Annotated in this window: 49 protein-coding genes (1 of these 49 running past the window's edge); 24 read left to right on the forward strand and 25 right to left on the reverse strand. The window is 71.1% G+C overall.

What is annotated here, in order from left to right; genetic code table 11:
- Positions 1-258: 258 nt before the first annotated feature.
- The gene (locus ACFYPC_RS33335; RefSeq protein WP_391890514.1) at positions 259-927 is read right to left on the reverse strand and encodes a DUF3000 domain-containing protein; all 669 of its coding nucleotides are present in this window, start codon (positions 925-927) and stop codon (positions 259-261) included.
- A gap of 192 nt (positions 928-1,119) precedes the next feature.
- Between ACFYPC_RS33335 and hemE the strand changes: the two genes are divergently transcribed.
- Positions 1,120-2,187: a uroporphyrinogen decarboxylase gene (gene hemE / locus ACFYPC_RS33340; protein WP_391890517.1), complete on the forward strand. Its 1,068-nt coding sequence runs from the start codon at positions 1,120-1,122 to the stop codon at positions 2,185-2,187.
- Positions 2,188-2,198: 11 nt separating this feature from the next.
- Here hemE and ACFYPC_RS33345 read toward each other — a convergent pair whose 3' ends face one another.
- Positions 2,199-3,014 carry a rhomboid family intramembrane serine protease gene (locus ACFYPC_RS33345; protein WP_391890520.1) on the reverse strand — a complete coding sequence of 272 codons (816 nt, stop codon included), beginning with the start codon at positions 3,012-3,014 and terminating at the stop codon, positions 2,199-2,201.
- 176 nt (positions 3,015-3,190) lie between these two features.
- On the opposite strand from ACFYPC_RS33345, the gene ACFYPC_RS33350 reads away from it, so the two are divergent.
- Positions 3,191-3,529 carry a hypothetical protein gene (locus tag ACFYPC_RS33350; protein ID WP_391890523.1) on the forward strand — a complete coding sequence of 113 codons (339 nt, stop codon included), beginning with the start codon at positions 3,191-3,193 and terminating at the stop codon, positions 3,527-3,529.
- 102 nt (positions 3,530-3,631) lie between these two features.
- On the opposite strand, the gene ACFYPC_RS33355 is transcribed toward ACFYPC_RS33350, so the two are convergent.
- On the reverse strand, positions 3,632-5,044 hold the full coding sequence (locus tag ACFYPC_RS33355) for an FAD-dependent oxidoreductase (protein ID WP_391890526.1): 1,413 nt from the start codon (positions 5,042-5,044) through the stop codon (positions 3,632-3,634).
- Positions 5,045-5,071: 27 nt separating this feature from the next.
- A complete protein-coding gene (locus tag ACFYPC_RS33360; RefSeq protein ID WP_391890529.1) occupies positions 5,072-6,085 on the reverse strand; it encodes a DUF4349 domain-containing protein in 1,014 nt (337 codons plus the stop codon).
- 160 nt (positions 6,086-6,245) lie between these two features.
- On the opposite strand from ACFYPC_RS33360, the gene hemG reads away from it, so the two are divergent.
- Complete coding sequence (hemG, locus tag ACFYPC_RS33365) at positions 6,246-7,706, forward strand: protoporphyrinogen oxidase (protein ID WP_391890532.1); 1,461 nt, start codon at positions 6,246-6,248, stop codon at positions 7,704-7,706.
- Between the two features lie 4 nt (positions 7,707-7,710).
- Entirely contained in the window at positions 7,711-8,430 is a 720-nt protein-coding gene (gene hemQ / locus ACFYPC_RS33370) for a hydrogen peroxide-dependent heme synthase (RefSeq protein ID WP_391890535.1), read from the forward strand.
- 25 nt (positions 8,431-8,455) lie between these two features.
- On the opposite strand, the gene ACFYPC_RS33375 is transcribed toward hemQ, so the two are convergent.
- From ACFYPC_RS33375 to zapE, 15 genes are all read right to left on the reverse strand, one after another.
- Positions 8,456-10,108, reverse strand: a complete 1,653-nt coding sequence (locus ACFYPC_RS33375) for an alpha/beta hydrolase (RefSeq protein ID WP_391890538.1) — start codon at positions 10,106-10,108, stop codon at positions 8,456-8,458.
- 120 nt (positions 10,109-10,228) lie between these two features.
- Positions 10,229-11,017, reverse strand: a complete 789-nt coding sequence (locus ACFYPC_RS33380) for a TIGR04222 domain-containing membrane protein (protein ID WP_391890541.1) — start codon at positions 11,015-11,017, stop codon at positions 10,229-10,231.
- A gap of 137 nt (positions 11,018-11,154) precedes the next feature.
- A complete protein-coding gene (locus tag ACFYPC_RS33385; protein ID WP_391890544.1) occupies positions 11,155-11,922 on the reverse strand; it encodes a DUF4142 domain-containing protein in 768 nt (255 codons plus the stop codon).
- 249 nt (positions 11,923-12,171) lie between these two features.
- Entirely contained in the window at positions 12,172-13,560 is a 1,389-nt protein-coding gene (locus ACFYPC_RS33390; protein ID WP_391890547.1) for a DUF692 family multinuclear iron-containing protein, read from the reverse strand.
- Positions 13,561-13,751: 191 nt separating this feature from the next.
- Positions 13,752-14,540, reverse strand: coding sequence for a DUF4142 domain-containing protein (locus ACFYPC_RS33395; RefSeq protein WP_391890550.1), 789 nt, complete (start codon positions 14,538-14,540; stop codon positions 13,752-13,754).
- Positions 14,541-14,753: 213 nt separating this feature from the next.
- Positions 14,754-15,083 carry an antibiotic biosynthesis monooxygenase family protein gene (locus ACFYPC_RS33400; RefSeq protein ID WP_391890553.1) on the reverse strand — a complete coding sequence of 110 codons (330 nt, stop codon included), beginning with the start codon at positions 15,081-15,083 and terminating at the stop codon, positions 14,754-14,756.
- Between the two features lie 98 nt (positions 15,084-15,181).
- Positions 15,182-15,949 (reverse strand): peptidyl-tRNA hydrolase, encoded by a 768-nt coding sequence (locus ACFYPC_RS33405; protein ID WP_391890556.1) that lies wholly within the window; start codon positions 15,947-15,949, stop codon positions 15,182-15,184.
- Between the two features lie 91 nt (positions 15,950-16,040).
- Positions 16,041-16,217, reverse strand: coding sequence for a hypothetical protein (locus tag ACFYPC_RS33410; protein WP_365426507.1), 177 nt, complete (start codon positions 16,215-16,217; stop codon positions 16,041-16,043).
- Positions 16,218-16,248: 31 nt separating this feature from the next.
- Positions 16,249-17,094, reverse strand: a complete 846-nt coding sequence (locus ACFYPC_RS33415; protein ID WP_391890561.1) for a polysaccharide deacetylase family protein — start codon at positions 17,092-17,094, stop codon at positions 16,249-16,251.
- An 81-nt stretch (positions 17,095-17,175) separates the two neighbouring features.
- Positions 17,176-18,117 carry a PPK2 family polyphosphate kinase gene (locus ACFYPC_RS33420; protein WP_391890564.1) on the reverse strand — a complete coding sequence of 314 codons (942 nt, stop codon included), beginning with the start codon at positions 18,115-18,117 and terminating at the stop codon, positions 17,176-17,178.
- 112 nt (positions 18,118-18,229) lie between these two features.
- Positions 18,230-19,132 (reverse strand): slipin family protein, encoded by a 903-nt coding sequence (locus ACFYPC_RS33425; RefSeq protein WP_391890567.1) that lies wholly within the window; start codon positions 19,130-19,132, stop codon positions 18,230-18,232.
- A 113-nt stretch (positions 19,133-19,245) separates the two neighbouring features.
- Entirely contained in the window at positions 19,246-20,700 is a 1,455-nt protein-coding gene (locus ACFYPC_RS33430; RefSeq protein WP_391890570.1) for a SulP family inorganic anion transporter, read from the reverse strand.
- An 8-nt stretch (positions 20,701-20,708) separates the two neighbouring features.
- Entirely contained in the window at positions 20,709-21,287 is a 579-nt protein-coding gene (locus ACFYPC_RS33435) for a carbonic anhydrase (RefSeq protein ID WP_391890573.1), read from the reverse strand.
- 78 nt (positions 21,288-21,365) lie between these two features.
- Entirely contained in the window at positions 21,366-21,713 is a 348-nt protein-coding gene (locus ACFYPC_RS33440) for a hypothetical protein (RefSeq protein WP_391890576.1), read from the reverse strand.
- Between the two features lie 195 nt (positions 21,714-21,908).
- Positions 21,909-23,051 (reverse strand): cell division protein ZapE, encoded by a 1,143-nt coding sequence (zapE, locus tag ACFYPC_RS33445; protein WP_391890579.1) that lies wholly within the window; start codon positions 23,049-23,051, stop codon positions 21,909-21,911.
- Here zapE and ACFYPC_RS33450 point away from each other — a divergent pair.
- From ACFYPC_RS33450 to ACFYPC_RS33470, 5 genes are all read left to right on the forward strand, one after another.
- The gene (locus tag ACFYPC_RS33450) at positions 23,050-23,844 is read left to right on the forward strand and encodes a pyrimidine reductase family protein (RefSeq protein WP_391890582.1); all 795 of its coding nucleotides are present in this window, start codon (positions 23,050-23,052) and stop codon (positions 23,842-23,844) included. The genes zapE and ACFYPC_RS33450 overlap by 2 nt on opposite strands.
- A gap of 133 nt (positions 23,845-23,977) precedes the next feature.
- Positions 23,978-24,451, forward strand: coding sequence for an indole-3-glycerol phosphate synthase (locus tag ACFYPC_RS33455; protein WP_391890585.1), 474 nt, complete (start codon positions 23,978-23,980; stop codon positions 24,449-24,451).
- 260 nt (positions 24,452-24,711) lie between these two features.
- Positions 24,712-26,100, forward strand: coding sequence for a UDP-N-acetylmuramate--L-alanine ligase (gene murC / locus ACFYPC_RS33460; protein WP_391890587.1), 1,389 nt, complete (start codon positions 24,712-24,714; stop codon positions 26,098-26,100).
- Between the two features lie 30 nt (positions 26,101-26,130).
- On the forward strand, positions 26,131-26,535 hold the full coding sequence (gene msrB / locus ACFYPC_RS33465) for a peptide-methionine (R)-S-oxide reductase MsrB (protein ID WP_391890590.1): 405 nt from the start codon (positions 26,131-26,133) through the stop codon (positions 26,533-26,535).
- A 152-nt stretch (positions 26,536-26,687) separates the two neighbouring features.
- The gene (locus ACFYPC_RS33470) at positions 26,688-27,692 is read left to right on the forward strand and encodes an MHYT domain-containing protein (RefSeq protein WP_391890593.1); all 1,005 of its coding nucleotides are present in this window, start codon (positions 26,688-26,690) and stop codon (positions 27,690-27,692) included.
- A gap of 36 nt (positions 27,693-27,728) precedes the next feature.
- Here the strand turns inward: ACFYPC_RS33470 and ACFYPC_RS33475 are convergent, their stop codons facing one another.
- Entirely contained in the window at positions 27,729-28,802 is a 1,074-nt protein-coding gene (locus ACFYPC_RS33475; protein ID WP_391890716.1) for a YbhN family protein, read from the reverse strand.
- A gap of 574 nt (positions 28,803-29,376) precedes the next feature.
- Between ACFYPC_RS33475 and ACFYPC_RS33480 the strand changes: the two genes are divergently transcribed.
- Together ACFYPC_RS33480 and ACFYPC_RS33485 are read left to right on the forward strand one after the other, a co-directional pair.
- Positions 29,377-30,390 (forward strand): alpha/beta hydrolase, encoded by a 1,014-nt coding sequence (locus ACFYPC_RS33480; protein ID WP_391890596.1) that lies wholly within the window; start codon positions 29,377-29,379, stop codon positions 30,388-30,390.
- Positions 30,391-30,574: 184 nt separating this feature from the next.
- On the forward strand, positions 30,575-32,050 hold the full coding sequence (locus ACFYPC_RS33485) for a helix-turn-helix domain-containing protein (protein WP_391890599.1): 1,476 nt from the start codon (positions 30,575-30,577) through the stop codon (positions 32,048-32,050).
- On the opposite strand, the gene ACFYPC_RS33490 is transcribed toward ACFYPC_RS33485, so the two are convergent.
- Positions 32,028-32,960, reverse strand: coding sequence for a lytic polysaccharide monooxygenase (locus tag ACFYPC_RS33490; protein WP_391890602.1), 933 nt, complete (start codon positions 32,958-32,960; stop codon positions 32,028-32,030). The genes ACFYPC_RS33485 and ACFYPC_RS33490 overlap by 23 nt on opposite strands.
- 502 nt (positions 32,961-33,462) lie before the next feature.
- Between ACFYPC_RS33490 and ACFYPC_RS33495 the strand changes: the two genes are divergently transcribed.
- The 7 genes from ACFYPC_RS33495 to ACFYPC_RS33525 all read left to right on the forward strand — a co-directional run bounded on the left by ACFYPC_RS33495 (position 33,463) and on the right by ACFYPC_RS33525 (position 43,289).
- Entirely contained in the window at positions 33,463-35,277 is a 1,815-nt protein-coding gene (locus ACFYPC_RS33495) for a S8 family serine peptidase (RefSeq protein WP_391890605.1), read from the forward strand.
- A gap of 170 nt (positions 35,278-35,447) precedes the next feature.
- Positions 35,448-36,659, forward strand: a complete 1,212-nt coding sequence (locus ACFYPC_RS33500) for a damage-control phosphatase ARMT1 family protein (protein WP_391890608.1) — start codon at positions 35,448-35,450, stop codon at positions 36,657-36,659.
- 116 nt (positions 36,660-36,775) lie between these two features.
- Positions 36,776-37,639 carry a TIGR03619 family F420-dependent LLM class oxidoreductase gene (locus ACFYPC_RS33505; protein WP_391890611.1) on the forward strand — a complete coding sequence of 288 codons (864 nt, stop codon included), beginning with the start codon at positions 36,776-36,778 and terminating at the stop codon, positions 37,637-37,639.
- Between the two features lie 282 nt (positions 37,640-37,921).
- Positions 37,922-40,105 carry a germacradienol/geosmin synthase Cyc2 gene (gene cyc2, locus ACFYPC_RS33510; RefSeq protein ID WP_391890614.1) on the forward strand — a complete coding sequence of 728 codons (2,184 nt, stop codon included), beginning with the start codon at positions 37,922-37,924 and terminating at the stop codon, positions 40,103-40,105.
- Between the two features lie 194 nt (positions 40,106-40,299).
- Positions 40,300-40,923, forward strand: a complete 624-nt coding sequence (locus tag ACFYPC_RS33515) for a PDZ domain-containing protein (RefSeq protein ID WP_391890617.1) — start codon at positions 40,300-40,302, stop codon at positions 40,921-40,923.
- A 231-nt stretch (positions 40,924-41,154) separates the two neighbouring features.
- Positions 41,155-42,270, forward strand: a complete 1,116-nt coding sequence (locus ACFYPC_RS33520) for an aminopeptidase P family protein (RefSeq protein WP_391890620.1) — start codon at positions 41,155-41,157, stop codon at positions 42,268-42,270.
- Positions 42,271-42,353: 83 nt separating this feature from the next.
- Complete coding sequence (locus ACFYPC_RS33525; RefSeq protein WP_391890623.1) at positions 42,354-43,289, forward strand: aminoglycoside phosphotransferase family protein; 936 nt, start codon at positions 42,354-42,356, stop codon at positions 43,287-43,289.
- A 162-nt stretch (positions 43,290-43,451) separates the two neighbouring features.
- Here ACFYPC_RS33525 and treZ read toward each other — a convergent pair whose 3' ends face one another.
- The gene (treZ, locus tag ACFYPC_RS33530) at positions 43,452-45,197 is read right to left on the reverse strand and encodes a malto-oligosyltrehalose trehalohydrolase (RefSeq protein ID WP_391890626.1); all 1,746 of its coding nucleotides are present in this window, start codon (positions 45,195-45,197) and stop codon (positions 43,452-43,454) included.
- Between the two features lie 220 nt (positions 45,198-45,417).
- On the opposite strand from treZ, the gene ACFYPC_RS33535 reads away from it, so the two are divergent.
- The 3 genes from ACFYPC_RS33535 to ACFYPC_RS33545 all read left to right on the forward strand — a co-directional run bounded on the left by ACFYPC_RS33535 (position 45,418) and on the right by ACFYPC_RS33545 (position 47,999).
- Positions 45,418-45,969, forward strand: a complete 552-nt coding sequence (locus tag ACFYPC_RS33535; protein ID WP_391890628.1) for an FHA domain-containing protein — start codon at positions 45,418-45,420, stop codon at positions 45,967-45,969.
- Positions 45,970-46,155: 186 nt separating this feature from the next.
- Positions 46,156-47,523 carry a M14 family zinc carboxypeptidase gene (locus tag ACFYPC_RS33540; RefSeq protein ID WP_391890631.1) on the forward strand — a complete coding sequence of 456 codons (1,368 nt, stop codon included), beginning with the start codon at positions 46,156-46,158 and terminating at the stop codon, positions 47,521-47,523.
- Positions 47,520-47,999, forward strand: a complete 480-nt coding sequence (locus tag ACFYPC_RS33545) for an SSI family serine proteinase inhibitor (protein WP_391890634.1) — start codon at positions 47,520-47,522, stop codon at positions 47,997-47,999. Before ACFYPC_RS33540 ends, ACFYPC_RS33545 begins: the two co-directional genes overlap by 4 nt.
- 4 nt (positions 48,000-48,003) lie before the next feature.
- Here the strand turns inward: ACFYPC_RS33545 and ACFYPC_RS33550 are convergent, their stop codons facing one another.
- Positions 48,004-49,254 (reverse strand): M14 family zinc carboxypeptidase, encoded by a 1,251-nt coding sequence (locus ACFYPC_RS33550; RefSeq protein WP_391890637.1) that lies wholly within the window; start codon positions 49,252-49,254, stop codon positions 48,004-48,006.
- A 346-nt stretch (positions 49,255-49,600) separates the two neighbouring features.
- Here ACFYPC_RS33550 and ACFYPC_RS33555 point away from each other — a divergent pair, with 346 nt between their 5' ends.
- On the forward strand, positions 49,601-50,923 hold the full coding sequence (locus ACFYPC_RS33555; RefSeq protein ID WP_391890656.1) for a cytochrome P450: 1,323 nt from the start codon (positions 49,601-49,603) through the stop codon (positions 50,921-50,923).
- Here the strand turns inward: ACFYPC_RS33555 and treY are convergent.
- Positions 50,883-53,297 carry a malto-oligosyltrehalose synthase gene (gene treY, locus ACFYPC_RS33560; protein ID WP_391890660.1) on the reverse strand — a complete coding sequence of 805 codons (2,415 nt, stop codon included), beginning with the start codon at positions 53,295-53,297 and terminating at the stop codon, positions 50,883-50,885. The two genes, ACFYPC_RS33555 and treY, sit on opposite strands and share 41 nt — an antisense overlap.
- A gap of 183 nt (positions 53,298-53,480) precedes the next feature.
- Entirely contained in the window at positions 53,481-55,589 is a 2,109-nt protein-coding gene (glgX, locus tag ACFYPC_RS33565) for a glycogen debranching protein GlgX (RefSeq protein WP_391890663.1), read from the reverse strand.
- Positions 55,590-55,768: 179 nt separating this feature from the next.
- Here glgX and ACFYPC_RS33570 point away from each other — a divergent pair, with 179 nt between their 5' ends.
- Together ACFYPC_RS33570 and ACFYPC_RS33575 are read left to right on the forward strand one after the other, a co-directional pair.
- Positions 55,769-56,578 (forward strand): Tat pathway signal sequence domain protein, encoded by an 810-nt coding sequence (locus tag ACFYPC_RS33570; protein ID WP_391890666.1) that lies wholly within the window; start codon positions 55,769-55,771, stop codon positions 56,576-56,578.
- A gap of 86 nt (positions 56,579-56,664) precedes the next feature.
- Positions 56,665-57,010, forward strand: partial view of a copper amine oxidase gene (locus ACFYPC_RS33575; protein ID WP_391890669.1) — the 5' end (the start) only. The gene runs 1,001 nt beyond the window's last position; 346 of the gene's 1,347 nt are visible here — the first part of the coding sequence; its start codon is at positions 56,665-56,667; its stop codon lies off the right edge, out of view.

The following is a 57,010-nucleotide window of genomic DNA, read 5'->3' on the forward strand; positions in this document are numbered from 1 at the left end:
GTCCGCCTTTAGAGAATGATCACGATTTGGTGAGTAACAATCCGTGCAATTCGGACACGCGATCGATCATCCGAAGATCGAACCGAGTCGCTCGCCGTCATTCCTCGTCAATACGCGCCCGAAAGTGGGCGTATCGACAAAGAAGCATCGTGAACTGTGCGCGGAAGGAGACGGCGTGCCGAACCGGACCGTCCCCTGAATGGGGCCGGGCGCGGAAGCTGACTGAACCGGACCGCTTGCAGGACAGGGACCGCGTGCTCAGCGGGACTGCGGCCCCCGGCGCTGCGGCAGGCTGACCACCGACGCGTCGCCCGGTGTCACCGGCGGAAGCCCGGCGACCTGGCACAGCAGATCGCACCAGGCGGCGAGATGCGCGGCCGCGTCCGGCACGCCGCCCATGCCCTCCCGTGGCGTCCAGGACGCCCGGATCTCGATCTGGGACGCGGCAGGGCGCTCCCCGAGGCCGCCGAAGTAGTGCGAACTCGCGCGCGTGACGGTGCCGCTCGGTTCGCCGTACGACAGGCCGCGGGCCTGGAGCGCGCCGGTCAGCCACGACCAGCAGACGTCGGGAAGCAGCGGGTCGGCGGCCATCTCCGGCTCCAGCTCCGCGCGGACCAGGGTCACCAGACGGAAGGTGCCCTGCCAGGCGTCGTGACCCGCGGGGTCGTGCAGCAGCACCAGGCGGCCGTCGGCCAGATCCTCGTCGGCGGCGACAACCGCCGCTTCCAGCGCGTACGCGTGGGGGGCCAGCCGCTTCGGCGGAGGCGTCGGGTCGATCTCGATCTCCGGCCGCAGCCGCGCGCCCTTCAGCGCGTCGACGGCGGCCCGGAAGGGCGGCGGAGCCGTCGCCATCGCATCTCGGTTCCCCTCCTTCGAGTCGTCCATTCCGCCAGCGCCGTCCGACAGTCGTCCCTGAGCCGCAGCCATGCGGGGAAGATTAAGGGGAACGAAGCCTTCGCGCAGGGAGAGACACCCGTGCGTGGGACCACTGTCCGGATCACGCCGCACGAACATGCCTTCGTGAGCGCCGATCCCGGGGGCTCCACGGGGTTCTCGGGACCTGTCCGGCACCGGGTGCCCGGGACCTGGCTGTCGGCGGGGCGTGCGAGACTTTCCGTTGTGAGTGCCAACGACCGCCCTGACGGGCAGCAGCCGCGAGCCACCTACGAATCCGCCTTCCTCAAGGCGTGCAGGCGCGAACCCGTGCCGCACACGCCGGTGTGGTTCATGCGCCAGGCCGGCCGCTCGCTGCCCGAGTACCTCAAGGTGCGCGAGGGCATCCCCATGCTCGAGTCCTGTGCGCGGCCCGAGCTGGTGGCCGAGATCACGCTCCAGCCGGTGCGTCGGCACAATGTGGACGCGGCGATCTACTACAGCGACATCGTCGTCCCGCTCAAGGCCATCGGCATCGACCTCGAAATCAAGCCCGGCGTCGGCCCGGTCGTCGAGAAGCCGATCCGCACCCGCGCCGACCTGGCCCAACTGCGCGACCTGACTCCCGAGGACGTGTGGTACGTCACCGAGGCGATCGGTCTGCTCACGGCAGAGCTCGGCTCGACCCCGCTCATCGGCTTCGCCGGCGCGCCCTTCACCCTCGCGAGTTACCTCGTGGAGGGCGGCCCGTCCAAGAACCACGAGCACACCAAAGCGCTGATGTACGGCGACCCGCAGCTCTGGGCCGACCTGCTCGACCGTCTCGCCGAGATCACCTCCGCCTTCCTGAAGGTGCAGATCGAGGCGGGCGCCAGTGCCGTCCAGCTCTTCGACTCCTGGGTCGGCGCCCTGGCACCCGCCGACTACCGGCGCTCGGTGATGCCGGCGTCCACGAAGGTCTTCGACGCGGTGGCGTCGTACGGCGTGCCGCGCATCCACTTCGGCGTCGGCACCGGTGAACTGCTCGGCCTCATGGGCGAGGCGGGCGCGGACGTCGTCGGCGTCGACTGGCGTGTCCCGCTCGACGTGGCCGCCACGCGCGTCGGCCCCGGCAAGGCCCTTCAGGGCAACCTCGATCCGGCGGTCCTGTTCTCCTCGACCGAGGCCGTGGAGACGAAGACCCGCGAGGTGCTCGACGCGGCCGCGGGCCTCGAAGGCCATGTCTTCAACCTCGGCCACGGCGTCCCGCCGACCACCGACCCGGACGCGCTGACCCGCCTCGTGGAGTACGTGCACACGCACACCGCGCGCTGAGCTTCTGGTTTCTAGGTGTGCCGCGCCTGTCTGCCCCACAGCAGGCGGCGCGGCTCCGGCGGGGCCGGGGTGCCCGCGCGCAGCGGCCAGGCCGGCAGCATCCCGGCGAGGAAGCCGACCACATGGGCCGCGTACGCCACCGTCCCGGCGTCGGATACGCCCTCGCCGGACGAGTACACCGCCTGGAGCACGAACCAGAAGCCCAGCACCATCCAGGCGGGCAGCCGCAGCGGCAGGAAGACCAGGAACGGGACCAGGACCCACACCCTGGCCTTCGGATAGAGCACGAGGTACGCGCCCAGAACCCCGGCGATCGCTCCGGACGCGCCGATCAGCGGGTCGCCCGAGTCGTCGTTCAGGAGCGCGAAGCCGTAGGCCGCCGCGTAGCCGCAGACCACGTAGAACAGCGTGAACCGCACATGCCCCAGACGGTCCTCGATGTTGTTGCCGAAGATCAGCAGGAACAGCATGTTGCCCAGCAGGTGCAGCCAACTGCCGTGCAGGAACATCGCGGTGAGCACCGACAGCGCCGGTGACTTGTCGTAGTCCGGCGGGGCCACCACACAGCCGGTGCCCTGCGGGCCGACGCCGGTCTCGCCCGTGGGCACAAGCCTGGGCATCCGGTGGTGGATCAGCTCCTGCGGCACCACGGCGTATTGGTCCAGGAACGCCTGCAGATGGCAGAACTGCGCCAGACCGCTGCCACCCGACACCGAGCCGGCCATGCCGGGCGTGAAGAGGAAGACGAGCACGTTGGCGGCGATCAGCGCGTACGTCACGTAGGGCGTGCGCCGTACCGGGTTCACGTCATGGACGGGGATGACCACGAAGAACTACTGCCCCCGACGGGGCGGGTGAATCCGAGCGCCGGCGGGGCGCGTCGGTGCTGTTCGACAAGCGCGCATCCATGGCGCTGAACACCTCCACAGCCTCGTGCGTATCTCTCCTCAACCGCCCGAGCCGCGACGAAGACGCGTGCGAGGAAGACGTGAGGACACAGGCGATGAACGACCGAGTCAATCCTCCGATCCATGCCCTGCCCGATGGCGAGGCGGAGATCGCCCTGGTGCTGCACCTGCCCTGGGAAGATCTCGCCGCGCTCGGCCAGGAGGCAGGCCGGCTCGCGGCGCGGATGCAGCGTCCGGTGACCCTCGACGAGGCCGTCAGCCACCGGCTGCGCTCCGCCCGGGCCGCCACGCACGCCAAGCAGCCCACGGCGCAGCCCGCGGCCGTCGCCTCCTCGGGCTCCGTCTCCTCGCTGCCCGGGCGGCCGCCCGCCGAGCAGGCCCGGCAGGCCATAGACCGGATCAACGGGACGATGCCCGGACACGAGACGGCGTAGAGAACCGCCACAAGAGGGCGTAGAGAACCGCCACAAGACGGCGTGGTGAACCCGGCCACGAGGCGGCGTGGCGCTGGCGCCCCGGCGCAGCGCGCCGCCCGGTCACGCGCCCCGTGCGCGTACCGCCGCCACCGCCTTGCGCGCCGCCACCAGGACGGGGTCCCACACCGGTGAGAACGGCGGCGCGTAGCCCAGGTCGAGCGCTGTCATCTGCTCCACGGTCATACCCGCCGTCAGCGCCACCGCGGCGATGTCGACGCGCTTCGCGGCGCCCTCCCGTCCGACGATCTGCACGCCGAGCAGCCGCCCCGTGCGGCGCTCGGCGAGCATTTTCACGGTCATGAGGTCAGCGCCTGGGTAGTAGCCCGCGCGGCTCGTCGACTCGATGGTGACGGTCTCGAACTGCAGGCCCGCCCTGTGCGCGTCCTTCTCGCGCAGCCCGGTGCGGGCGATCTCCAGGTCGCAGACCTTGCTCACCGCCGTGCCGACGACGCCGGGGAACGTGCCGTAACCGCCGCCCACATTGGCGCCGATGACCTGACCGTGCTTGTTCGCGTGCGTGCCCAGGGCGATGTGCCGTTCGCGTCCCGAGACCAGGTCGAGCACCTCGACGCAGTCGCCGCCCGCCCAGATGTTCTCGTGCCCGCGTACCCGCATCGCGAGGTCGGTCAGCAGCCCGCCGTGCTCCCCGAGGGGCAGCCCGGCGGCCCGGGCGAGCGTCGTCTCGGGGCGTACGCCGATGCCGAGCACGACCACGTCCGCCGGGTACTCCGCGTCCTCCGTGGCGATCGCCCGTACCCGCCCGTCCTGGGCAGTGAGCACTTTGGTGACCTCGGCGTCGTTCACCATGGTGATGCCCAGGCCCTCCATGGCCGTGTGCACGAGCCGGCCCATGTCGGGGTCCAGCGTCGACATCGGCTCCTTGCCGCGGTTGACGACCGTCACCTCGTACCCGCGGTTGATCAGCGCCTCCGCCATCTCCACGCCGATGTAGCCCGCGCCGACGACCACCGCACGGCGGCCCTCCGTGGCGGCCAGCGTGTCCAGGAGATCCTGTCCGTCGTCCAGGGTCTGCACGCCGTGCACGCCCGGCGCGTCCGCGCCCGACAGGTCGGGGCGGATCGGGCGCGCGCCGGTCGCGATCACGAGCTTGTCGTACGTCGTCCACTCCTCGGCGCCGGATTCGAGGTCGACGGAGCGGACCCGGGCGCCCGCGACGTCGATCTGCGTGACCTCCGTACGCATCCGCAGGTCGATGTCGCGCTCCCGGTGCTCCTCGGGCGTCCGCGCGATCAGCTCGTCACGCTCGGCGACGTCACCGCCCACCCAGTACGGGATGCCGCACGCCGAGTACGAGGTGAAGTGCCCCCGCTCGAACGCCACGATCTCCAGCTCGTCCGGCCCCCGCAGCCGACGCGCCTGGGACGCGGCGGACATGCCCGCCGCGTCACCGCCGATCACGACCAGTCGCTCTCTCGCCCCGCCGGTGGTACCGCTCGTCCGGTTCATGCTCATGCGAACACGCTACGGGGGCGGGGCATTTCAGTCCTGCTCGCGTCCCTCCTCCGGCTCCCGGACGGGCGGGCCGACCGGCAGCGTGCCGGCCGGGGAAGCCGCGGCCGGAGCCGGGCGGCGCGGCAGCCGAGTGCGCAGGAGGCGTACCCACAGCACCCAGAGCGCGAGGAGCAGCGCGGCGCCCGCCGCGAACGGGAGGATCGCGCCGAACGCCACGGCGATCCAGCGCAGCATCGTGACGAACGCGTCCCAGCCGCCCGTGAGCGCGTCCACGAAGCCCGGATCGTCGTCCTTCTCCGCCTGCTTCACCGGGGTCTCGGACAGGGTCAGGGTGATGGTGGCCAGGCTGGTGCGGTCCTCCAGGGAGGCCTGTTGGGCGAGCAGGGACTCCAGGTCGGCCTGACGCGTACTCAACTCGCCCTCCAGGGTGACCACATCGCTGAGCTTGGTGGCCTGGTCCATCAGCTCGCGGATCCGGGCCACGCTGGCCCGCTGCGTCTTGATGCGGCTCTCCACGTCGACGACCTGGTCCGTGACGTCCTGCGCCTCGGCCGTACGTTCCAGGAGCTTGCCGGTGCCTTCCATGTCGGCGAGCACCTCGTGGTACCGCTCGGTGGGCACGCGCAGGACGACGCGGGTGTGCTCGTCGCCCTCCTCGTCCCGGGTGGTGGTCTCGTTGCCGACGAAGCCGCCGGCGTTCGCCGTGGTGGTGCGCGCCTGGTCCAGGGCGTCGGGTACGTCCTTGACCTGCACGGTCAGGGAGGCGGTGTGGATGATCCGGTTCGCGGTGAGGTCCGGGGCCTGACTGGGAGCCTGGGCCCCGCCCTTGCCGGAATCATCGCCCGCCGCACCCTCCTGGACCGCGGACTTGTCCTGCGCACCGGCGGCGGAATCGCTGGACGAGCCGCTGTCACCGGCGCCTGAGCAGCCGGTGAGCGCGAGGGCGGCGGCGAGCAGAACCCCGGCCAGAAGCTGAACGGGGCGTGCGGGCTGTGCGGCGCGTACGGATCGTACGGATCGTACGGAGCTCTGTGTGCGCATGTTGGGCATCCCCCCGAGGGTCGTGACGACTGACGTTCCTTCGACGCCGGGAAGCGGTGCGACGTTGGGGGGATCCGGTCCCGATGCGGTCACGGTCCGGACTCGTGGAGGACACCGGGGGACCGGTGGGGGTGTCAGTGGTGTCTGCGAAAGTGGAGACATGCGCGCACAGGACACTCGTACGGGTACGGGACACGTCGTTGTCATCGGGGGCGGGATCGCGGGTCTGGCCGCCGCCCACCGGCTGCTGGACCGTGGCGTGCGCGTGACCGTACTGGAGGCCACGGACCGCGTCGGCGGCAAGCTGCTGCCCGGCGAGATCGCGGGCGCCCGCGTCGATCTGGGTGCCGAGTCGATGCTCGCGCGCCGCCCCGAGGGAGTCACCCTGGCCCGCGAGGTGGGGCTCGGGGACCAACTCCAGCCGCCCGCCACCGCGACGGCCTCGCTCTGGACCCGCGGTGCCCTGCGCCCCATGCCCAAGGGACATGTCATGGGCGTGCCCGGCACCGCCTCCGCCCTCTCCGGAGTCCTCTCGGACGAGGGCCTGCGCCGTATCGAGCAAGACGCCGAGCTGCCCCGTACGGAGGTCGGCGACGACGTGGCGGTGGGGGAGTTCGTGGCGGCCCGCCTGGGCCGCGAAGTGGTCGACCGCCTGGTCGAGCCCCTCCTGGGCGGTGTCTACGCGGGCGACGCCTACCGCATCTCCCTGAGGTCCGCGGTTCCCCAGCTCTTCGAGGCCGCCCGGACCCACGACTCCCTGACGGAGGCCGTCCGCGAGATCCAGGCCAGGGCCGCACAGAACCAGCAAGCGGGACCGGTCTTCATGGGCATCCGGGGAGGCATCGGCCAACTGCCGCTCGCGGTGGCCGAGTCCGTGCGCGCGCGGGGCGCCGAGATCGTCACCGGGGCGCCGGTGACGGAGCTGCGCCGGGAGGCGCACACCGGCTGGCGGGTCGTCGCCGAAGGCCAGGTCCTCCAGGCGGACGCCGTGGTCCTCGCGCTGCCCGCCCCCGCTGCCGCCGCCCTGCTGCGCGCCGAGGCACCCGCCGCCGCGGCCGAGCTGGCCACCGTGGAGTACGCCTCCATGGCGCTCGTCACCCTCGCCTACCGGCGCAGCGAAATCGCCCTCCCCGAAGGGAGCGGTTTTCTCGTGCCTCCTGTCGACGGGCACACCATCAAGGCCTCCACCTTCGCCTCCCAGAAGTGGGGCTGGATCGCCGACGAGAACCCCGACCTGCTCGTCCTGCGGACCTCGGTGGGGCGTCACGGCGAGACGGAGGTGCTCGGACGGGCGGACGGCGAGCTCGTGGACGTCTCCCGGCACGACCTGCGCGAGGCCACCGGCCTGGACGCCGCGCCGGTCGCGACCCGCGTGACGCGCTGGGACGACGGGCTGCCGCAGTACCCCGTCGGGCACCACGCGCGCGTGGCCCGCATCCGCGAACACGTCGGCAAGCTGCCCGGACTCGCCGTCTGCGGCGCGGCCTACGACGGGGTCGGCATCCCCGCGTGCATCGCGAGCGCGTACGCAGCCGTCGACCAGCTCGGCGGCGACCGCGGCGGACCGGACTCGCTGATCACGAACCCGGTGCGGAGCCCGCACGGCGGCGCGGGAGAATAGCCCCATGAGTGACGACGCCCCCGCCAAGATTCCGAACGCCGGCAAGAAGGCCAAGGACCTCAACGAGGTCATCCGCTACACCCTGTGGTCCGTCTTCAAGCTGAAGGACGTGCTCCCCGAGGACCGGGCCGGTTACGCCGACGAGGTCCAGGAGCTCTTCGACCAGCTCGCCGCGAAGGACGTGACCATCCGCGGCACGTACGACGTGTCGGGGCTGCGCGCCGACGCCGACCTCATGATCTGGTGGCACGCCGAGACCGCCGACCAGCTGCAGGAGGCGTACAACCTCTTCCGCCGCACCAGGCTGGGCCGCGCCCTGGAGCCGGTCTGGTCCAACATGGCGCTGCACCGCCCCGCCGAGTTCAACCGCTCCCACATCCCGGCCTTCCTCGCCGACGAGACGCCGCGCGACTACATCAGCGTCTACCCGTTCGTGCGCTCGTACGATTGGTATCTGCTGCCCGACGAGGACCGCCGCCGTATGCTCGCCGACCACGGCAAGATGGCCCGTGGCTACCCGGACGTGCGAGCCAACACGGTCGCCTCGTTCTCCCTCGGCGACTACGAGTGGATCCTCGCCTTCGAGGCCGACGAGCTGTACCGCATCGTCGACCTCATGCGCCTCCTGCGCGCCTCCGAGGCCCGTATGCACGTCCGCGAAGAAGTCCCGTTCTACACGGGCCGCCGCAAGGACATCTCCGAGCTCGTCGCGGGCCTCGCCTGAGCGAATCCGGAAGCGCCGGACGGTTTCAGGAGACCTTCCTGACGTCCTTCTTCACGTCGCTCCTCGCGCCCTTCGAACGACTGTCCGGCGCCACCGGCTTCGGCTCCGCGTGCGGCGCGCACTCCGCGCGCCGCACCGGGAGTCTGCCCTCGAGGAGATAGGCGTCGAGGTAGCCGTTGACGCACTTGTTGGGGCCGCCGCCGATCCCGTGCGTCCCGGCGTCGTACTCGGTCACAAGCACCGAGCCCGACAGCCGCCGCTGCAACGCCAGAGCACCCTCGTACGGCGTCGCCGCGTCCCGCTCGGCCGCCAGGATCAGGGTCGGCGGCAGTTCACCGGGCAACGTCCGTACGTCCAGGGGCTGCTGCCGCGGCACGGGCCAGTACGCGCACGGCAGGTTCATCCACACGTTGTCCCAGGTCTCGAACGGCGCCTTGCGCGCGAGGCGCGTGTTGTCGCGGTCCCAGGTGCGCCAGTCGGTCGGCCAGGGCGCGTCGTTGCACTCGACGGCCGTGTAGACCGCGTTGCCGTTCTCCTGCTCGGCGGCCGCCTCCGGATAGGGTCCCGCCTGCTCGATCAGCGGCTTCGGGTCGCCCTTCAGATACGCGGACAGTGCCTGGGCACGGTAGGGCCAGTAGTCGTCGTAGTACCCGGCCTGGAGGAACGCCCCCTGCAACTGCCCGGGACCCACCTTGCCGCCCGCGGGCGAAGCGGCGAGCCGCGCCCGCGCCTTCTCGTAGCTGTGCAGCACCTCTTCGGGCGTGGCGCCCAGCCCGTACACCTTGTCGTGCCGGGCGACCCAGGCGCGGAAGTCCGCCCAGCGGATCTCGAACGCCGCGGACTGGTCGAGGTTGTTCTGGTACCAGATCTGGTCGGGGTCGGGGTTCACCGCCGAGTCGAAGACCATCCGGCGCACGTGGGAGGGGAAGAGCGTCGCGTACAGGGCACCGAAGTACGTGCCGTACGAAGCGCCCATGAAGGTCAGCCGCCGCTCGCCGAGCGCGGCCCGCAGCACGTCGAGGTCCCGGGCGTTGTTGAGCGAGGTGTAGTGCTGGACGGCCTCGCCGGAGCGCTCGACGCAGCCGCGCGCGTACGCCTTCGCCTCCGCGATGCGCTCCTTCTTGTACGACTCCGAAGGGAACGTCGGCGACTGGGTGGGCCCCTTCCCGAGCCGCTTCGGATCCTGGCAGGACAGCGGGGCGCTGCGGCCAACTCCGCGCGGGGCGTAGCCGACGAGGTCGTACGCCGCCGAGATGCGTTTCCACTGGGGGAGGAACCCGATCAGTGGGAAGAACATGCTGGAGGCGCCCGGGCCGCCGGGGTTGTAGACCAGGGCGCCCTGGCGCGGGACCTTCCGCTTCGAGTTCTTCGCGTCCTTGCCGGTGGCCTTCACCCGGCTGACGGTCAGTTTGATCTGCTTGCCGTCGGGGTGCGCGTAGTCGAGGGGCACGGTGACCGTGCCGCACCGGACGTTGTCCGGAAGGTCCTCCGCCTTGGCGCAGGTGCCGAAGCGGACACCGGCGGCCGCGGCGCGCTCGGCGGCGACGGCGGTGCCGCGCGTGTCGGCTGCCGGCCCGAGAGGGTCGCCGGGCCAGCGGGGTTCGCCGCCCGCGGGGACGGTGACGAGGGCGGACAGGAGCAAGGATCCTGCGGTTCCGTAGAGGACGGCAGCTCTCATCGCGTATCCCTTCAGCGCACGGCAGCGACAAAGGGGATGTTTCGTTCGGCGGTTGGTGAAGTAAAGGACCAGGCCGCAGTGTCGGCTCCAATGACCCCGATGCGCCCCCCGGCGCGCCGGTCAGCCCCCTCGTTCCGCGTTCCGGTCCTGGTGGGTGAAGGCGGCGCGCAGGTCCGGCTCGCCGATCGCGCGGATGCCGCGTACGGCGACGGAGGTGAGGTACGTACGGTCGTCGCCGTTGCTGTCCGGGCGCCGCGCGAGGGTGCCCAGCAGGCGCTGTCCGGCCGGGGACGCCCAGCGCGAGTAGGGGTGCACCTCGATACGGGCGATCGCGAGGCAGCTCAGCGTGAGGGTGAGTGGGAGCGCGAACCAGACGGCCACCGGCACCTCGTACTCGGCCGCCGGAGCCTGGGAGGGCATCAGCAGGGCCACGGCGCCCAGGACGAGGACGGTGGCCGCGGCTGCCTGGACCTGGCGGACGGCGGCGGCGACGGTGCCGCGCTCCCCGTCGGGCACGGCGAGTCCCGCGGCGACAAGGCGGTCGGCGAGGCGGTGTACGGAATCCGCGGCGGCCGCCGTCGCCCGTACGGGCGCTATCCGGGACTGCCCCTCCGGGCCGATCGCTCCGAGCACCGAGCGCTCCATCTCGTCGTGGCCGCGCGGGTCCACGACGGTCGCCCAGCCGGTGTGCGCGAGCAGCAGGCGGCGCTGGCGGGCCATCGACACCAGGGTCAGCTCCGCGACCCGGGCCGGGCCGCCGGACAGGAACGCCGCTTCGTACAGCGTGAGGCTGTGATCGCGGGCCGCCTTCGCGTCGAACGCCGCCGTGCGCAGGGCCGCCAGACACAGGCGTATGCAGGCGGTGCCGGCCGTGGCCCAGGCCAGGAGCAGGAGAAGTACCCAGAACATGGGATTTTTCTATGTGATGGACCGGGTGAGCGCCATGGCTTGTTCACATGATGGACGGAGCGTTACCGGTATGTGACGGTCCGCTTTCCGCTTGTGTGGCCAGAGAGTTCTCGTGCGGCCAGGAAGTTCCCGTGCGGCTAGGGATTCGAGGACGTGGCGTCGCGGGAGACGGCCGGGGGGAGCGTGTAGCCCGGCGACGGGACCACCGGGACCGGTGAGTCCGGGGACTGTGTGGGGCCGGGCGGGGCCGGGGTGTTGGTGATCGGGGGCGGGGCGGCGGTGGCGGCGTCCCGGGCGAGGGCGTCGAAGTCGACGTATCCGGTGGCTTCCAGGACCTTGATGTGGTCGAGCACGGTGGTGTTCGCATCGTCGGCGAGGTCGCGCACGAGGGAGTTGCGGGTGTTGGCGCGGACCTGGGCGACGAGGGAGAAGACCTTGCCGTGGGCGGCGCGGAGGATGTTGGCGAACTCGCGGTCGTAGTCCACGCCCTGCGCCTGGTCGAGCGTGGTCAGCCACTGGCGCTGCTGGTCGGTCGGCTGGTTGGGCAGTTCGAGGCCGAGGCGCGCCGCGACGTTGCGGACGCGGGCGTCGAGGAACGCGTGCCCCGCGATGAGGTGCTCTCCGGCGGTCCGTACGGCCTCGGTGGTGCCGCGCTCCTGGGCCTGCTGGCCCGCGGGCAGCTCCCACAGCCCGGCCAGCCGGACCTTGGTGATGAAATCCCGGTCCTGTGCCGACAACGGACCGAACTGCGTCGACACGGTCTGGGCGTTCAACGTGGCCAGGCCGGTTCCCGAGCGGTCCGCGTACGACCAGATCGGGAACGCCAGTGCTGCCACGGTGGCCGTGAGGGCCGTGACGATGAGCCCTGTTCCACTGACCAGTCCGGTGCGGTTGATGGATCGCATGGTGCCTCCTGTTGCGGCACAACACGTGAGTGCGTTCCGCGTGCAGATTGGCATGCTACTGCGGGTGCCGCGCCAACTGACGTGCAGGAGGCCAGGGTTGAGGGGTGGGTGGAACGCGCTGGATGTGATGGTTCGGGTGCACGGCAGACCGCCTCAAAGGCGGGGAAACCGGGCGCGCACATCACCTTCACAGAGGGGCGTGTTAATCCGCGCACACTCTGCGGCGGTGCGGGGCCGCCATGCCCGTACTCAGCGGCGCAGCAGCACCCGGCGGGTGGCGCGGGCGAGGCGGGCCGCGGGGTGACCCGACAGCGGGGCGGGGCCCGAGCGCTCCAGCCACCAGTGGCGCAGCCGCCGCCGGGTCTCCGCGTCCTCCGGGCGGCCGGCCAGGAGCAGTTGCTCGGCGAAGTCCAGAGCGTCCCGCCGGTAGCCGCCGGTCATCGGACGGCCCTGTGCGTATGCGAGGAACGCGGGCCGGTACGTCGCCGCCAGGATCTCCGGCAGCTCCTCCGCGACCTTCGCCACTACGTCGGCCCGCTTGGCGGCCAGTGCCCGTGCCTGCACCCCGAGCCGTACGCGGTCGAACCCCTCGGGCACGGGGGTTCCCGCGACGAGGGCGGAGAGCAGCGCGGTCTGTGCGAGGGAGAGGCGCTGGCGGGCGGGGTCGGTCTCGGGTTCGGTTCCGGGCTCGGTTCCGGGCTCGGGGTCGGTCTCGGGGTCGGTTCCGGGCTCGGGGTCGGTCTCGGGTTCGGGTTTGGTTTCGCCGAGTGAGGCGGGCGCGCGCAGGGCGGGTCCCACCGTTTCGACCGGGCCCCGGGCCTTCTCCAGCGTCCCTCGAATCGCTGCCAACTCCCGCTCCAGCTCCCCGGGCTCGGGGAAGTTCTCGTCCCGTTCCAGGAGGACGCCCGGCGGGGTCACCCGGGAGGCGAGCTCGGACAGGATGTCGAGGACCGGCTGCGGGACCGGGTGGGCGTGGCTGTCGTGCCACACGCCGTCCCGCTCGAAGCCGCCGGCGACATGGATGTAGGCGATGGCTTCGACGGGGAGTTCGTCGAGGGCCTTGACGGGGTCCTCGCCGCGGTTGACGTGGTTGGTGTGGAGGTTGGCGACATCGATGAGGAGGCGTACGCCGGTGCGGTCGACGAGGTCGTAGAGGAACTGGCCTTCCGTCATCTCCTCGTCGGGCCAGGAGATCAGTGCGGCGATGTTCTCCACGGCGAGGGGGACGGGCAGCGCGTCCTGCGCGATGCGGATGTTCTCGCACAGGACGCGCAGCGCGTCCCGGGTGCGGGGGACCGGCAGCAGATGGCCCGCCTCCAGACGGGCGGAGGCGGTCAAGGGCCCGCCCGCGCGGACGAAGGCGATGTGCTCGGTGACGATCGGCGAGGCCAGCGCCTCGGCCCGCTCGGCCAGAGCCGTGAGGCGTGCCTCGTCGGGCCGGTCCGCGCCGCCGAGGCCGAGGGAGACACCGTGCGGGATCACCGTGACCCCGCGTTCACGCAGCCGCAGCAGCGACTCGGGGAGATGCCCGGGGCAGAGGTTCTCGGCCACGGCCTCGACCCAGTCGATGCCCTGCATGCGCTCCACGGCGTCCGCTATCTCCGGCCGCCATCCGATGCCCGTCCCCAGTCGCTCCATCGTCCCCTCCTCCACCCCGCGTGCACGGCTCACCGGGTTCGGCTGTGTCCGTCTGCGTCGACGGTCCGCTGTTCCGGTGTGACGGGGGTATGGCCCCGGCGTCCGGTTCCGAACCCCGCGCTCGTCACGTTCAGAGCAACATTTGAGGTTCGGATCCGGACGCCGGGGGGGGGGGGGGCAGCAGGCGGCGGCTAGCCCAGTACGCCGTCCGAGTCCACCGGATCCGGCCGGGCGGTGTTGACGGTGCCCGGTTCGCCGGGCGAGGGCTGGGATGTGGTCGAGACGTCGCCGGTGGCCTCGGCGGCGGGGGCCGAAGGTGCGAGCTGGCCGGGCACCGGCGGCGGGGGGCCGGTCGGGCTGGCGGTGGAGGTGGCCACCGCGGCGTTGGCGATGGCGTCGAAGTCGACCAGCCCGGTCTTCTCCAGCATCGTGATGTGGTCGAGCACGGTCTGGTTGGCATCCGAGGCGAGCTGGCGCACGAGGGTGTTCCGGGTGGTGTTCCGGACGGTGCCGATGGCCGGGAAGATGCTTCCGTGTGCGGCCCGCAGCAGGTTTACGAACTTGTACTCGTAGTCCGTGCCGGTCGCCGCGGTCATCTCCTGGAGCCAGCCGGTCTGCGCCTCGTTCGGCTGGTTCGGCAGTGCGACGCCGAGCTGGGCCGCGACTATCCGGACCCGCTTGTCGAGGTCGGTGTGGCCGACGATGAGGTGGTCGGCGACCTCCTTGATCGCCTCGGAGGGCGCGCGCTCGAGCGCCTGCTGGCCCGCGGGCAGTTCCCACAGACCGGCGAGCCGTACGCGGACGATCAGGTCGCGGTCCTGGGCGGTCAGCGGACCCCAGCGCGTGTTCACGGTGCCCGCCGCCACGTTCGCCTGTCCGGTACCTGAGCGGTCCGCGTACGACCATACGGGGAACGCGAGCGCGCCGACGGTGGCGATGAGTGCCGCAAAGACGAGGACGGTACCGTTGATACGCCGCATATTGAGCCTCCCGGGAACCCAACTGTTCGTTGAGTATCTGTACTTGGCCAGCGCCAAGAGGTACGTGCGGGGCGGATGTGTTGTTCAACGTCCACTCAAACCTCTTGGCGATCAGCGATCAGCGATCAGCGATCGGTGATCCGGCTGCCCCGGCTCGGGATCGGCTCGGCCCGTCGGATGCTCGACTGACTGCCTGGCCCCGCGACGACCTGTCTACTCGCTTTTCGGCGCCGCCTGCTGCACGACTTCGAAGGACCACAGTGTGGACGCGCTCGCGGCCGGCTTGGGACGCTCACCACTCTGCGCGCCACCGTGCTGGTGGGCCGCCTTCATGGGGCCCTCCGCCCAGGCCTGGAAAGCCTCCTCGTCACGCCACCGCGTGTAGACGAGATAGGTGTCGGTGCCTTCGACGGGGCGAAGGAGCTCGAACCACTCGAAGCCGTCGGAGCTCTCCACCGTGTGGGCACGGGCGGAAAAGCGCTTCTCCAGCGTCTCCCGCTGCTCGGCGGGGACGGTCAGCACGTTGATCTTGACTACGCTCATGGCCCCATCTTGCCGGTTCTGTGCGCCTGGCGGAGCCGTGGGGGCGGCGGTGTGTGCCCCACGCGGGGGTGTTCTTCAGCACGGGGACGCACCCCCGGTCACGTACGTCGCGTGTCCGGCAGTGCCTGGAGGCGGTCGACTCCTTCGACCGAGATGGTCGTGCCGGGCGCGATCTCCGTGAAGCCCGCGTCCCGGACCAGCGGGAACCCGGAGGTGGTCAGCTCGCGCCAGCGGGCCGGGTCGACGGTGCGGACGCTCAGCGGGAAACCGGCGTCGCGCCAGGCCGCGCGCTCCTCGTCGGACAGTTCCCACCAGGCGAGTTGGGCGCCGTGGCCCGCCTGGGCCATCGACTTGCCGGCCGACATGTCGAGGTCGGGGTTGAGCCACAGCACGGGCCCCGTCAGGTCGGCGTCCGCCGGCGGCTCGGGGTCGTCGAGGTCGGTGCCGGAGACCTGGAGCTTGGCGAGTTCCCTGGGCCAGCCGTCCAGCGGAACCGGCGGGAAGACCCGCACCTCGGCGGACTTCCCGGTCACCGTGATCCCTGGCAGCTCCCCGGCTCGCCGCCACTCGGCGCCACGAGCCCGCCGTACGACCTTGCGGATCCGGGCGTCCTGCCAGTCGTGGATCGCTTGCGCCCACTCGCCCGCGCTCTCGCCCTCCCCGAGGGACCGTTCGTCGCTGAGGATGGTCAGCACGGCGCGGGCCGCGGTCTCCAGCGCGTCGGTACGGGCCGGGGGAGCGGTTTTCTCGATGCGTACGACCAGGGGCAGTACGAACTGCGGTGCCTCGTCGCGCGCGGTGCGCTCGGAACGGAAGGGGCTGTCGCCCGTCGGGGCCGGATCAACTGCGGTCGGGTCGCTGCTCACGTCCTCCAGTCTGCCAGGCGGAAGATCGGTTCATCCGAGGGTGCCGGTGCGTCTTCGCAGGGGGCCGCGCACGACTTCGCGCTCCGACCGGTCAGCCCGAACAGGCCGTGCGCTGGGCCTCCTGCCACTCGCAGACGGGGCACAGGGTGATCCCCTTGTACGACTCCGGGTACTCCGTCGGCTTCCGGCACAGCACGCACTCGGCGAACGGCGGCCCCTCCTCGGCGGGGGCCGGGTCCGCACGGGTGCCGCAGTAGTCGTCACTCATGGTTCCAGCGTAGGACGGACGACCGGGCTGCCTACGGGCGGTGGGCCGCCGTCCCGATCAGCTCGGACACCTTGACGAAGCGGAAACCCCGCTTCCGTAGCTCGGGCACGATCGTCCGCAGTGCCCGCTCGGTCGTCGGAGCCGCGCTCCGCGTGCAGTGCATGACGACGACGGAACCGGGCCGTACGCCGTCCAGCACATCCTGGGCCACCGCGTCAGCGTCCGTGGCGAAGGCGTCCCCGCTGACCACGTCCCACTGCACCGCGGTCACCCCGGCCGTGCTCAGCGTCCGCAGCGCCCGCTGGTCGTAGCACCCGCCCGGAAAGCGGAAGTAGGGCATCGCACGGGGCACGCCCGCCTTCTTGAAGGAGGCGTACGCACGCTCCACATCCGCCCGCATCCTGTCCTCGGGCACGGTCGGCAGGCCGTAGCAGTCGTCCGTGAAGGCGTAGTGGCTGTACGAGTGGTTGGCCACCTCGAAGAGGGGGTCGCGCCCGATGGACCTGGCCTCCTGGGGGTACTCCTCGGCCCACCTTCCCGTCATGAACACGGTGGCCGGAACCTTGAAACGCCGCAGGGTGGCGATGAGCCGCGGGTTGTCGAAGTGCTCCCCGGCCGCCGCCCTTGGCCCCTGATCCGCGGTCATGTCCGCGTCGAAGGTCAGCGCGACGGTCTTGTCGCGCGTTCGCGGGCCGTTCTTGAAGACGGGCGTCAGGCCGGTGGGGCCCGGGGCGAGCGTCGGGGGCAGCGACGGCGCGGCGCCGGCGGGTGCGGGGCGCTCCTTGCGTGGGGCGGCCGGGGTGTCGGGGGCCCCGCAGGCGGCGAGCACAGCGCCCAGGGCGCAGACCGCGGCGAAGCGTGTTACTGGAATGATCACCCGATGAAGTTATCGGGGCGAATATGGCTATTTACGTATCATTTGCGTGTGCCGCGGGGATGCGCCCCCGAAGTCACCCACCTAGAGCCCCGTGGGTGAGGTCAGATTCTGTGCGAGCAGTCGTTTCCGGCTCTCCTCCACGTCGAAGTCCGCCTTCGGGTACTGCGGGTCAAGGGCCACGAGGTGTTCCAGGAGGAGCTTGCTGATCGCCCAGTTCCGGTACCACTTGCGGTCGGCGGGGATCAGGTACCAGGGCGCCTCGGCAGTGGAACAACGATCGAGGGCGATCTCGTACGCCCGCTGGTAAGCCGGCCACAGCGCGCGCTCGTCGATGTCGCCGACATTGAACTTCCAGTGCTTGTCGGGATTGTCCAGGCGTTCGAGGAGACGGCGGCGCTGCTGGTCGTACGAGATGTGGAGGAAGACCTTCACGACGGTGACGCCGTCGTCCGCCAGCGACTTCTCGAAGCGGTTGATCTCGCCGTAGCGGTCGTTGATCTCCTTGCGCGAGGCCAGCTCGCGGACCCGGGCGATCAGGACGTCCTCGTAGTGCGAGCGGTCGAAGATGCCGATTTCGCCGGCCTCGGGCAGTGCCCTCCGGATCCGCCAGAGAAAAGAGTGCTTCCGCTCCTCGGCGGTCGGGGTCTTGAACGACCGGATGCGGCAGCCGGAGGGGTTGAAGTGCCCGATGACGTGCTTGACCGTGCCGCCCTTGCCGCTGGTGTCCATGCCCTGGAGGACCAGAAGGAGGCGCCGCCGGTCGCCTGCCGTGCTCGCGGCCCACAGCCGTTCTTGCAGGTCGGCGAGGTGTTCGCTCATTTGGGCCGTGGCGGCGAGACCGGCGGCCTTGTCCTGGGGACCGGTGGGCGTGGCCCCGGCCGGGTAGGAGGAGAGGTCGATCTTCGCTCCGCCCGGGATGCGCAGGAGTTCACGGAGCGGGGCGGGAGCCTTGCCGTTGCGCTGCCGCTCGCTGTCCTTGCCACTGCTCCTGCTGCCGTGCTTCTTGCCGTCCTTCTTTGCCACTGTGCGTCCCTTCCGGCCGTGTCCCTCGATGGTGGGGGGAGCGGCCGGTAGCCGCTACTCGCGGTCGGGCCTTCTTTTCCTGCCGGCCATTCCCGTAGACGAACCGCACGTGTCATCCACCGTCCCCGGGCCCGGCGTCACCGGGCGGAAGGGACTCCGCCTCGGCGTCACGGGACAAGGGTGCGGGCCCGACGTCGGCCGGAAGGGCCGCGGCGCGCGGCTGTGCGGGCGCCGAATCCGGCGCCGGCCCCTGGTTCGGCTGTGCCCGCTCCAGGAACCGCAGCAGTTCCACCGGGAAGGGCAGGACGAGCGTGGAGTTCTTCTCGGCCGCGACCGCCACCACTGTCTGCAGCAGCCGTAGTTGGAGCGCGGCGGGCTGTTCGGACATCACCCCGGCGGCCTCGGCCAGCTTCTTGGACGCCTGAAGTTCCGCGTCGGCGTTGATGATCCGGGCCCGCCGCTCGCGGTCGGCTTCCGCCTGCCGGGCCATCGACCGCTTCATCGTCTCCGGCAGGGACACGTCCTTGATCTCGACGCGGTCGATCTGCACACCCCAGCCCATCGCCGGGCTGTCGATCATCAACTCCAGGCCCTGGTTGAGCTTTTCGCGGTTGGAGAGCAGATCGTCGAGATCACTCTTGCCGATGATCGAGCGGAGCGACGTCTGCGCCATCTGCGAGACCGCGAAGCGGTAGTCCTCGACCTGGATGACGGCGTCGGCGGCGTCGATCACCTTGAAGTAGATGACGGCGTCCACCCGGACGGTGACGTTGTCCCGGGTGATGCCGTCCTGCGCGGGCACCGGCATCGTCACGATCTGCATGTTGACCTTGTGCAGTTTGTCCACGCCAGGGACAACCATCGTGAACCCGGGGGCGCGCACCTCACCGCGGAGCCGCCCGAGGCGCAGGACCACGCCTCGCTCGTACTGCTTGATGACCCGGGCCGCCGCCCCGGCGTACACCAACCCCGCGGAACCGACCGCCACGCCGGCGATCAGCAGCTCCTGGAGCATGACGACCCCCTTTCGAGCCGCCCAGTATGGCCAGTATGTCCACTGTACGACCAAGGGCTGGACCCGCGGCGAAGCGGGCCCAGCCCTTGGTCATCAGGACGCGTCAGGACGTGTCAGGACCCCGACGTGACCTTCACCGGCTCGGTCCCCGCCGAGCTGTGCCGGGTCGACCAGTTCTCCAGTGCGGTCCGGCAGGCGTGGTCGAGGTGGTGCAGGCCGGAGAGATCCAGCTCGATGGGCCGGTCCTGCGGCAGTGCTTCCAGGCTGTCGAGGATCTTCGGGAGCCGGAGGAATGTGGCGTTGCCCGACAGATAAGCCTGGACGGGCCCGGCTCCCTTGTCTATGACGTCGAGGCGTACATGCGAGGCCTCCCAGGCCGTCTTCGCGACGGCCAGCGCGATCCCGATCAGCACGCCTTCGAACATGCTGACCGCGACGATCGACACCGCGGTGACGATGAGGATCAGCGCCTCGCCCCGGTGCGCACGCCACAGCGACACGATCTCCCGCAGCGGGATCAGCTTCCAGCCCGCGTACACCAGGATGCCCGCGAGGGCGGGCAGCGGAATGACGCCGAGCGCGGCGGGCAGCAGCGCCGCGAACAGCAGCAGCCACACGCCGTGCAGCACCCGGGACGCCTTCGTCCGCGCGCCCGCCTGGACGTTCGCCGCACTGCGTACGATCACCGCGGTCATCGGCAGTGCGCCGAGCAGCCCGCAGATGGTGTTACCCGCGCCCTGCGCCATCAGCTCTTTGTCGTACTGGGTCCGCGGGCCGTCGTGCAACCGGTCCACGGCCGCCGCGCTGAACAGTGACTCGGCGGAGGCGATCAGCGTGAAGGCGAGGATCGTGGCGAGCACACCCACGCTCGCGAGTTCTCCGAAGGCGTCGAGGGACGGAGGCTGGATCGAGCCCAGGAGCCCCTGCACCTCGACCTTCGCCACCGGAAGTCCGAAACCCCACGAGACGAGGGTGGCCAGCGCGACCGCACCGAGTGCCCCCGGCACCGCACGCACTCGCTGCGGCAGCAGCTTCCACAGCACGATAACCACTATGGTCCCCGCGCCGACCGCGACCGATGCCAGGGCGTCGGGGCTGCGTACGGCGTCCACGAGTGCCGCCGGCAGCCCTGCGATCTTGTCGAGCCCGGAGGCCGGTGACTTCAGGCCCGCCATCGCGTAGAGCTGGCCCGCGATCAGCACGAGGCCGATCCCGGCAAGCATTCCTTCGACGACGGCCACTGAGATGGCCCGGAAATAGCGCCCCAACTTCAGGGCACCCATGAGGAGTTGGAGTACTCCGGTGGCGAGCACGATGACACCGAGTACGGCGAGGCCGTACTCCTGCACGGCCTCGAAGACCAGCACGGTCATGCCCGCGGCCGGCCCCGAGACCTGGAGGCTGCTGCCGCGCATCAGCCCGGTGACGAGACCGCCCACGATGCCGGTGACCAGGCCGAGTTCGGCCGGGACTCCGGAGGCGACGGCGACGCCCACACACAACGGCAGGGCGACGAGAAACACGACGACGGACGCGGCGAAGTCCTGCCGCAGGTGGGGGAGTTTCATCGCGCGGCTCACAGCGCCTCGAAGGTGCCGGTGTCCGCACTGTGCACCTGTACGGCGCCGGTGTGGACTTCGTAGTACCAGCCGTGCAGGCGTAGTTGACCTGCCGCCAGGGCCCGTTCCACGCAGGGGTACGCGCGGAGCCTGAGGAGTTGCGCGCGGACGTGGTTCTGTACCGCGTTGGCTACGGCGGGGTCGTCGTCCGGTGCGTCGGACGGGGGTTCGGCCTGCGCCAGCCAGTCGCGTACGGCGGGTACGGCGGTCAGGTCGTCGCCCCGCACCATCGCGCCGACGGCGCCGCAGTGCGAGTGTCCGCAGACCACGATCTCGGTGACACCGAGCACGTCCACCGCGTACTCGACGGTGGCGGCTTCGGCGGACGGCCGTCCGGGGGCGTAGGGCGGGACGATGTTGCCCGCGGTGCGCAGTTCGAAGAGCTCGCCGGGTCGGGCGCCGGTGATCAGTGCCGGGACGACACGGGAGTCGGAACAGGTGATGAACAGGACTTGGGGGGACTGGCCTTGGGCCAGCTGTGCGAACTGCTCGGGGCGCTTTCCGTGCGCGCGAGCGTGTTCGATGAGGGGCTGCATCTGTCAGTTCCTCCTGGCGCGCCTCAGATGGCGCGTCGGCCTACAAGAGCGAAGCGTGGGGGGAGAGGAGCGCTCAGCTCAGCAGCGGAAGACCTGAAGTGTGGCCGGGGAGAGGGCGGTTGAGGATCTCGACGAGGTGCGCAGGAAGGCAGGATCCGGGGTGGCGAGGGGGTGACCGGCCGCCGGATCGCATTCCAACAGGGCGCGGGAGGGCTCTTCGGGTACGAGGTCCTCCTCACGGCTCCGGTCACGGGACCGGAGTGGCGGCGCCACCTTCTGCTTCTGCGGGTACTCGGATTCGCCGCAGGAGGAGACCTCACTCTTCTGTGGGGAAGCGAACGCCTGTGTGGGAGTGAAGAACTGAAGGCTCATCAGGACGGCGGCGAATACGACGAACAGGGTCCGGACCGTCTTACCTCGAAACATGAGCCCCCTTCCGACTGTTCACACACGTCAACAATCAGTGTCAACATCCATGTTAACTCGGCAAGTTGTTTGCAAGGTTAACTTTGCGTTTCACCCTGAAGTGAGCCTGAATTGAAGGGGTGTGTGGCGTGATTCGACCCCTTGTGGGGCCTGGGCTCTTCGCCAGGCCGCGCCCCTTGAGGGGGAGCTAGTAGTTTACGCGCCCTTTACGAGCCCTTTGGCATCCCGCGCCAGTGCGGTGAGCCGGGAAATCGCGCGAAAGTACTTTTTGCGATAGCCGCCGTTCAGCATCTCCTCGCTGAACAACCGGTCGAAAGGCATTCCGGAGGCGAGGACCGGCACCTCGCGGTCGTACAGCCGGTCGGCGAGCACCACGAGCCGCAGCGCCGTCGACTGGTCCGGTACCGGCTGGACGTCGGTGAGGCAGACGGCCTTGAGATCGCCTGTCAGGGCGCCGTAACGGCTCGGGTGGACGCGTGCGAGATGGTCGAGCAGATGCGGGAAGTCATCGAGGGACGCGCCTTCGGTGGCGTACGCAGCCTTGGTGACCTGCTCGTCCGAGAAAGGCGCCGGAGCCTCGGGCAGCCCGCGGTGGCGGTAGTCCTCGCCGTCGATGCGCAGCGGGCGGAAGTGCGCTGCCAGGCCCTGGATCTCGCGCAGGAAGTCGGCGGAGGCGAACCGGCCCTCGCCGAGCTTGCCCGGCAGTGTGTTCGAGGTGGCCGCGAGTGCCACGCCCGCGTCGACCAGTTTGCCGAGCAGAGTGGAGACCAGGACGGTGTCGCCGGGGTCGTCCAGCTCGAACTCGTCGATGCACAGCAGCCGGTGGCCGCTCAGCGTCTGCACGGTCTTCTGGAACCCGAGCGCGCCGACCAGGTTCGTCAGCTCCACGAACGTGCCGAAGGCCTTGAGCTCGGGTTCCGCCGAAGTCGCGTGCCACAGGGAGGCCAGCAGATGGGTCTTGCCCACGCCGTAGCCGCCGTCCAGGTACACGCCGCGGGGACCGGCGGGGGCCTTCTTGGGGGCTTTGCCGAAACCGAACAGCCCACGCCTGCCCGAACTCGTGGAGTGCGGTGCATGGAGACCGGCCGCGAAGGCGCTGAGGACGCGTACGGCCTCGGGCTGGCTCGGCTGGTTCGGATCCGGGATGTACGTGGCGAAGCGGACCGAGTCGAAGCGCGGCGGCGGCACCATCTCGGCGACGAGCCGGTCCGCGGGGACGTGCGGCTCGCGGGCGCACAGGGACAGCGGGGTCGCTTCGGCTATCGGGCCGAACCCGGCGGAGGCGGTGGAGGTCGACACAGTTACCCACTCTAAGGGCCGTGCCACACTGCACATCATGCGACGCCTGTTCCCTGTGACGTACGAAACAGCAGCCCAAGCCCCCGACGGGGCGACGGACGCGGAGCTGACGGACCGCGAGTGGGGGCTCCAGGAGCTGGCGGAGGCGTACGCCTATCCGGACGTCCGGGAGCCCTGGCTGCGCGCCAACATGGTGTCGACGCTGGACGGCGCCGCCCAGCACGACGGGCGCTCCCGGCCCATCTCCAGCGCCACCGACATGCGGATCTTCGGTGTGCTGCGCGCGCTGGCGGACGTCGTCCTGGTGGGCGCGGAAACGGTACGCCAAGAGGGTTACCGTCCGGCGCGCGCGCGTGCGGACTTCGCGGAGCAGAGGGAGGCGGCCGGACAGGGGCCGGCGCCCGCGATCGCCATCGTGACGGCCAGTCTCGACCTGGACTTCTCGCTGCCGCTTTTCACCTCGCCCCTGGTGCCCACGCTGATCCTGACCGGTGCCGCGGCGGCCCCGGAGCGGGTCGCGGCCGCCGAGAAGGCGGGCGCGCAGGTCGTGATCGCGGGGGACGGCATGGGTGTGGAGCCTGCCCGGGCCGTGCGTGCGCTCGGCGAGCTCGGCATGACCCGGCTGCTCACCGAGGGCGGCCCGCGCCTGCTGGGCCAGCTCGTCGCGGCCGGAGTGCTCGACGAGCTCTGCCTGGCCCTCTCCCCGATGCTCACCGTCGGGAACGCGCAGCGCATCGCCGGAGGGCCTACGATCACTGTCCCGAAGCGGTTCGAACTGACGTCCTTGCTGGAGGAGGCCGGGTTCCTCTACACCCGATACGGTCGGCCCTGACAAGTCAGCGGAATACTCCGTTCCGTTTTTCTTCGGCTGGGCACACTGAATCTCGCAGCCCCCGTGCGGTTACGGGGCAGGATGGTTTCCGCAGGGGCCTGGGAACGGCCCACGGAGGAGAAGGGCGCCTGTCGTGTTCACAAGCGTATTGATGATCGAGAAGGCCCTGACGTCCGCTGACGTGGAGTTCGTCACCACCTTGCACGGTGACGAGGCGGTCGGCTTCCACGTGTTGCTCCAGCCCCGGGGCGAACAGGCGGACCGGCTGCTGAGGGCCATCGACGACGTCGCGCTCGGCGAGCTGGACGAGGCGGCACACGAGGACGAGACCCCCGAGGGCGACGAGGCGGCCGGGCAGGGGCAGCAGGCCCTGGACGTGTCGCTGGTGGCGCTGCGCTCGACCGGCAACCAGGCCGAGGGACGGCTCATCGAGGACCACCCGCTGGACGCCCTGAAGGCCCTGGTGGAGGAGATCGACGCCGACGAGGTCATCGTGCTGACGGACCCCCACTACGTGGAGGAGTTCTTCCACCGTGACTGGGCGTCCCGGGCCCGCCACAAGGTGGGCGTGCCGGTGCTGAAGCTGTTCTCGCACAGCAAGGTGTAAGCGCGCTTCCGTTTGGTTTGCCGTGGGTGCGTGGGTGCGTGGGTGCGTGGGTGCGTGGGTGCGTGGGCACGTGGGCACCGTGGGGGTGAGGTGTTATTCGGGTGCGGGGGCTTCGTGGCTGGTCGCGCAGTTCCCCGCGCCCCTTTCCGGCATCACCTGGGCGCCCCTTGCGAGGTGCCGGACGCCGTACGGAATAGGCTGGGGACGCGCTCCTTTCGTGGGGGCGCTCAGCCTCGTACCGGATCTTGGGAGACACACGCATGGCACCCGGCCTTCCTACCGCCATGGACCGACCGCACTTCATCGGCATCGGCGGCGCCGGGATGTCGGGGATCGCGAAGATCCTCGCGCAGCGTGGGGCGAAGGTGGCGGGCAGTGACGCGAAGGAGTCCGCGACCGCCGGGGCACTGCGCGCGCTGGGCGCGACGGTGCACATCGGGCATGCGGCCGATCACCTTGCCGCCGACGCCACCTGCGTCGTCGTCTCCTCCGCGATCCGCGCGGACAACCCCGAGCTGGCCCGTGCCGCCGAGCTCGGCATCCCGGTGGTCCACCGCTCGGACGCCCTTGCCCGCCTGATGGACGGCCTGCGCCCGATCGCGGTCGCGGGCACCCACGGCAAGACGACGACGACCTCGATGCTTGCGGTGTCGCTCTCGACGCTGGGCCTGAAGCCGTCGTACGCGATCGGCGGCGACCTCGACGCACCCGGCTCGAACGCCCTGCACGGCGAGGGCGACATCTTCGTCGCCGAGGCCGACGAGTCGGACCGCAGCTTCCACAAGTACGCGCCCGAGGTGGCGATCATCCTCAACGCGGAGCTGGACCACCACGCCAACTACGCGTCCCTCGACGAGATCTACGAGTCCTTCGAGACGTTCGTGGACCGCGTCACCGAGGGCGGCACACTGGTGATCTCGGCGGACAACGAGGGCACGCGTGAGCTGACCCGACGGGTGCGGGCCACTGACGTCCAGGTGGTGACGTACGGAGAATCCGCGGACGCCGACGTGCGCGTGCTCGCCGTCGTGCCGCACGGGCTGAAGAGCGAGGTGACGGTACTGCTGGACGGCGCCGAGCTGACCTTCGCGGTCTCGGTCCCCGGCCGCCACTACGCGCACAACGCGGTCGCGGCGCTGGCCGCGGGCGTCGCGCTCGGCATCCCGGCCGCCGAGCTGGCACCCGCGCTCGCCTCCTACACGGGGGTGAAGCGCCGCCTCCAGCTCAAGGGCGAGGAGGCCGGCGTCCAGGTCGTCGACTCGTACGCGCACCACCCGACCGAGATGACGGCGGACCTGGAGGCGATGCGCGCGGGCGCCTCCGGCCGCATCCTGGTGGTCTTCCAGCCGCACCTGTTCTCCCGGACCCAGGAGCTGGGCAAGGAGATGGGCCAGGCCCTGTCGCTGGCCGACGCCTCGCTCGTCCTGGACATCTACCCGGCCCGTGAGGACCCGATCCCGGGCGTCACGAGCGAGCTGATCATCGAGGCGGCGCGGGCGGCGGGCGCGGATGTGACGCCGGTCCACGACAAGGCGGACGTGCCGTCGGTCATTGCGGGAATGACGAAGCCAGGTGATCTCGTTCTCACCATGGGCGCGGGCGATGTCACGGACCTCGGTCCCGAGATCCTGGCGCGCCTGCCGAAGTAGTCGTCACCGTTGCGCGAGGGGTTGAGCATCATGTCGTACGACATCGAGAAGCCGGACGAGCAGTGGCGCGCGGAACTGACCCCGGCCGAGTACCAGGTGCTGCGCAAGGCGGGCACGGAACCGGCGTTCACCGGTGAGTACACCGACACCAAGACGACCGGCGTCTACTCCTGCCGTGCCTGCGGCGCCGAACTCTTCACCTCCGGGGAGAAGTTCGAGTCGCACTGCGGATGGCCGTCCTTCTTCGATCCGAAGGACACCGACGCGGTCGAGCTGATCACGGACCGGTCGCTCGGGATGGTGCGGACCGAGGTGCGGTGTGCTCGGTGCGGTTCGCATCTTGGGCACGTGTTCGAGGGGGAGGGGTATGCGACCCCGACCGATCAGCGGTACTGCATCAACTCCATCTCGCTGCGGCTGACGCCTGAGGACTGACGCCCCAGGGCCGAAGCCCCAGGGCCGAAGCCCCAGGACCGGTGCTGAGGGCTGAAGTTGATGGCGAATAAGCTGAAACTGCTTGCTTCCCAGTAGCCATGCCAAGTACACAGGTCCCCCACAGCGGCCATATTCCGGGGGGATGTTGGCGTATGCAGGGGACAGTCGACGGCTTCAGTTACGGGCTGGTCACACCCGTGACCGCCTATGTGATGGCATGTCTGGGAGCGGCGCTGGGGCTGCGCTGCATCACGAGATCACTGCGCAACTCGGGCTCCTGGAAGCCCGGTTGGCTCGCGCTCGGCGCCACATCGATCGGGTGCGGCATCTGGACGATGCACTTCATCGCCATGATCGGCTTCCAGGTCGAGGAATCGAGCATCCGCTACGACGTCGGTCTGACGATTCTCAGTCTCGCGGTGGCGATTCTCGTGGTCGGCCTCGGCGTCTTCGCGGTCGGCCACTACGGGGGGAGTGCGCCGGCCCTCGTCATCGCGGGTACGTTCACCGGTCTCGGCGTCGCGGTCATGCACTACGTGGGCATGGCGGCCATCCAGCTGAACGGCACTCTGCGCTACGAAGTGGTCACCGTCGCGCTGTCGGTGGCGATCGCCATCGGTGCCGCGACCGCCGCGCTCTGGGCAGCGGTCACGATCCGCGGCTTCATGGCGAGTCTGGGAGCCAGCCTCGTCATGGGTGTCGCCGTCTCCGGGATGCACTACACGGGCATGGCGGCTGTCAGTGTGCACCTTCACAACGCGTCCGGCACGTCGTGGGCCGGCGGTTCCGCCTACTCGCTGCTGCTCCCCATGCTCATCGGACCGGCCACTTTCCTGCTGCTGGCGGGTGTGGTGGTGATGTTCGACCCGCTGTTGGTACTGGGCGACGGGGACTGGACCCGTACCGCCCCCGGCGAAGACGCCGTCACCGGGCCGGGTCGACGTGCAGCCACTGGCCCTGGGCGACGTGCAGCCACCGGCCCGGGTCGACGTGCGGCCGCCGGCCCAGGGCGACGTGCTGCCGCCGCATCAGGCGGACGTGCTGCCACCTCCCCGGTCAACCCGCCGCCAGGGCAGCCGGGTTCCCGCGCCCAAGAACCGGACGACAACGGTCGGCCTGCGTACGGCCGGGGTCCGTCGTCGCCGTACCGGTGGTGAGCGGTCGGGTTCCGGTCGTGACCGCTGCCCTGTCCCTCACAGCACCTTTCGCCGTACCAGCGCCGAGAGTACGAACGCACCCGGGAGCAGCGGCAGCCAGACGGTCAGGACGCGGTAGCCGATGACGCTCGCGGTGGCGAGTGCCATCGGCGCGCCGAACACGACAAGCGCGATCACCAGCGCCGCGTCCACCGGTCCTATGCCGCCCGGGGCGGGTACGGCCCCGGCCACCGCGCTCGCCGCGAGGTACGCGAAGACCACGTGCGGCCAGGGCAGGGGCAGGCCGAGCGAGGCACCGACCGAGGCGAGCACGCCCGCCTGGAACAGGGGGAAGACGGTCGCCCCGCCCCACAGAGCGAGGATCCGGCTGGGCCGCGTGTGCAGGATCCGTGCGTCGGTGAGAGCGGTGCGGACGAACTCCAACAGTGGGCGACGCAACCGGCGTACGACCGACAGAACCACAGCCGTCGCGGCGAGGCCGGCGAGGATGCCCGCGGCGGCCAGCAGCAACGTCTTTTGGTCCGGGACGAGTTGACCGATACGCAGGGTGCCGGGGAAGGCGACGAGGAACGCGAGGATCAGCGCCATCTTCGCGATCGGTTTGACCAGCGAGTACAGGGCGAGCGAGGCGGTGGCCCGCGCGAGGGATATGCCGCGGCCCTGGAGGAAGCGCAGGGTGACGGCGTGAGCGCCGATCCCGGCCGGCAGTACGTGGTTGGCGGCGCCGGCGGCGAACTGCGAGGCGAGCAGCTGCCCCGGTGGAAGCCGCTCCGGTATGGCTCCCTGCCGGGTCACGGAGGCGCCCACCCAGCACAGGCAGGTGAACACCATCCCGGCCAGTAGCCACCAGGGGTTGGCGGAGGCCAGCCGGGCGGTGCCGTCGTGCACCGCACGCCAGTCGACCGCGGCCCACCCGCCGATCAGCAGCAGCGGGACCAGGCTGAGTGCCACACGGAGATGGCGGGTGGGGGAGGCGAGGGAGGAGGGGGAGGAGGGGGAGGAGGGGGAGGAGGGCGAGGAGGGGGCCAAGGGGGAGCGGGGAGGGAGGTCAACGCAGGGGGCAGGGGAGGCAAGGGAGAGGTCAGGGCAGGGGGAGGGGGGAGGTGTCAGGGTGAGCGGCCCTGACAACTCGTCGATCCGGATCTGGGACACGGCGCACGTCGTCCTTCCGCGTCGCGCCCCGCGCGGTCGCGGGCCGGACGGATACAAGGCGAGGCAAGAGGGGACGCGGGGAGCGTTCCCCTTCCGCGTGACCGCAGGGTGTCCGGGAGTCGAAGCGACGTCGGAGGATGGGCGACGCGGCCACCCCGACCTGTTGGCCGGGCCATTCCGGTTACGGCGTGGACGGTTGGTATGTGGCTGTTCAGTCGCAGAACGGCCGTTTTATCCGCTGGGCTGCGGCCTCCTTCGTCGTGCGGCTGAGTCTGTCTGCTGTGCGGTCGCTTTCTTCGTCGTGCGGCCGGGTCTCTCCGCTGTGCGGTCACCTCCTTCGTCGGGCGGCCGCCGCAGCCCGCCTGAAGCCGCGGTGGGTGGTTGCTTCGGCTTGCGGGCGGGGGAAACCACGGGATCGCGCCCCGCCGTTCGGCGGGGGATTCCAGCCGAACGGCGCGTACATGGGTGTGGGTCCGCGGGGCACCATGAACGCACTGGTCACGCCGAGGTGGCCAGAACGCGAGGAGCCGCCATGACTGTCGAGCCGACGCCCGCCGTGCCACCGGCACCCACCGGTCCTGTCCCTCCGGCGCCGCCCTTCGACCCGGAGCTGGCCGCTGCCCTGGAACTGGTCGCGGAGCTGTTGCCGACTGCCTACACTCTGGACCTGATTCCTCAGCTGCGGGAGGGCGTCGGCCACATGCGGGCCTCGGACGAGGTCCTGCGGCGCGGCGGCGCTTTCCAGATCGAGGAGCGGTTGGTGCCGGGGCCCGAGGGAGCGCCGGACGTCTCGCTGCTCATCTGCCGGCCGGACGGGGTGAGCGCACCGTTGCCTGCCGTGTACTACATGCACGGCGGCGGCATGGTCGTCGGCGACAACCGGATGGGCGTGCCCGACGCGCTCGAGTGGGCCGAGGAGCTGGGACTCGTGGTGGTGTCGGTGGAGTACCGGCTCGCGCCCGAGCACCCGCACCCGGCCCCGGTAGAGGACTGCTACGCGGGGCTGGTGTGGACGGCCAAGAACGCCGACCAGCTGGGGATCGACCCCGAGCGCATCGTCGTCGCCGGAGCCAGCGCGGGTGGCGGACTCACCGCGGCCCTCGCTCTGCTGGCCCGGGACCGTGGCGGGCCGGAGCTGATCGGTCAGCTGCTGATGTGCCCGATGCTGGACGACCGCAACGACTCGGTGTCCGCCCACCAGATGACAGGCCTCGGCCTCTGGGATCGTTCGGCCAATGCGATGGGCTGGAGCGCGCTGCTGGGAGAGGCGAGCGGCGGGCCCGACGTCTCGCCTTACGCGGCCCCGGCCCGGGCCACCGACCTGTCCGGGCTGCCCCCGGCCTACATCGACGTGGGCTCGGCGGAGACCTTCCGCGACGAGGACGTCGCGTACGCCGCACGCCTGTGGCAGGCGGGCGGTCGCGCCGAGCTCCATGTGTGGCCGGGCGGTTTCCACGGCTTCGACGAGTTTGCCCCGCAGGCTCAGCTGTCCCAGGACAGCCGGGCGGCCAGGGTGCGCTGGCTGCGTCGGCTTCTCGGCGCCTGAGCGTCAGGCCCGAGGTCCGAGGGCGGAGGCCTGAGACCTGAGGCCCGAGGCCCGAGGTCCGCGCACCGAGGCCAGAGTGCGGAGGCCTGAGACCTGAGGCCCGAGGCCCGCACCGAGGCCCGAGACCCGAGGTCCGCGCACCGAGCGCTTGGCAGCGCGGGCCCACGGTCGCAGGATGGTGTCCGTGAGAGAGCTGGCAGGACGGCTTGCGGAACTCGACCCGGACGCGGGTGCCGCGCTACAGGCCATCGCGTACTTCGACCGTCTGATGGAGGGCCGGGTCGGCCTGGAGGCGCTGGTACGGGGTGCCGCCGTACTCTCCGGCCACCCCGCCCGGCTGGTCGACGAGCGGCGCGGCGTCCGGATTCGGGTCGAACCGGACGGACGGCGCGAGGATGCGGGAGGGCCGGTGGATCCGGCGTGGCCCTGGGCGCCGCTCGATGCCTCCGAGGTCGGCCGGCCGTGGGCTGCGCCCGTCACACCCGGCGTCGCCCAAGAGCGCGTGCCGCCGGCCGCGCGCGACGCGCCCCATGCCGCCCCGCCCCGGGTGCCGCTCGGCTCCTCCGGCGTGAGCCGCCCGCGGGGGCGAAAAGGCGCCCCGGAGACGGCCCCGGCATCGGCGCTTGAGGGGACTCGCGCTGCCCCGGCCTCGGTGGCGGTCGACGCGACCCATGCTGCCTCGCCCCCGGTGTCGCCAGCCACGTCTGCTGAGACCGGGCCGCGGGGACAGGCGGGTACTCCCGAGGCCGCTCCGGCGTCGCTCGCCTCCTCCTCCTCCCCTCCGCCCCCGGTGCCCCTCGGCACCTCCGGTGCCACCCAGCCGTCGGCCACCGTGGGCTCCCCCACGGCGGTCACACATGCAGATGTGGGGGTTCCGGAAATCGGCGCCGCCCTCTGGCTGGAGCTGCCCGGCCCGCCCGACGGCGTGCGGGCCATGATCCTTGAGCGGGCCGCGGGTGCCGTACGGGCGGTCCTGGAGCGGACGCGAGGGTGGGCGCCCCCGGCCGCACCCGCCCCCGACCCCGCGCTGGTCGAGGTGGTCCTCGACGCTTCCGCACCGGATGCCACGCGTACCAGTGCCGCAGCGCAACTGGGCCTGAAACGGGGCCAGTCGGTGCGCGCGGTGGCCCTGCAAGGGGGCGGCGCGGAGATCGTGCCCGCCGGGCGGCCCGAGACCGAGGCACGGCGGGCCGGTGTCGGGCCCGCCGTGGAACCGGCCGAGCTGCCGCGGTCGTGGGCCGCCGCGCGGACCGCACTCCGACTCACCGCCGAGGGCACGGCGCACGATCCCGGGCCCCGCACGGTGTACGCCGACGAACTCGGCGGTCTGGCGCTGCTCGCCGAGGCGGTGGGCCCGGACACCCCGCCGATCCCCGACGAACACGCCCTGGAACGCGCCCTCGCGGAGGCGTCCTGGGCGGCCGCGACACTTCACGCGGTGGCCTCCGCGCCCAGCCTGCGCGCGGCCGCCGCCGAACTGACGGTGCATCACTCGACGCTCCAGGAACGCCTGGTACAGGCCGAGCACATCCTCGGCTGGGACGTGCACTCCCCGCAGGGCCGCCTGCGGCTGCAACTTGTCCTTGCCGTACGGAAGTTGCGCCGCTCGGGTGCGGCTGGTCAGTCAACCGGCGGATTCAGCGGCGGCGCCAGGCAGTGAGAGCGACGCCCGCCGCGAGGAGGAACGCCGCCGCTCCGCCCGCGACCAGAGGGAGCCCGGTGTTGCCACCGGAGTTGCTGTCGGCGACCGGGGCGAGGTCGTCGGGGCCGGTCTCCTTGGCCGGCGAAGGTGCCGTCCGCGTCGGTGTGGGCGTCTGCTCGGCCGGAGAAGCCGACTTCTCCGGTTCCGACGTCTTCGGACCGGCCGGCGACGGTGTCCGCTGGGCGGGAGAAGACGCCGTCGGCGTCGCCGCCTCGCCTGCTGCCGCGCTCTTCGCCGGGAAGACCACGTCCGAGCACGAGTAATAGGTGTCGGAGGTGCTGGAGTTCTGCCAGATCGTGTAGAGCATCTGGCGGCCGGTCCGGTCGGAAGGCAGCGTGGCCTTGATGCGGTAGGCGCCGTTGACGAGAGCCGGGTCGGTGGCGGTGGCGAACGGCTGCGTGGGCAGGTCGGACCACTTCAGGGGAGACCTCGGGTCGTAACCCGCTTTCGTCAGGTACAGCTTGAAGGTACCGGTGTGCGGGATCGTCGAGCTGTACGTGAGGGTGAAGGACGCGCCAGGGGTCAGGGTTGTCGCGGGCCAGTCGGCGCGAGCGAGATCGAGACCCTGGTATTCGGGGAGGCCACCGCTGCAGAGCTGCCCGTCGGGGATCACCTCGCGGTCGCGGCCGTTGACACCGGCGACCCGGAGGTTGTCCCAGGCCGTGAAGGGCGCGCCGTTCGCGGCGATCGCCGCGGCGCAGGCCGGGGTGCGTGTGTTGCCCCCGCCGATGGGCGAGCACGCCGCCACCCTGCTGACCGGATCCGTCGGCGCGCCGTGTGCGTGGGCGGGTCCCGCGACCAGGGCGCTGAGCATCAGGGGCAGCCCCACGGCGATGGCGGCCGCGGTGGCGGTGCGGTGTGCGGTCATCGGGTGGGTCTCCTCGGCGGGTCGGCAAGGCGGGTGGGGCGGTGGCGCGGGGCCGGCGGGCCCAGAGGGGTCACCGGGCCAAGAGGGTAAGCGGGTCAAGAGGGGTAAGCGGATGAACCGGGTGATGCGGGACAGCGGGGGAAAGCCGGTGCGGCCGCACCGCATCACCTGAGCGGCCGCACCGCACGGTGAAGTACGGGAACCAGGCGGGCCGCGTTCAGATGCCCAACTCGGGCGAACAAGGGCGTTCCCGTCCAACTGCCCGAACCCGAGGGTTGGTTACCGGCCAGATCGAGGGTTTCCCCTGTATCCCCCTCACCTGCGGTTTGCCTATCGTTCGACCACAGCCACCCCATAGGAAACCCCTGACCGGGTCGCTTGCGCATGGCCGGCCACCGCGCCGCTTTCTGGTTTCGACCCCCCGCCGCTTCGACGACGAAGCGAATCGACCGCTGCTCCGCCTCGCATCGCCCGCCCGGAGCCGGCCCCGAAAGGCAAGCCCTTGCGTTCCTCGTCCTCGACCTCCCCCTCCCGCGGCGCCAGACGGAAGCTGATATCCGTCGCCGCGATATCCGCCGCGCTGCTGGCCGGTACGACGACCTCGGTCGCCGTCGCTCAGACCCCCGCGGCCACCCCCGGGGTAACCCCCGCCGCGCAGGCCGTCGCCGCCCCGGCCGAGCGCCTGATCGTCGGCTACAAGTCCGGCGCCGCCGAGGCCAAGTCCAACACGGCCGCCGATGCCGACGCCCGGGCCAAGGGCGAGCAGGCGGGCGAGGACCTCGACTTCCAGCGTCGCCTCGGCACCGGCGCGGCCCTGGTCGACCTGGGCGCCGAGCTCAAGAAGGCGGACGTCGCCGACGTCATCGCGCGGTACCAGGCGGACCCGCAGGTCGCGTACGTCGTACCGGACCGCCTCAACAAGCCGCAGGCGGACCCGAACGACACCGAGTACACCAAGCAGTGGGATCTGTTCGAGTCCACGGCGGGCATGAACGTCCCGGGCGCCTGGGCCACCTCCACCGGCAGCGGTGTGACGGTCGCCGTGATCGACACCGGTTACGTCACGCACTCCGACGTCGCCGGGAACATCGTCGCCGGATACGACTTCATCTCCGACACCGCAGTGTCGGTGGACGGCGACGGCCGTGACAGCAACCCCGCCGACCCGGGCGACTGGTACGCGACCGATGAGTGCGGTACCGGCACCGGTTCGAGCAACTCGTCCTGGCACGGCACGCACGTCGCGGGCACCATCGCGGCCGTCACCAACAACGGCAAGGGCGTCGCGGGCATCGCGTACAACGCGAAGATCTCCCCGTTGCGCGTGCTCGGCAAGTGCGGTGGCTACGACTCCGACATCATCGACGCGATCACCTGGGCGTCGGGCGGCACGGTTTCCGGCGTTCCCGCCAACGCCAACGTCGCCAAGGTCATCAACATGAGCCTCGGCGGCTCCGGTGCCTGCACCACCGCCACGCAGACCGCCATCACCGCCGCCGTGAACCGCGGGACGACAGTCGTGGTGGCCGCCGGCAACGAGAACTCCAACACCTCGGGCTACTCCCCGTCGAGCTGCAGCAACGTCATCAACGTCGCCGCGACGAACCGCACCGGCGCCCGCGCCTCGTACTCCAACTACGGCACTCTCGTCGACATCGCGGCCCCCGGCGGCCAGACCAGCACCGGTACCGCCAACGGCATCCTGTCCACGCTGAACTCCGGTACGAAGACCGCGTCCACGGAGTCGTACGCGTACTACCAGGGCACCAGCATGGCCACCCCGCACATCGCGGGCCTGGTCGCGCTGATGAAGTCGGCGAACTCCTCGCTCACCCCGGCGCAGATCGAGTCGGCCATCAAGACCAACGCCCGTGCCCTGCCCGGCACCTGCACCGGTGGCTGCGGCGCCGGTCTGGCGGACGCGGCCAAGACGGTGCAGGCGGTGAGCGGGTCCGGCGGCTCCACGGGGGGCACCACCTTCACCAGCACCTCGGCCGTCGCCATCCCCGACGCCGGTTCCGCCGTCGAGTCGCCGATCACCGTCAGCGGCCGCACCGGCAACGCGCCCGCCGCCCTCCAGGTCGGCGTCGACATCACCCACACCTACCGCGGTGACCTGGTGATCGACCTGATTGCCCCGGACGGTTCGGCCTACCGCCTCAAGGCCTCGAGCTCCTCGGACTCCGCGGACAACGTCAGCACCACCTACACGGTCGACGCCTCCACCGAGACCGCGAACGGCACCTGGAAGCTCCGCGTCCAGGACACGGCGGCGCAGGACACGGGCACGGTCAACAGCTGGAAGCTGACCTTCTGACGGTCCCCCGGTCTCATGTCGTACGGTGCCTCGCGGTGCCCCGGATTCCGGGGCACCGCGAGGCCTTTGTGCACCAAGGACGGCCAGGCGGACCGCCGTGCGCGTGAAGAGGGTCCAGGAAGCTACTGTGCCTGCCGAGGCCCCGCCCAGCCCCGGAGGAACGCACCGCCATGTCTGAAGCCGAGTCCGAGTCCGCAGCCGAGTCGGCAGCCGGCCGCGATGCCGCGGTCGAAGTCGCACCCGTGATCCTCAGTAACACCCCCGGCTCGTTCCCCTGGAGTGTGCTGGCCGAGCGGCATCCGGCGCTCGTCCGGAAGGTGCGGGATGCCTTCCCGTACGGGCCCGAGCAGCATCGCGCGCTCGACGCGCTGCTGAAGAACTGCACCGAGGGCGTCATCGAGCCGCTCGGTGCCGGCGCGGTGGGCCGGGAGCAGTGGGGGGTGTGGGGGCGGGAGTACTTCGGACGCTCCTGGTTCGATGTGCCCTTCCTGTGGTCCGAGAGCTACTTCTACCGCCAACTCCTTGAAGCGGTGGGGTACTTCGGCACCGAGACCTGGCAAGGTATCGACCCCTTCAGGCCCTTCAAGCTCGCCGAGCTCGACACCCCGGAGGCGGACGAGGAGCTCGCCGCGCTCGACGAACTCGCGCACCAGCCGGTCGAGGACCAGGAGTTGGCGCTGCTGCACGGATCGCTGTGGGGCAACCGCGCGGACCTCGGCTTCCGCCTGGCCGCCGCCGACGGTGGAACGGCCGTCGACTCACAACTCGTAGCGGATGACAGCGGGTTGCTGCGGTCTCTGTTCGCCGGAGGCACCCTCTGCGTGGTCGCGGACAATGCGGGCCGCGAACTCATCCCGGACCTGCTCCTCATCGACCACCTCCTCCTTCACCGCCGCGCCGGGCGGGCCGTCCTGCACGTGAAGCCGTCCCCGTACTACGTCTCCGACGCCACGACCGCGGACGTGGTCGACGCCCTGCGCCGTCTCACCGCCGCGAAGGGCGCCGCCGGTGAGTCCGGTCACCGCCTGTGGTCGGCCATGGCCGACGGCCGCCTCACGGTCCGTGCCCATCCCTTCTCCTGCGCACCCCTGCCGTACGCCGACATGCCGGACGACCTGCGTGAGGAGTTCGCCGCGGCAGACGTGACGATCATGAAGGGCGACCTGAACTACCGCCGTCTCATCGGCGACAGGCGTTGGCCTGCCACCACACCTTTCGCGACCCCCACCGCATACTTCCCCGGCCCGGTCGCCGCCCTGCGCACCCTCAAGTCCGACGTGACCGTCGGCCTCGACGCCCACACCGAGGCCGCACTCGACGCCGCCGAGGAACAGCGCTGGCGCACGAGCGGCACGCATGCGCTGATCCAAGCCAGGGGATGACCCGACAAACCGCTGTCGTGGCGTTGGTCCCGGCCCTAGTGTCGGGGGCCTGACGTCTCGGCGGTGTCAGGAGCGTGACGTCTCGGCGTGCGACGGGAATCCAGAGGAGCTGAGGGATGCGGATCGGAGTGGGCGCGCACCGGCTGTGGCCGGGTCGGGAGAGTGAGCTCGACGGGGTCCTGGAAACCGCTCGCACGGCTGAGCGGCTGGGCTTCGACCACCTCATCGCCGGGAGCCATCTGCTCGCCGGCGAGCAGGGGGTGAACGCGGATCCACTGGTGCTGCTGTCGGCGATCGCGGGCGCGACCGACCGGATCCGGGTGGTGACCAGCGTCCTGATCCTGCCGCTCCACAACCCGGTCGTCCTCGCCCACCAGGCAGCCACCCTCGACCGTGTCTCCCGCGGCCGTTTCACGCTCGGCGCCGGTACCGGCTGGGACGGGAAGGAGTTCGCCGCGGCGGGGGCCACCCTTGCCGGACGCGGCAAGCGGATGGACGAACAGCTCGCTGTCATGCGGGAGTTGTGGGAGGACCGGGCCGAGGGGATGCGGCTCGGAGTACGGCCGCGCACCCCCGGCGGCCCCGACGTGTGGATCGGCGGAGACAGTGACGCGGCCCTGCGCAGGGCGCTGCGCCACGGCGACGGGTGGCACGGTTCGGGAGTCGACGCGGCCGCCCTGACCGTCGTACGGGAACGGCTTGCGACGCTCGGCAAGGAGGCGGGGCGCGATCCCGGCACCCTCGCGCTGACGTCGGGCGCCTTCCTGGTGCCGCCGGGCTTCTCACCGGCGGTGGACATGCCGTGGCGGCCACTCGGCGGGAAGGCGGCCACCGCCGACAGTGTGAACGACGAGCTTCGCCAGCTCGCGGAGGCCGGTCTCGCCGTCTGTTCGCTATGGCTTCCGGTGACGACGCAGGCGCTGCCGGACGCGCTCGCGTGGGTGGCGGAGGAAGTGCTGCCGGTGGTTTCCGGCAGCTGAGGCCCGGGGCCGAAGGGGGGGCGGGGCCCAGAAAGGCCCGCCCCCGTCCAGGTCAGTCGACGCGCACGTCCTGCCACCCGAGCCGGTGGTCGGACGTCGGCACGGTGGTGCCGTTCCCGACGAGCCGGTGCACGGGGCTGTCCGACGTGGGCCAGAAGATCCCGTTGGACAAGGGAGTCGGCGTTTGCCGGTATGGCGTACATTCACCCGCTGGTTCACGCGATGGTGTGATCATGTCCCGGCCCGTGGATGCCCCCGGAGGGCCCTGGGTAGGGCCGGGCCATGACGCAGCCGTTCCAACTCCCGCACTTCTACATGCCGTATCCCGCACGGCTGAATTCCCATCTCGACGAGGCGCGGGCACACTCGGTCGAGTGGGCCCGCACAATGGGCATGCTGGAGGGTTCCGGCATCTGGGAACAGTCCGACCTCGACGCGCACGACTACGGGCTGCTGTGCGCGTACACGCACCCCGACTGCGACGGCCCGGCACTCTCGCTGATCACCGACTGGTACGTGTGGGTGTTCTTCTTCGACGACCACTTCCTGGAGACCTTCAAACGCAGCCAGGACCGCGACGGCGGCAAGGCCTACCTCGACCGGTTGCCGCTCTTCATGCCGCTCGACCTGTCAACTCCCGTACCGGAGCCGGAGAACCCCGTCGAGGCGGGGCTCGCCGACCTGTGGGCGCGCACGGTGCCCTCGATGTCCGTCGAGTGGCGCAGGCGGTTCGCGGTCTCCACCGAGCACCTGCTGAACGAGTCGCTGTGGGAGCTCTCCAACATCAACGAAGGGCGGATCTCCAACCCCGTCGAGTACATCGAGATGCGCCGGAAGGTGGGCGGCGCCCCCTGGTCGGCGGGGCTCGTCGAGTACGCGACCCGTGAAGTGCCCGCCGCCGTAGCCGAGTCGAGGCCGCTGCGGGTTCTGATGGAGACGTTCTCCGACGGGGTGCATCTGCGCAACGACCTCTTCTCGTACCAGCGGGAGGTCGAGGACGAGGGCGAGCTCAGCAACGGAGTTCTCGTCCTGGAGACCTTCTTCGGCTGCACGACCCAGGAGGCTGCCGAGACCGTCAACGACGTGCTCACCTCCCGGCTCCACCAGTTCGAGCACACGGCGTTCACCGAAGTGCCCGCGCTGGCCCTGGAGAAGGGACTCACTCCGGATGAGGTCGCGGCGGTCGCCGCGTACACACAGGGGCTCCAGGACTGGCAGTCCGGCGGCCATGAATGGCACCTGCGGTCCAGCCGCTACATGAACGAAGGGGCCCTGTCGGCGGGAGAGCCCTTCGGCGCCGCCGGGCTCGGGACCTCCGCCGTCGACATCGGCGCGCTGCTCTCCGCTGCCGGTGCGGAGCGGCTGCGCTCGTACACCCATGTCCCTTTCCAGAAGGTCGGACCCTCGCAACTCCCGGAATTCTTCATGCCGTTCGAGGTGACCCTCAGCCCGCATCTGGCGGGCGCCCGGGACCGGCTCACCGGCTGGACGCACGACATGGGCATGCTCCAGGAGGGTGTCTGGGACGAGGACAAACTCCTCGCCTACGACCTGCCGTTGTGCGCGGCGGGCATCCACCCGGACGCGACGCCGGAGGCTCTCGACGTCAGCTCCCAGTGGCTGGCCTGGGGCACCTACGGCGACGACTACTACCCGCTCGTCTTCGGCAACCGCCGCGACCTGGCCACCGCCAAGCTGGTCACCGCGCGGCTGTCGGCCTGCATGCCCATCGACGGCGAGGAGGTCCCCGTCCCTCTCAACGGTATGGAGCGCGGCCTCATCGATCTCTGGCGGCGCACCGCCGCGGAGATGACCCCCGAGGAGCGGCGCCAGTTCCGGGCCGCGGTCGACGTGATGACGGAGAGCTGGCTGTGGGAGCTGTCCAACCAGATCCAGCACCGCATCCCCGACCCGGTCGACTACCTGGAGATGCGCCGCGCCACCTTCGGCTCCGAACTCACCATGAGCCTGTGCCGCATCGGCCACGGCAGGAAGGTACCGCCGGAGGTCTACCGCAGCGGCCCCGTCCGGTCGCTGGAGAACGCGGCCATGGACTACGCGATGCTCCTGAACGACGTCTTCTCCTACCAGAAGGAGATCGAGTACGAGGGTGAGGTGCACAACGGAATCCTCGTCGTGCAGAACTTCTTCGGCTGCGACTACCCGACCGCGCTCACCGTCATCCACGACCTGATGACCCAGCGCATGCAGCAGTTCCAGCACGTCGCCACCCACGAACTGCCCATCCTCTACGAGGACTTCAAGCTCTCGGAGGAGGTGCGCCAGATCATGCAGGGCTATGTGACGGAGCTGCAGAACTGGATGGCCGGCATCCTGAAATGGCACCAGGACTGCCACCGCTACGGCGACGCGGACCTGGCCCGCCGCGCCCACGGCTTCGTGCCTGACCAGGTACCCGCGCCCCCGGTCAACTGGTCGGGGACCGCGCTTTCCGCATCGGTCTGACGCCTCAGCCGTGCCGCCTCGGAGAGCTCCAGGAGCATCTCCGGGGCGGTCTGAGTCGCGGCCGGCTCCGCTGGGGCGGCCCCCTCTCTCGAACGTCCTTGGCAGTCTCACTCGTTCGTGGATCGTCGCGTGCCCGGACGCCGGGTAGAGCAACAGCCGGGGGCGATCCACAGAGCAGCTGCCGGAGGCGATCCATGGAACAGACCGCGTTGCGTCCCAAGCCGATGCCCGGTCAGGAGCGGGGCGGTGGCCGTCCGGCCGGCGCCAACCGGCGTCCGCACGCCGCGCGGCGACGCGGCAAACGACTGGTGACTCTCCTCTTCGGCCTCTTCGTGGGGATCGTCCTGGTGCTGTCGGGCGTCGGACTCGGCACCGTGGGCGCCACCGTGATCGGGATGAGCAAGCTGGCGGATCTGCAGAAGCAGGCGGCCGCGGCCCCGCCTCCGACCGGGTCAAAGTCGGCGCCGGGCGGCGGGAGCTCGACCCCGGCGAAGGAGCCGCCGGAGCAACCGGAGAAGCCGGACGAACAACCGGAGAACAAGGAGTCCGTGCGGGCAACGCTCGGCGTCGAGGCCGTCGACGTCCCCGAGGGTACGGGCGCACTCGTCGTCGGCGTCCATGTCCCCGGGCCGGGTTACACGGCCGGCCTGGTCTGCGGCGACGTCCTGCTCGCCTTCGGCGAGACCCGTATCGACGCGGCTGCCGACCTGGCACGGGCGGTCGCCGCCGCGAAGCCCGGAACCGCCGTCACCCTCCAGGTGCGGCACGCGAACGGCAACCAGCAGCAGCTGTCCACGACCCCTGGGGTCGTGACCTGAGCGGCCCACCTGGCTACCGGCCACCGCCGTAACGAATTGCTGGGATCCACCCCATTGGAACCCGTTGGAAACCATTGGATCTCATGGAAAGGTGGAGGCTGACCATTGGTTTCGGGTTTCTGGGAGTGGGCCGGGTGACGTGACGGCGGTAACCGGCTCGCGCCCGTCCCGTCGGAGGGGCAGGATGCTGCCCGTAGCCCCCTGAGGAACCCGGGACAGACGGAGGCATGGATGACCGGCACGCCCGCGCCCTTCACCGTCGGTGACTACGAGGCCCGTATGCGGCGCACGACCGAGGCCGCCGCCGACGCAGGGCTGGACGGCGTCCTGGTCGCGCCGGGGCCCGATCTGGTGTGGCTGACCGGCTACCGGCCCGTGGAGACCGAACGGCTCACCGTGCTGGTGCTCCGCCCCGGCCGGGATCCCGTCCTGGTCGTGCCCACCCTGGAGGCTCCGGACGCGGCAGCGGCGGCCCCCGCGCTGACTCTCCGTGACTGGACCGACGGCAAGGACCCCTACGAGGCGACCGGCGACCTCCTGGCGGGCTCCGGTAGCTTCGGCGTCAGCGACAACACCTGGGCCCTCCACCTGCTCGGCCTCCAGCAGCGGCTGCCGGACACGGGCTACGTCGCCCTCACCGAGGCCCTGCCGATGCTGCGGGGTGTCAAGGACGCGGCGGAACTGGACCGGCTCGCGGCCGCCGGCGCCGCCGCGGACGCGACGTACGAGGAGATCCGGAAGGTTCCCTTCGCAGGCCGCCGGGAGATGGACGTGGCCGCCGATGTCGCCGCCCTGCTGCGACAGTTCGGGCACTCCCAGGTCGACTTCACCATCGTCGCCTCCGGGCCCAACGGAGCCAACCCGCACCACGAGGCCGGCGACCGCGTCATCGAACGCGGCGACATGGTCGTCCTCGACTTCGGCGGCCTCAAGCACGGCTACGGCTCCGACACCTCCCGCACCGTCCACGTCGGTGAACCGGACGACGAGGAGCGCAAGGTGCACGACATCGTGCGCGAGGCCCAGGAGGCGGGCTTCCGGGCGGTGCGGCCCGGTGCCGCCTGCCAGGACGTCGACCGGGCGGCCCGCGCCGTCATCACCGACGCCGGGTACGGCGAGTACTTCATCCACCGCACCGGGCACGGCATCGGCGTCACCACGCACGAGCCGCCCTACATGATCGAGGGCGAGGAGCAGCCGCTCGTCCCCGGAATGTGCTTCTCCGTGGAGCCCGGCATCTATCTGCCCGGCCGTTTCGGAGTGCGCATCGAGGACATCGTGACCGTGACCGACGACGGCGGACGCCGCCTCAACACCACCTCTCGCGAGCTGGTGATCGTCGACTGACCACCACCTCCACTCGCCCGACCCGACCCGACCCGACCCGACCCGTCCGGCACCCCACATCCCCGAACGACAGCGGCGCGACCATGACCCAGGCACCGACACCGACCGCGGACACCGTCCGCCGACTGGTCCGTTCCCTGCTCACCGACGCCCCCACGGCGGGCCCGGGACCCGACGTGCGGCCCGTCGCCGAGGACGAGGACGGCGAACACTCCACCTGGTGGGTCGGTACGCGCCATGTGCTGCGGCTCGCCCCGGACCGCGAGGCCTCCGCTCGCCGGCGCCGCGAACTGCGACTGCGCGATCTGATCCGCCCGTACGTCGGGGTCGCGGTCCCGGTGAGCGTCGCGCACGGCGAGTGGGCCGCCGGCCTCGGCTACACCCTGGACACCAGACTGGCCGGCGTCACCAGTGAGGAACAGGGCGTCTCCGCCATCGGCGAGGCCGACCTCGCCGCGCTGCTCACCGGGCTGCGCGAGGTGCCCGTACGCCAGGCGGAGGCACTCGGCGTTCCGCGCACCGCGCCACGCTCCCTGGAGGCGCTGCGGACGGCCGCCGAAGGGGCCGCCGAACAGCTCGCCACCGCCGACGAGTTCGACCCCGCCCGGTTCGCCCAGCTCACCGCGGCTGCCGCCGTCCAGCTCACCGGACAGCCCGGAGCAGCCGTCCTCGTGCACCACGGCCTCAGGGGCGAACACCTCGTAGTCAGCGCCGAGGGCCGGGTGCGCGGCGTCCTCGACTGGACGGACGCGGTGCTCGGCGACCCCACCGAGGACATCGCGGGGCTCGCCATCGCCGTAGGCGCCCCCGCGGCCGTACGCGCCGCCACCCTCGCCGGGTACGGCGCCCGCCCCTGTCTGCGCGGCCTGTGGCTGGCCCGCTGCGACACCGTGATCCGTCTCGCCGACCGCCTCCAGGGGCGCGGCAACAGCCCCGTGACCCTCCTGCGTACGCAGCTGCGCCGCGCCTGGGAGGCGATCCTGCTGGAACGGGTCACGGAACTGACGGGCGACGACTGAGCCGCTACCGGCTCGCCAGTGCCTCACTGGGCCGTCACCGGCTCGCCAGTGCCTCACTGGGCCGTCACCGGCTCGCCAGTGCCTCACTGGGCCGTCACCGGCTCTCCAGAGCCTCACTGGGCCGTCACCGGCTCCCCACAGCCTCACTGGGCTGCCGCCGGCTCATCCCTGCCGCAGCACCACGCATGACTCGCCCGGCACGCTCAGTACTCCGTCCTCGTCCGGCGCCCGGACCGGCTCCCAGGCGGCCAGCACGCGCGCGTTGCGGACGCCGAGGGGGATGGTCGCGGTCTCCTTGCCGAGGTTCACGGCCACCCGGACGTCACCGCGCCGCAGGGCGAGCCAGCGGCCCTCCTCGTCGTAGGCGACCTTCACCGCGGCGAGGTCGGGGTCCGAGAGGTCTGCCTGCTGTCGGCGCAGGGTGATCAGGTCGCGGTACCAGGCCAGTACGCGCGCGTGGAGGGCCTTTTCGGGCTCCGACCAGTCCAGACAGGAGCGGTCCCGGGTGGCCGGGTCCTGCGGGTCCGGAACATCCTCCTCGGCCCAGCCGTGCGCCGCGAACTCCCGGCGCCTGCCCCGCCGTACGGCCTCGGCGAGCTCGGTATCGGTGTGGTCGGTGAAGAACTGCCACGGCGTGCCCGCCGCCCACTCCTCGCCCATGAACAGCATCGGCGTGAAGGGCCCGGTGAGCGTCAGCGCGGCGGCGCAGGCCAGCAGACCGGGGGAGAGGGAGGCCGACAGCCTGTCTCCCTGGGCGCGGTTGCCGATCTGGTCGTGGGTCTGCGTATAGCCGACCAGGCGGTGCGCCGAGACGCGCGTACGGTCGAGCGGGCGGCCGTGGGACCGCCCGCGGAAGCTCGAGTACGTGCCGTCGTGGAAGAAGCCGGACGTCAGCGTCTTCGCGAGCGCCGGGAGTGGGGCACGCGCGAAGTCCCCGTAGTAGCCCTGCGCCTCACCCGTCAGCGCGGTGTGCAGCGCGTGGTGGAAGTCGTCGTTCCACTGCGCGTGCAGTCCGAGGCCGCCCTCCTCGCGGGAGGTGATGAGCCGGGGGTCGTTGAGATCCGATTCGGCGATCAGGAAGAGCGGCCGGCCCAGATCGGCGGCGAGGCCGTCCACGGCCGTCGACAGCTCCTCCAGGAAGTGCAGCGCGCGCGTGTCCCGCAGCGCGTGCACCGCGTCAAGACGCAACCCGTCCAGCCGGTAGTCGCGCAGCCACGCCAGCGCGCTGCCGACCAGATAGGCGCGCACCTCGTCCGAGCCGGGCGCGTCCAGGTTCACCGCCGATCCCCAGGGCGTCTGGTGGGTGTCCGTGAAGTAAGGGCCGAACGCGGGAAGGTAGTTGCCCGACGGACCGAGGTGGTTGTGCACGACGTCGAGGACGATGCCCAGGCCCAGTTCGTGCGCCCGGTCGACAAAGCGCTTCAGCGCCTCCGGGCCGCCGTACGGCTCGTGCACGGCCCAGAGCGACACACCCTCGTATCCCCATCCGTGCCGCCCCGGGAAGGGGCACAGCGGCATCAACTCGACGTGGGTCACACCCAGTTCCCGGAGATGGCCGAGCCGCTCGGCGGCCGCGTCCAGCGTGCCCTCACGGGTGTATGTCCCCACGTGCAGCTCGTACAGGACCGCGCCCGGCAGCGGACGGCCCGCCCAGGGCGCGCGCCAGTCGTAGCGCTCCGGGTCGACCACCGCGCTCAGCCCGTCGGGGCCGTCCGGCTGTCGCCGCGAGCGGGGATCGGGCAGCACGGGGCCGTCGTCCAGCGCGAAGCCGTACCGCGTCCCGTCCCGCGCCTCCGCGTCACCCGCCCACCAACCCGCACGCTCCGGATCGCGCTCCAACGCGCCCGTGGCGCCCTCGCAGTGGAGTGTCACCCGCTCGGCCTGCGGTGCCCACACCTCGAACCGCACAGACGTTGCCCCCTTGTCCGCTCACCGTGATCTGCTTTGTGATCTGCTTTGTGATCTGCATTCCGTGACGTAGCTCGTACATGGTGCTTGACGCGAGATCAATTCGCTTTCGAATCTCCCGTTTTGCCGCGTGTCCGCCACCGCGAACGGTCCGGTCGGCCGCAGCGGCCGTTTCCGTGTGTTCTGGACACCCCGCCCGCGCTGCCCGACAATCACCAACGTGACGTCGTCCTTCGAGTTCCACACGTACCCCGCGCGGCTGTCCGACGCGGAGCGCGACCGGGCGCTGAAGGCGCTCCGTGACGGCGCCGCCCTCGGGCGGCTCTCGCACGACACGTTCATCCGGCGTATGGAGCTGGCGCTCACCGCCCGGAGGTCCGACGAACTGGCCGTGCTCACCGCCGACCTGCCCACCGAGAACCGCTGGTCGAAGGTGGTGTTCGGCACCGTCGAGGCGGTCTCCGGCTTCTCCGTAAGGGTGCGCAGGGCCTGGCAGGCGGAGAAGCTCCCGAAGCTGCTGCTGCCGCACCCCGCGGGCATGTACCCGCTGCGGATCGGACGAGACCCCGCCAGCGGCCTGCGGCTCAACCACGAGACGGTGTCCCGGGTGCACGCCGAGCTGAGCCGGCAGGGCGGCCTGTGGGTCCTGCGCGACCTCGGCTCGACCAACGGCACGACCGTCAACGGGCGGCGCGTCATCGGCGCCGCCGTCGTCCGGGACGGCGACCAGATCGGCTTCGGACGGATGACGTTCCGGCTTGCGTCGGACTGATGGTTCGGGAGGCCGCCGACCCTCGCGGCCGACTCGCATCCGGCATGGCGGCTGACTGGCCTCTGGCATGGGTTTCCCACACCGTTTTCCTCGACTCTCCTTACCTTCCATGGTGTTGACGTACCCCTAGAGGCGTGACTGACTGTGCGTACACCATGCACATCAGGTGAACCGACGGCACCACATATGTGGAGGTGCGCCCTGCCGCCGCTCCCTCGCTACCCGACCGTGGACGAGCTGGGAGCCCGTGCGGCCGCCCTCGTCGCCCGTCATCCTCGCGACGCCCGCCTGCGCCGAGTGGGCACGTCACGGGCGGGAACACCCCTGTGGCTCCTGTCCGTCGGGCACGGCAGCCGGCAGGCCCTCGTCGTCGCCGGGCCGCACGCCAACGAACCCGTGGGCGGTGCCACGGTCCTGCGGCTGGCCGAACGGGCGCTCGCCGACCCCCGGTTGTGCGAGGGCGCGGACGCCACCTGGAACCTGCTGCTCTGCCTCGACCCCGACGGCGCCCGCCGCAACGAGGCCTGGCTGTCAGGCCCGTACACCCTCGGCAACTACTTCAGGCACTTCTTCCGGCCCGGCTTCCTGGAGCAGCCCGAGTGGCTGCCCGAGGGCGCGGACGGGGCGACCCTGCCCGAGACCCGTGCCCTCCTCGACCTCCAGGACGAACTGCGGCCCTTTCTGCAGTGCTCCCTGCACGGCGTCGACGTGGGCGGCGCCTTCCTCGAACTCACCCGTGAGCTGCCCGGCATCGCGCAGCGCGTCGCGCGCACCGCGAACCGCCTCGGCATCCCGCGCGAACTCGGCCCGTACGACACCCTGTACTGGCCGACGCTGGGACCCGCCGTCTACCGCATCCCGCCGCCGCGCCGAGGAGACCTGGCAGCCGCCATCACCGAGGCCGCGGTCGAGTCCACCTGGTTCCACCCCCACCCGTACGGCACCGTGACAGCGGTCGTCGAAGCCCCCATGTGGGGCGTGGCCGCAGTGGAGGACCCCACACCGCCCGCCGACGCCGACGCCGCGCTGCGCACCGTCAGCCACACGTTGCGCGACGACACCCGGCTCCTGGAAGAAATCCTCGCGCGCGTGCGTCCCCTTCTCGGCTGCTCCCCGGACGTGGCCCGCCTCCTCGCCCCCGTGGACGACTATTTACTGGTCGGCCCAGGTCTCGCCGACTCGTGGGATCCCGACCTGCGCCAAGGTGGAACGCGCCCTCTGCCGCCCCTCACCGTCGCCCGCCTCACCGCCCTGCGGCTCGCCGGACGCCGTGTCGCCCTGCGCACCGCCGGGCTGCTGCACCAACTCGTGACCGCTTCGGGACACGATCCGCGCGGAGTGCTGCCGGAGCTCGACCGGCTGATCGACGAGTGGTGCGCCGACTACCGGGACGGCTGTGGCGCGCGCTGGATCCCGGTCGCACGGCAGGTCGAGTACCAGGCGCGCGTGGTGCTCGCCGTGTTCGACCTCGCGGAGCGGGACGCGCGCGTGCGGTCCCGTTCGGGTGAGACAGGGTGGGGTTCGCCGGCCGCCGTGCCGATGCATCGGGAATGACGAAAACCACTCAGGCGGTACGGGGCGGCCTGCTCGCGGCGGTCGCCCTCCTCACCGTGGGCGCGGCCCCGGCGGCCCCGGCTCAGGTGACGCCGCAGCAGACCGTCCCGGGCAACTGGCTGTACCTCACGGTCGGCAGCGGCGATGCCCGCTCCAGCGACACACACGGCACGCTCCTGCTCTGCGACCCGCCCCAGGGGCACGCCCACGCGGCACAGGCATGCGAGGAACTCCGCGCCGCCGAAGGGGACATCACCCGGATCCCGGTCAGGGCCGACGTCCTCTGCCCCATGGTCTACGCACCGGTCACCGCCTCCGCGCGTGGCGAGTGGAACGGCCGACGGACCGAGTACACCCGCACCTTCTCGAACAGCTGCATGATGGGAGTCGAGACGGGCTCGGTGTTCGCCCTCGGGGATCCCGGGCGCGTCGGAGGCATCGGAGGCATCGGCGGCTCCGGCGGCTTCGCGGGCTGATTCCTCAGGCCGAGGCGTCGCGCGCGTGGCGGGCGGCCGCGATCACCGTACGGGCCTGGTGCTCGACCTGGTGGTCCAGCGGAACCCAGCGGGCCCGGAAGCGGTCCGCGAAGGCGCCGCTCCAGGCGGCGACGAGCCGTTCGAGGTGCGGCGCCTCGCGGTCACCGGTCTCCCTGAGAACCCGCAGCAGCATCGCGGCGGCCCGCAGCGGAAGCCGGCGCCCGAACGCGTCGACACTGCCGACGTACGCCATGGTCGTGTCGGGAGGCGGTGTCCGTACCCAGTCGTCGGCCAGGCCCGGCACCAGTTCCAGCGCCCACTTGGCGGCGCGCAGCAGCGGCCCGTCGGGGCCCCGCAGCCGCGGCAGCGCCTCGGTGAGTACCGCCTCCACCTGGAGCGTGTCCCGCAGCAGCCTGCGCGCCAGCCGGCGCATCGCCGCCGCGGGGGCCGGGTGCGGTGTCGGGTCGTCCACCAGGTCGCTGGCCCACATCGGCACCTCGACGACCGCGGTGAGACCGCCGTACCGGTGGGCGTGGTACCAGGTGCTGTGCCGTGCGTCGTCGGGCATGCTCGGGTACGCCGGGTCCAGGCCGGGAGCCGGCATCACATGCACCCCGGGCCCGGAGGCGGGCCAGCCCGCGGCGTCCGACGCGGCCGTCTCCACCGGGATGTGCAGTTCCGCCGCGGACTTGGCGAACGGCTCCGCGAGTCCGGGGACGTCCTTGGTCAACTGCACCCAGCTGCCGCCCAGATCGGTGCCGTGCAGGCTGACCTGGAGGTAGGGCCGCACCTCGTCGATGACCCGGATGAGGGCGCGGGTCTCGGGCGGCAGCCGGTCGGGCGGCAGGACGGACGGGGACCACTCCGGCTGCTCGGGCCCGGCCGGGCGGAAGAAGCCGAGGTGGTAGTCGAGCAGCGTCCGCGGCGCCGGCGTCACATGCAGGCTCGCCCCGTCCGGGTCCGCGCAGAGCAGGAAGTGCCAGGAGGTGTCGGCCCGCAACTCCCGGTCGTGCATGACCTGTTCGGCCACTGCAAGCACGGTCGAACCGCCGGTCGGTTCGTTCGCGTGGGCGCCCGCCACGACCAGGACGCCGCGTGGGGCATGGCCCATGGACAGCAGATGGAGAGGTCTGCCCCCGCGTGAGACGCCGACCTGCCTGAGCGCGCACAGGCCGGGCCGGTGAGCCGCCAACGCCCTTGCGGACGAGACGATTTCGGTCACGGTGGGGTAGCGCAACTCCGGCAGGAGACTCACCCCCGACTTGTCTGCCCTGCGTCGCTTTCCGCAGTACTCCACGGACTGAGTGAACTGTCAAGGAGACGGAGGGGCGGCTCCAGGGGGCGCCAAAAGGCATTTACCGCTGGCGGGGGGTGTGTACCGACAGGAGGTGAATCCGGTGTGCACCGACAGGAGGCGAATCCGGTGTGGATGCAGGTTTCGACCGGCGAGTGTCAGGAAACGGCCGGCCGACCGCGTCGGGCCGGGCAGGGGCACCGAGTTCACTCGTATGGGTGTACGAGGCCTGCGGTCCGGGCGTCGCGGTGGTCGGCTGGGAGCAATCGCGCGGTCCAGCGCGCAGACCCCAGTCGGGAGGCCGGCGGTGCTGTGTCCCCACGGTCCTCCCGGTCGTTCCGGCTTTTCCGGGCACCACGGATTTCCCGGTCTGCCGGGCCTTCCCGGCGAAGGCGCACCGGCGTCCCACCCGCCGGGGACGCCGTCGGCTCCTGGTACCGGGACTGCGCACCGGAACCCTTGGCCGGGGAACTCGTCCGCGCTGCTGGGTCTGTGGCCGGGGAACTCGTCCGCGCTGCTGGGCCTGTGGCCGGAGAACCCACCGGCGTCCCCGAGCCTCCTCGCCGACGGCACCGCGCACGACCCCTACCCGCTGTACCGCGTCCTCCGCGAGCGCCACCCCCTCGTGTACGACGAGCTGTTCGGCGCCTGGCTGGTCAGCAGGTACGCCGATGTGCGCGCGGCCCTCGCGGACCCGCGGCTCGTCGCGATGCCGCCCGGACGCACCCTGGCCCACCTGGAAGGCGGCACGCACAGTGCCCACCGGGCAGTTGTCTCCCCGGCGTTCCGCGGGGCCGCGCTGGCCGCCCTGACCGCCGGTGTCGCACGCACGGCGTTCGTCCTCGCCCGCCGCCTGGCCGCCCGTCAGGAGGCCGATCTCGTCACCGAGTTCTGCCAGTGGCTGCCCACCGCGGCGGCCGTCGCCGCGCTCGGGCTGCCGTACGAGGACACCGCGCGCGTGCATGAGTGGTGCCGAACGGGCCTTGACCATCTCGGCGGCCACCACCCGGAGATCGACGCCTTCCTGCGCCCGTACATCGCCCGCCGCCGCGCTCACCCGGGTCCCGACCTGCTGTCGGCGCTGTGCACGGCGCGGGCCGGCGGACGACCGCTGTCGGACGAGGTCGTGGCGGGTCTGGCGGGGTCCCTCCTCGGCGCGGGCGGTGAGGCGACCGCACGGGGCCTCGCGTCGTTCCTCGCCAACCTCCTCGACCACCCGGGCCAGTTGGCTGTCGTCCGCGTCCGTCCCGCGCTCGCGGCCGGTGCCTGGGCCGAGTCGCTGCGCCGCGATCCGCCGCTGCACGTGGTGCTGCGGCGGGCCCTCGAGCCGGTCGGCGCGATACCCGTGGGCGCCACGGTGGCGTGTCTGGTGGGCTCCGCGGGCCGGGACCCCGCACGGTTCGCCGACCCGGACCGCTACGACGCCTTCCGCACCGACCCCGGACAGCTCGCCCACGGCTCCGGACGGCACTTCTGCCCCGGCGCCCTGCTCGCCCGGCTCACCGCGGAACACGGCCTGCGCGCCCTGCTGACGGTCCTGCCGGACCTCCGGTGGGTACCGGGCTTCCGGCCCACCTCGCAGGGCCTGATCAGCCGCTCACCGCGGAGCCTTCCGGTGCGCCTGCGCTGACCCGTTCCAGCAGCACCACGGGCAACTGCTCGAAAAGCTCGGCCACGCGCGCGTGCCCCGTGAACTCCCGCCCAGGGGAAAGCACATCGGTCCACCGGCCCTCGGGGAGCGGGAGCACGGTGTCCCGCCAGCCGCCCGCTTCCGCCAGCCGCAGGGACAGCCGGGTGACGGCCGTGACCACCTCCCCGGAGCGTACGAACGCCACACAGTGCGCGGCACCGGGGCCCTGTGCCGTCAGCGGTGCGTACGTCGCCGAGTCGCCGAAGACAGCCGGGCGCCGCCCGCGCAGCCGCAGGGCCCCCGTGGTCAGCGCGGTCTTCGCCGACACCTGTTCCTGCGGCGCGAAGGGCCGCCGGTTGTCCGGGTCCACCAGCGCCAGATACTCGCCCTCGGTGCCCTGGTAGACGTCCGGCACCCCCGGCATCGTCAGATGGACCAGAGCGGCCCCCAGGACGTTCGCCCGCACATGGGGCGCGAGGGTGGCCCGGAAGTCGGCCACGCGCCGCCCGGACGCCCCGCACGGCCCCTCCGCGACGAACGCCGCCACCGCGTCCTCGTACGCGGGATCCTGCTCGGTCCAGGCGGTGTGCAGTCCGGCCTCCCGGATGTGCTTCAACAGGGCTCCCTGGACCCGCTCAGTGTCCGCGGGGCCGAGTCCGAACACCGTCTGCCACGCGGCCCACGCCACCTGCGGGTCGGGCACGCCGCCGCCGTCGCGGGTCACCTCGGCCAGGACGTCCGCCCACTGTTCTGGGCACTCGGTGAGCACGGAGAGGGCGGCGCGGACGTCGGCGCTGCGTTTCGTGTCGTGCGTGGACAGGGCGGTTCCGGTGGCGGGCCAGTCGCGCTGCACGCGCGCGCAGTAGGCGTGGAAGTCTTCCGGGGACACGGCCGGGCTCCCGGGATTCCCGCCCACCTCGTTCGCCGACAGCTGCGGCACATAGCGGTAGAACGCGGTGTCCTCCATGGACTTGGCCCGCAGCGCGGACGAGGTCTGCGCGAACCGGGCCCGGAACTCGGCCTGCCCGGGCCCGTCACCGGCCCGCCCGAGCACCAGGTCCCGTACGACGTCCACGGCATGCGCCTCCTCGGGCACCGTGAAGACCGCCCGGGCCTCGGCGGCGGCTCCCTCGGTGATCACCAGGGCGGCGTCAGAGGAGGGGTAGGGCCGGTACACCTCAAGCCGGACGAGGAGTTCCCGCAGCGCGGTGGCCAGCGCCCAGGTGGCGTGGTCGCGCAGCGCCGGGTCCGGAGAGGCGGCGCACAGCCGGCTCGCCTCGCGCGTGAGGCGGTCGGCCTCCGTGGCCAGCTCGTGCGTGACCACCTTGTACGCCGCCCGGCGCACCGTCGCCTCCCAGTGGCCGCCACGGTCGCTCTGAGGGGCCGCGAAACGCCGGTACTGGCCGAGGAGGTCACCGGCGCCCGCCGGGTCCGTGAAGAGGCCGTCGACATGCCGCAGTGCGTCGTAGCCGGTGGTGCCCGCGACAGGCCACGCCGCGGGCAGCGGCTCGCCGTCCGCGAGGATCTTCTCGACCACCGTCCAGCGCCCGCCGGTCGCCTCGTGCAGTTGGCGAAGGTACTCGTCCGGGTCCGCGAGGCCGTCCGGGTGGTCGACGCGCAGCCCGTCCACCACGCCCTCGTCGAGCAGCTCCAGGATCTTCGCGTGGGTCGCCGCGAACACCTCCGGGTCCTCGACACGCACTCCGATGAGCTCCGAAATGCTGAAGAACCGGCGGTAGTTGAGCTCGGTGCGGGCCAGCCGCCACCACACCGGGCGATACCACTGCGCGTCGAGCAGCTGCGGCAGGGGCAGGTTCGCGGTGCCCTCGCGCAGCGGGAACACGTGGTCGTAGTAGCGCAGGACGTCACCGTCCACCTTCAGATGGCCGGTCTCCGTGCCGAGCCGGCCTCCGAGCACCGGCAGCAGCAGCTGCCCGCCCTGGGCGTCCCAGTCGATGTCGAACCAGCGCGCGTAGGGCGACCGGGGCCCCTCGCGCAGCACCTCCCACAGGGGGTGGTTGTGACGTGGAGACATCGCCATGTGGTTCGGCACGATGTCCACGACCAGACCGAGACCGTGTTCCCGCGCGGTGCGCGCCAGGGAGCGCAGGCCGTCCTCCCCGCCCAGTTCGTCCCGCACGCGCGCGTGGTCCACCACGTCGTAGCCGTGCGTGGAGCCCGGGACCGACTCCAGGACGGGGGAGAGGTGCAGATGGGAGACGCCGAGCGAGGCCAGATACGGCACGGCCGCCTCGGCGGCCCCGAAGGGGAACTCCGGCTGGAGCTGCAACCGGTACGTGGCGGTCGGCACGACGGGAACCACGGGCTCGGCCCCGGGCCCGGGAGCCGCCGGTTCTGGACGCTCAGGTGTCATGGAGACCTACGTACCCGCCCTGCCGCATTTCGTGTCATCGACGCACGCAAACGGGCACGCGCGCGCGTGCCCCGAAGGACTCTCCACGCGCGCGTGCCCGCGGGCGACCTGCGAATCACCCCCGCGTCGGCGGGAAGCAACTCGCCACGCGCGCGTGCCCGCGGGGACCGGCAACGCGACCGTCTAGGCCGGCCGCTGCAGCACCGCCATGCTCCGGTCGACCAGTGTCAGCCGGTCGCCGGCCTCGACCTTCGCGCCCGTTCCCGGCGCCACTCCCCCGGGAAGTGCCGTGTCGACGATCACCTGCCACTGGCGCCCGTGGTTGACCGGCACCACGAACTCCAGGGACTGCGGCGAGGCGTTGAACATCAGCAGGAAGGAGTCGTCGGTGATGCGCTCCCCGCGTGGGCCGGGTTCGGAGATCGCGTTGCCGTTGAGGAAGACGGACAGAGCGCGGGCCTGCGCCGATCCCCAGTCGCGCTCGGTCATCTCGCCGCCCTCCGGGGTGAACCACGCGATGTCGGACAGCTCGTCGTGCGTGCCCTGGACGGGGCGCCCGTGGAAGAACCTGCGGCGCCGGAAGACCGGGTGGTCGCGCCGCAGCCACACCATCGCGCGCGTGAACTCCAGCAGCTCGCCGCCTTCCTCCGGCCAGGGCACCCAGCACAGCTCGCTGTCCTGGCAGTACCCGTTGTTGTTGCCGCGCTGGGTACGCGCGAACTCGTCGCCATGGCTGAGCATCGGCACGCCCTGGGAGAGCATCAGCGTGGCGACGTAGTTGCGCCTCTGGCGTGCCCGCAGGGCCAGGACCGACTCGTCGTCGGTCTCGCCCTCGACACCGCAGTTCCAGGACCGGTTGTGGCTCTCGCCGTCGCGGTTGTCCTCGCCGTTGGCGTGGTTGTGCTTGTTGTTGTAGGAGACGAGGTCGTTCAGCGTGAAGCCGTCGTGGCACGTCACGAAGTTGATGGACGCGAGGGGGCGGCGGCCGTCGTCCTGGTAGAGGTCGGAGGAGCCCGTCAGGCGGGACGCGAACTCGGCCAGCGTGCGGGGCTCGCCGCGCCACATGTCCCGTACGGTGTCGCGGTACTTGCCGTTCCACTCGGTCCACAGCGGCGGGAAGTTGCCCACCTGGTAGCCGCCCTCGCCGACGTCCCACGGCTCGGCGATCAGCTTCACCTGGGAGACCACCGGGTCCTGCTGGACCAGGTCGAAGAACGACGACAGCCGGTCCACCTCGTGGAACTGCCTCGCCAGGGTGGCCGCGAGGTCGAAGCGGAACCCGTCGACGTGCATCTCGGTGACCCAGTAGCGCAGTGAGTCCATGATCAGCTGGAGCACGTGCGGGGAGCGCATCAGCAAGGAGTTGCCGGTGCCCGTGGTGTCCGTGTAGTAGCGCTGGTCCTCCGCGAGGCGGTAGTACGAGGCGTTGTCGAGGCCCCTGAAGGACAGCGTCGGACCCAGGTGGTTGCCCTCGGCCGTGTGGTTGTAGACGACGTCCAGGATGACCTCGATGCCGGCCTCGTGCAGTGCCCGGACCGCCGACTTGAACTCCAGGACCTGCTGGCCGCGGTCGCCCCAGGAGGCGTACGCGTTGTGCGGGGCGAAGAAGCCGATCGTGTTGTAGCCCCAGTAGTTGTTGAGGCCCATGTCCACCAGACGGTGGTCGTTCACGAACTGGTGTACGGGCATCAGTTCCAGCGCGGTGACACCCAGTTTGGTCAGGTGTTCGATGATCGCGGGGTGGGCGAGCGCCGCGTACGTGCCGCGCAGTTCCTCGGGCAGCTCCGGGTGCTGCATGGTGAGACCCTTCACATGGGCCTCGTAGAGCACCGTGTGGTGGTACTCGGTGCGCGGCGGCCGGTCGTCGCCCCAGTCGAAGTACGGGTTGACCACCACCGACGTCATGGTGTGCGGCGCCGAGTCCAGGTCGTTGCGCTTGTCGGGCTCCCCGAAGTGGTAGCCGTACACCTCCTCGCCCCACTCGACCGCACCGCTGATGGCGCGCGCGTACGGATCGAGCAGCAGTTTCGCGGAATTGACGCGCTGCCCCTGCCCGGGCGCGTACCGCCCGTGCGCACGGAAGCCGTAGCGCTGTCCGGGCATGATGCCGGGCAGATAGGCGTGCCGCACGAACGCGTCGCTCTCGCGCAGCTCCACCGCGGTCTCCGAGCCGTCGTCGTGCAGCAGACACAGCTCTATACGGTCGGCGGCCTCCGAGAAGACCGCGAAGTTGGTACCGGCACCGTCGTACGTGGCGCCGAGTGGATATGCCTCTCCAGGCCAGACCTGCATGGATATGACTCTTCCAGTAGTGCTGTGCCCCGCAGGGCTGCTCCGAGCCGAGTCTCCCCGAAAGTGGCGGAACCTCCTATGACTTACGTCCCTCTTACCCAATGACCAGGCATACGTCGTGTGCCGCACCAGTGGGGCTCGAAAACACTCCTGGACGGACCAGGGGAGTAGGGGGACATGTGCGCAGGACAGTGCGCCGCCATCTGGGCAAGGTGGTGGCGGGTACGGCCGTCGCGGTGGCCGGAACAGCGGTGATGATCGGTATCACGCTGCCGGGCTCGGCGGGGGCCGACGACTCGGGGGGAAGCGGTGCGAGCGGTCGGACCGTACAGGAGACGGGGCAGCAGGAGCAGGCGGCCGTGCAGCCGGGTGTCGTCGAGCAGGTGCCGGACGAGGGTGACGAGGGCATCGGCCGCGACCCGCTGACCGACGACGAGACCGAGCGGGTCGAGCGCATCGCGCTGAACCAGCAGCTGCTCAGGTCCGCCGAGGACGTGGAAGGGGACCGCGGCCCGCAGCGGATCGGCGTCGACCTCGCCGAACCGGCTGAAAATGAACTGGACGACGCGAACGCGCCGCGCCGTGCCGAGGTCCGGTTCTACGACTACAAGGACGACACGCTGGTCACCAAGACCGTCAATATCGACACCGGCGAGGTCGAGCGGACCGGCACCCAGCACGGTGTCCAGCCGCCCATCAGCGGCGACGAGATGACCGAAGCCGCCCAACTGCTCATCGCCGACCCGCTCGGTTCGGGCCTCAAGGCCGACTACCGGGACGCCACGGGGAAGGAACTCACCTCCCCTGACCAGCTGATCCTCAACAGCATGGTCTTCCGCGCGGCCCCGGGCGCCCGGCCCGCCGCGCTCGCGGACTGCGGCACGCACCGCTGTGTGCGGCTCTTCCCGAAGGTCAGGAACGGCCCCTGGATCGACACCCGTGACCTGGTGATCGACCTGAGCGCCCGCAGGGCCGTCAAGCTCGGCTAGCCGGCGCCGCCACCAGCTCATTTCTCCCACTCACCTCCTTTCTCCCACTCACCTCCTTTTCTGCTGTCGCAAGGAGTCACTTCGTCATGCGCGTAAAGGGTTTGCTCAGCGGCGTCCAGCCGCGGGGAATCAGCCGTGCCCACGGCCGGACGGCGGTCGGCCTCTCTGCGGCCGTACTGCTCGTCGGCGCGGCCACCACCGCGGGACCCGCGGTCGCCCAGCCCAAGGCCGCTCCCGTGGCCGCGGCCGACTGCAGTGCGGCCTACCGGATCGAGCAGAAGCTCTCCACCGGCACCACCTGGCGGATGTGCTGGCACTACGAGAGTGAGGCCGGGCTCGTCCTGGAGGACATCTCGTACCAGCCCAAGGGCGAGGCCGGCCCGATCAAGGTCCTCACCAGCGCCAAGCTCGCACAGATCCACGTCCCCTACG

Source organism: Streptomyces sp. NPDC005808, from assembly GCF_042871385.1.
Lineage (GTDB): Bacteria > Actinomycetota > Actinomycetes > Streptomycetales > Streptomycetaceae > Streptomyces.

Excerpts from the sequence above, each read along its gene's own strand:
- ACFYPC_RS33335 (WP_391890514.1), bottom strand. The coding sequence starts at position 927 with ATGGCTGCGGCTCAGGGACGACTGTCGGACGGCGCTGGCGGAATGGAC.
- ACFYPC_RS33350 (WP_391890523.1), top strand. The coding sequence starts at position 3,191 with ATGAACGACCGAGTCAATCCTCCGATCCATGCCCTGCCCGATGGCGAG.
- ACFYPC_RS33355 (WP_391890526.1), bottom strand. The coding sequence starts at position 5,044 with ATGAGCATGAACCGGACGAGCGGTACCACCGGCGGGGCGAGAGAGCGA.
- ACFYPC_RS33360 (WP_391890529.1), bottom strand. The coding sequence starts at position 6,085 with ATGCGCACACAGAGCTCCGTACGATCCGTACGATCCGTACGCGCCGCA.
- hemG (WP_391890532.1), top strand. The coding sequence starts at position 6,246 with ATGCGCGCACAGGACACTCGTACGGGTACGGGACACGTCGTTGTCATC.
- hemQ (WP_391890535.1), top strand. The coding sequence starts at position 7,711 with ATGAGTGACGACGCCCCCGCCAAGATTCCGAACGCCGGCAAGAAGGCC.
- ACFYPC_RS33375 (WP_391890538.1), bottom strand. The coding sequence starts at position 10,108 with ATGAGAGCTGCCGTCCTCTACGGAACCGCAGGATCCTTGCTCCTGTCC.
- ACFYPC_RS33380 (WP_391890541.1), bottom strand. The coding sequence starts at position 11,017 with ATGTTCTGGGTACTTCTCCTGCTCCTGGCCTGGGCCACGGCCGGCACC.
- ACFYPC_RS33385 (WP_391890544.1), bottom strand. The coding sequence starts at position 11,922 with ATGCGATCCATCAACCGCACCGGACTGGTCAGTGGAACAGGGCTCATC.
- ACFYPC_RS33390 (WP_391890547.1), bottom strand. The coding sequence starts at position 13,560 with ATGGAGCGACTGGGGACGGGCATCGGATGGCGGCCGGAGATAGCGGAC.
- ACFYPC_RS33395 (WP_391890550.1), bottom strand. The coding sequence starts at position 14,540 with ATGCGGCGTATCAACGGTACCGTCCTCGTCTTTGCGGCACTCATCGCC.
- ACFYPC_RS33400 (WP_391890553.1), bottom strand. The coding sequence starts at position 15,083 with ATGAGCGTAGTCAAGATCAACGTGCTGACCGTCCCCGCCGAGCAGCGG.
- ACFYPC_RS33410 (WP_365426507.1), bottom strand. The coding sequence starts at position 16,217 with ATGAGTGACGACTACTGCGGCACCCGTGCGGACCCGGCCCCCGCCGAG.
- ACFYPC_RS33425 (WP_391890567.1), bottom strand. The coding sequence starts at position 19,132 with ATGCTCCAGGAGCTGCTGATCGCCGGCGTGGCGGTCGGTTCCGCGGGG.
- ACFYPC_RS33430 (WP_391890570.1), bottom strand. The coding sequence starts at position 20,700 with ATGAAACTCCCCCACCTGCGGCAGGACTTCGCCGCGTCCGTCGTCGTG.
- ACFYPC_RS33435 (WP_391890573.1), bottom strand. The coding sequence starts at position 21,287 with ATGCAGCCCCTCATCGAACACGCTCGCGCGCACGGAAAGCGCCCCGAG.
- ACFYPC_RS33440 (WP_391890576.1), bottom strand. The coding sequence starts at position 21,713 with ATGTTTCGAGGTAAGACGGTCCGGACCCTGTTCGTCGTATTCGCCGCC.
- ACFYPC_RS33450 (WP_391890582.1), top strand. The coding sequence starts at position 23,050 with ATGCGACGCCTGTTCCCTGTGACGTACGAAACAGCAGCCCAAGCCCCC.
- zapE (WP_391890579.1), bottom strand. The coding sequence starts at position 23,051 with ATGATGTGCAGTGTGGCACGGCCCTTAGAGTGGGTAACTGTGTCGACC.
- murC (WP_391890587.1), top strand. The coding sequence starts at position 24,712 with ATGGCACCCGGCCTTCCTACCGCCATGGACCGACCGCACTTCATCGGC.
- msrB (WP_391890590.1), top strand. The coding sequence starts at position 26,131 with ATGTCGTACGACATCGAGAAGCCGGACGAGCAGTGGCGCGCGGAACTG.
- ACFYPC_RS33470 (WP_391890593.1), top strand. The coding sequence starts at position 26,688 with ATGCAGGGGACAGTCGACGGCTTCAGTTACGGGCTGGTCACACCCGTG.
- ACFYPC_RS33480 (WP_391890596.1), top strand. The coding sequence starts at position 29,377 with ATGACTGTCGAGCCGACGCCCGCCGTGCCACCGGCACCCACCGGTCCT.
- ACFYPC_RS33490 (WP_391890602.1), bottom strand. The coding sequence starts at position 32,960 with ATGACCGCACACCGCACCGCCACCGCGGCCGCCATCGCCGTGGGGCTG.
- ACFYPC_RS33500 (WP_391890608.1), top strand. The coding sequence starts at position 35,448 with ATGTCTGAAGCCGAGTCCGAGTCCGCAGCCGAGTCGGCAGCCGGCCGC.
- ACFYPC_RS33505 (WP_391890611.1), top strand. The coding sequence starts at position 36,776 with ATGCGGATCGGAGTGGGCGCGCACCGGCTGTGGCCGGGTCGGGAGAGT.
- cyc2 (WP_391890614.1), top strand. The coding sequence starts at position 37,922 with ATGACGCAGCCGTTCCAACTCCCGCACTTCTACATGCCGTATCCCGCA.
- ACFYPC_RS33515 (WP_391890617.1), top strand. The coding sequence starts at position 40,300 with ATGGAACAGACCGCGTTGCGTCCCAAGCCGATGCCCGGTCAGGAGCGG.
- ACFYPC_RS33520 (WP_391890620.1), top strand. The coding sequence starts at position 41,155 with ATGACCGGCACGCCCGCGCCCTTCACCGTCGGTGACTACGAGGCCCGT.
- ACFYPC_RS33525 (WP_391890623.1), top strand. The coding sequence starts at position 42,354 with ATGACCCAGGCACCGACACCGACCGCGGACACCGTCCGCCGACTGGTC.
- ACFYPC_RS33540 (WP_391890631.1), top strand. The coding sequence starts at position 46,156 with ATGTGGAGGTGCGCCCTGCCGCCGCTCCCTCGCTACCCGACCGTGGAC.
- ACFYPC_RS33545 (WP_391890634.1), top strand. The coding sequence starts at position 47,520 with ATGACGAAAACCACTCAGGCGGTACGGGGCGGCCTGCTCGCGGCGGTC.
- treY (WP_391890660.1), bottom strand. The coding sequence starts at position 53,297 with ATGACACCTGAGCGTCCAGAACCGGCGGCTCCCGGGCCCGGGGCCGAG.
- glgX (WP_391890663.1), bottom strand. The coding sequence starts at position 55,589 with ATGCAGGTCTGGCCTGGAGAGGCATATCCACTCGGCGCCACGTACGAC.